Below are 56,218 nucleotides of genomic sequence, written 5' to 3'. Positions count from 1 at the left end.
CGCACCTTCTCGGGCTGGATCACGCAATTGCTCGTCAAAGAATTTCTCGATTCCCGCCGTGCCGATCACTTCGGCGGAATGCACCCCTTCGCGCCCGAAACTGGCGCCGCCTAGAACATGCGATGCCAAAGCCCCGTTGGGATAAAGCCGCATCTCGCGCGGGCCGAACAACAGGCCCGGTTCGCCGATGTCATGGACACTCTGCTTCTGCTCGGGGCTCAGTTTCTTGCGCACCCACATGAACTTGCGCTTGCCGGTGAAGTCTTTGCGCAAACGTTCTTCGCTAAGCTCTGGAAATATCTTGACCAATTCCTGCGCGGTGCGGATCGGATCCACCATCTGCTGCGGATGCGCATAAAGCGAAAACGTCTCCATGTTGGTGGCAAGGATGCGTCCCTGCCGGTCCACGATGTCGGCCCGGCTGGCGATGATCGACGCCCCTGTGGCTTGCGCGCGCGGCTCTTCGGGTTCGGACGCAGCCAGGGTTCCCATCCGTGCGCCAACCACACCAAAGGCGCAGAAGAACATGACCGCCATCATCAAAAGCCGCCCTTCAGCGCGCGATCTGGCCTTGTCGCGCATCTGTTCGTGACGGATTCGCAGGTTTTCACGTTCGATGGCGTCGGGGTTTTCCCCTTTGCGCCGCGCATCGAGGATTCGCGCCAAAGGACGCAGCGGTGTGCGGATCATGGCTCTTGCTCCTTCGCACCGGCACTGGAAATCTCGACCGAATCCGTGATCGGCAACTCAGGCGGTTGCGGATAGGCGATCTGGTCGACCCGCCCGAACTGGTCCGGCTCCAGCGGCATCAGGCCCAGACGTTCGAAATTGATTTCCGCCAGATCGCGCAACCGGTCGGGCCGGTTCAGATAGGCCCATTCCGCCTTCAGCACGCTCAGGCGGGCGCGGGCCTCACCGATATCGCCGCGCAGGGATTGCGCCTCGCCCAGCGCAGCCTGCGTTTCATAATTCTCATGATAGGCCCAGAACGCCGCCGCGATGACGGTCAGAAATGTCAGGACATAAAGCAGAGACCGCATCAACGGTTATCCTTCAATTGAGGTAAGGCAATCTGACCCGCGTCGATTTCGCCCGCCGGGGCATCGGTGCGTCGCGCCACCCGCAGCTTGGCCGACCGCGCACGCGGATTGACGTCACGTTCGTCATCATCCGGGCCAACCGCCTTGCGGGTCACGATGTCAAAGGCCGGGGTGATGGTTTCCAGTTCCGGCGCATAGCGGTTGGCGCGCCCGGTCTGGCCTGCGCGGGCCTGGATGAAGCGTTTGACCATTCGATCCTCGACCGAATGAAAGCTGACCACCGCCAGCAAACCGCCCGGCTTCAACGCGCGTTCGGCTGCCATCAACCCCTGCATCAGAGCGCCGTATTCGTCATTCACCGCGATCCGCAACGCCTGAAAGCTGCGCGTGGTCGGGTGCGACTGGTTCGGCTTGGGGCGCGGCAGGCAGGATTCCACAATCCTGGTCAGTTCCAGAGTCCGCGTGATCGGTGCCACCTTGCGCGCCGCCACAATCGCCTTGGCAATCCGCCGCGATGCGCGCTCTTCGCCGTAAGTATAAAGAATGTCGGCAATGTCGAACTCGTCCGCGCTGTTCACGATATCCGCCGCCGACGGCCCGTCTTGCCCCATGCGCATGTCCAAGGGGCCATCGCGCATGAACGAAAACCCGCGTTCCGCCAAATCAAGCTGCATCGACGACACGCCAAGGTCCAAGACAACCCCGTCCACATCTGACGCGATCTGGTCCATCTCGGCGAAATTTGCCTGATGCAGTACGATGCACCCGTCGAAATCACCCAGCCATGCCGCCGCCATCTCGTGCGCAAGCGGATCACGGTCGATCCCGATGACAGTGTCCGCACCCGCTTCGATCAACCCGCGCGCATAGCCACCCGCGCCGAAGGTGCCATCAATCCACACCCCCGAGACCGGCGCAACCGCCCGCAGGAGCGGAGCAAGAAGAACGGGAATGTGCGGATCGTTGGAAGGTGTGGCAGCGGCAGCAGACATGACTCAGCCCCCCGGCTGCTGGTCCAGGAAGATAAGCGGATCAACATCATCGGGCAGCTCATCCAGCCATTCATCGGTTGCGGATTGCTCTTCGGCCTCGAATGTTTCGGGGTCCCAGATCTGGAACGTGTCACCGGCGCCGATAAAGAACGCCTCTGCCGACAGCCCGATCTTCTGACGAAGCTTGGCCGGCAGCACAAGACGCCCGGTCTCGTCGACATTGGTCGCATGGGATTGCCCGTTGAACAGACGTTGCAGCATCTTGCGCTCAACCGACCCACGCGGGAGCGCCTCGATCTTTTCATCCACCTCTTCGATGGCTTCGACCGTATAACATTCAAGATATTTGCGGCGCTTGTCGCCGTAGACGATGATCAGTTCGGGATTGAGACCGTCTGTATAGTTCGGATCGCCCGCCTCAAGTACACGACGAAACGAGGCCGGGATAGACACCCTGCCCTTGCCATCAACCTTGTGATGACTTTCGCCTCTGAACCTCAGTTTACGGCCCACTGTCCGAACGGTCCTTTCACATCCTTTGGTCCCTGGAAACGGAAACGGCGGGTTGATCTGCTGCCACTGATCAACCCGCCGCCCGTGTCCCGTCTCCGGGAAAGTCCGACTGCGCGCGCCACCTGGGGGGATGTCTGCTCGCCCGCGCGCCGGATCTCTGTCGTTCGATGAAAGCGGGTGCCTGTATGAAACCTGCTTTTTTTATTGTTTGGATACCGCGTCGAGGTCTGTGTCGCCTCGTTTGCTGTTCCTGCTCTCATCTCGTGCATTAGGGATGCCATGGGAAAGCATGGGTCGCAACTGTTTTTTATGGGAAACTGGCACAACATGCTGATTCAGAGGGCTGATCCACACAGCCCCTTGTGGTCAAATGGGTCCAATTTTCGCAAATAAGCGCCAATCTCAGCAAACACACACAAGATATAGACACAAAGGGTGCGAAAAAGAATTGCCCACAATTTCCCACAGCCGCAACAAACAAACCAAGAACATCCATCAACCGCAACAAAACTCCACCTGCGATTTCTGCAAAAACCCTCGATTCACGCCCATTTCCGGGGCGAATCAACCGTTTGATTCGTGTTTGCCAGCTTCGGGCTCCGAACCCGTCCCATAGTTTCCCATGTGCATCCCATCATCGGCAATGCTTGCAATGCGATCAGCCGGGTTGTAGGCCGATTTTGTCATGGTCCGGGCAACCCCCGGTGAAAAGGGAACGTGGTGCAACACCACGACTGCCCCCGCAACTGTAAGCGGCGAGCGTGTTCGGCATATGCCACTGGGAAACCGGGAAGGCCCGAACCACGCGAAGACCCGCAAGTCAGGAGACCTGCCGTGACAGATCACCCTACACTCGCGCGGGGTGCGCGGGATGTGACGGTACTCCGGTGTGGTGGCATTCACCGTCTTGTGGGGACACCCCACACGGCATGACATGTTTGATGCGCGGGAGGCAGGGCGGTGAAGCTCTTTTATGCGCTGATGGTCGTTACAACGGGGATGTTCACGGCATCGCTGTTTGTGGGCTATGCCGCGATCCCGGTGTCCGCCGGTCTTGCCGCGCTTTTCGGGCAGGGTGATCCGCTATTCGTGACGGTGATGCAGGAAATCCGCCTGCCGCGCACCTTGCTTGCGGCGACGATCGGCGCGTCGCTGGGCCTCGCGGGGGCTGCGATGCAGGGGTTCCTGCGCAATCCGTTGGCGGAACCCGGCTTGATTGGCGTGTCCGGCTCTGCTGCGTTGGGGGCTGTGATCGCCCTGCAAACCGGATTTGCCGCGGCCTTTGTATTGGCCCTGCCCCTGACGGCCCTTGTCTTTGCCGCAGCATCGGTTGGCCTGATCCTTGTTCTGGCCGGTCCGCGCGGGTCGTCCCTGACGCTGATTCTTGCGGGCATCGCGGTATCGGCCTTTGCCGCCGCGCTCACGTCGCTGGCGCTCAACCTGTCGCCCAACCCCTACGCCGCCTCCGAGATCATGTTCTGGATGATGGGCTCGGTCGCCAACCGCGCGATGAGCCATGTCTGGCTGGCGTTGCCTATCATGGTCGTGGGCTGGATCGCGCTGGCCGGTCTGGGGCGGGGTCTTGATGCGCTGACCTTGGGCGAAGACGCGGCCGAGGCGATGGGCATTTCGCTGTCCCGCTTGCGCCTGCAACTGCTTCTGGGCACCGCCGCCGCCGTTGGTGCGGCCACGGCGGTCGCGGGCGCGGTCGGATTTGTCGGGCTGGTGGTGCCGCATATCCTGCGTCCCTTTGCCCATGGACGCCCCTCCACTCTGCTGTGGGCCTCGAGCCTTGGCGGGGCGGCGATGGTGCTGGCGGCAGACCTCGTGACCCGGCTTGTCCTGCCGGACCGCGATCTGAAGCTGGGCGTGGTGATGGCCCTGATCGGCGCGCCGCTGTTCCTGCACTTGATCTACAAGACCCGGAGGGAATTCGCATGACCCTCCTCCAGATCAAGACCCTCACCGTGCGACGGGGCGAATGCCCGGTGGTGGACCGCGCCAGCCTGAGCATTGCGGCTGGCGAATGTGTTGGCCTGATCGGCCCCAACGGCGCGGGCAAGACCTCGCTCCTTCGGGGGGCTTTGGGCCTGTTGCCCTATGAGGGCACAAGCACGCTGGCCGCGCTGCCCGCGAAAGAGCGCGCCGCGCAGGCCGCCTGGTTGCCGCAAAAACGCGAAATCGCATGGCCGATGAGTGTCGAGCGGGTCGTGGCCCTTGGCCGCCTGCCCTATCTCGCGCGGGGGATGGTGCTGTCCCCTGCCGACCAGACCGCCGTGGACGCCGCGTTGACGCGCATGGGCCTGCTGAATTTCCGCACAAGGCTGGCCACCGCCCTGTCAGGTGGCGAACAGGCGCGAGTTCTGATCGCGCGCACGCTGGCGCAGGACACACCGCTCTTGATGGCGGATGAACCCATCGCCGGACTGGATCCGGCGGCACAGATCGCCACACTTCAGGTCTTCGAGACATTGGCCAGGGAAGGCCGCGCGGTGCTGACATCCCTGCATGACCTGACACTGGCCGCCCGCTATTGCACCCGGCTGGTAATGATCGGCGCGGGACGCATCATCGCCGACGGCCCGCCACGCGAGGTGCTGACACCGGACCGTCTGGCACAGGTGTTTCGCCTGCACGCAGAGGTGCTCGACACGCCGCAAGGACCCGTCGTACAGCCCCTCGGGGTTCTGACATGACCAACGCCAGACATAGAAACGGACCCGGCTCATGACCGATACCATCACCTTTCTCAACACCGGTGGCCCTGCGCTTTGGGTCATTGCCGGGCTCAGCGTTGTGACCCTTGGCCTGATCCTGTGGAAGCTGTGGCGGCTGTCTTTGATGGGGGCGTGGCGGCGCGATGCGACGGAAACCGCCGTGGCGCAATGGCAGCACGGGGATCGCAAGTCGGCCCTGATGTCGCTTCAGTCGCGCAGAGGTCTGCGCGCGCGTGTCGTCAAGGCCGCGATGCAGGCCAGTCAGACCCTGTCGCCCGAAGATGCACGGGACGAAACCACCCGTGTGGCGCGCGGTGCGCTGATGGACGCCGGCAGCGGGCTGCGCGCGCTTGATCTGATCGCCACAATCGCGCCTCTGGTCGGCCTGCTGGGCACCGTGCTGGGCATGATCGAGGCGTTCCAGACGCTTCAGGACAGTGGCGCGCGTGCCGATCCATCGGCACTGGCGGGCGGTATCTGGGAGGCGCTTCTGACCACCGCCGCAGGCATGGCCGTGGCGATCCCCGCGTCGATGGCGCTAAGCTGGTTCGACAGCATCAGCGACCGCCTTGCACATGATTTCGACGATCTGGCGACCCGCGTTCTGACCCGCACCAAACGGGGCGACGATGCTTGAGCTGACCCAACAGACACGCAGACGACGCATCGGGTTGACCCCGATGATCGACGTCGTGTTTCTGCTTCTGGTCTTTTTCATGCTGGCCGCACGGTTTGGCGCAACCGACGCGATCCCGGTCACGCTCTCGGGCGGCGCATCACAGCCCTATGCCGGCCCGCCGCGCCTTGTGACGATCCTGCCGGACGTGGTGCAGGTCAACGGGCTGACCACGGCCGATCCGATTGCGGCGCTGACACCGCTGGTTGCGTCTCCGGACGACATCATCCTTCTGCGCACCCGCGACGGGGCGTCGGTGCAACGTCTGCTGGACACGATGGGACACCTGCGCGTCAACGGGTGGTCCAATCTCGTGGTGCTGGAATGAGACGCCGCATGATCCTTGCCCCGCGACCACGCCGCGCGTCGCGCGAACCGGTGGTGCCGATGATCAACGTGGTGTTTCTGCTGCTCATCTTCTTTCTGATGACCGCGCAGATCGTACCGCCCGCCCCGTTCGACCTCGACCTGCCCCGCGCGCAGGGTGACGCGGATGCAGGCGAAGCCGCGCTTTATATAAGTGTCACCGGGGAAATCGCCTTTGAAGCCGCACGCGGGGACGCTGCCCTGGCAGCGGCAGTTGCACAGACGCGCGATACGCCCTTGCGCCTTTATGCCGACGCCACGCTGGACGCCGCGATCCTTGCCCGCGTTCTTGCGCACTTGTCCGATTTGGGCGCAACGCGGGTCGAAATCGTGACGGAGGGTGGATGATGCGCATCCTCGAAATCACCGCGTTCCTGGCCTTGTCCGGTATCCTGCATGCCGCAACCCTGACCCTTGCGCCCTTGCAGACAGGAGGAAGCGGCGGCGGGGAAAACGGTGCGGCGGATGTCACACTTCAGGCCGCAACGCCAACATTGGCCGCACTGGTGCAGGACTGGGATCGTCCACCAGATGTCAGCGATGCACCACTCCTGACCCAACCCAGGACGCAGGCAGCACCGCCCCCCCCGGCCCCGGACACACCTGTTGCGCAAAGGCGGGATTTGGCGGCTTTGCCAACCCCGGCCCCCGCCGCGCCGCGTCCGTCGGTCGAGACCCGCCTGCCGGCACCTGTGGTGCCTTTTGCCCAGACGACACCTCAATCGCTTTCGGTGCCAACACCTCCGGACGCCCCCACGCCGACACTGCCCAGCGCGCAAGCGGAACCTGCCCCGGTGCGACCAACGCTTGATGCGGCAGTGGCTGGGCCGAATGCCCTACCGCAGGTCGACACCGCGCCCCCAAGCGGACACGTCGCGCCACACGCGTCGTTGCGCCCCGAGACCCGGCCCGACAGGCCCGCGCCCAAACAAAGCCCCGCCGCGCAACAGACCCAGTCCGCACCGCGTCCCGCGCAAAAGGCGCAAGGCAGCGGATCGCAGCCAGTCACAACCCCGGCCCCCACGCGCAAGATCCCGGCGGCACCCGGACCGGGCAAAGCGCAACTGGCCCAGGCGCAGGCCCAATGGGGTGCAAAGATCCGCAGCTCGGTCGCCCGCGCACAGCGCTATCCGAACGGCACCCGCGCACGAGGGACGGTGAAACTGCAAATCACGGTCAGCCCCTCGGGCCAAGTGTCCGGGATGTCGGTGATTGCCTCATCCGGGGATCGCAGGCTGGATCAGGCGGCGATGGCCGCCGTAACCCGCGCCCGACTGCCACGCGCGCCGCAAGAGCTGACGGCGGCCAGCTATCGCTTCAACCTGCCGCTGTCGTTTCAGCGCTAGACCATTCCGCCCTCAATCAACCGGTTGGCAAGTTGCGCATAGGCGTCGGCCATCGGACCATTCCCCGCCGCAACCGGCGCGCCACCGTCACCCGCCAACCGGGTCTCAAGATCAAGCGGCAGCTGCGCCAAAAGCGGTACACCCCGCGCCGTCGCTTCCGCAACCACACCACCTTCGCCAAACACATGGCTTTCCCCGCCGCAATGCGGGCAGGTGAAGACGGCCATGTTTTCGATCAGCCCAATTACCGGGGTTTTCAGCGTGTCGAACATGTCGAGCGCCTTGCGCGCATCCAGCAAGGCCACGTCCTGCGGCGTGGACACAACAATGGCCCCCGACACCTGCGCCTTCTGACACAGCGTCATGGCCACATCGCCGGTGCCCGGCGGCAGATCGACGATCAGCACATCCAGATCGCCCCAGGCCACCTGCCCCAGCATCTGTTGCAACGCACCCATCAGCATCGGACCGCGCCAGACCACCGCCTTGTCCTCGGGCAGCATCAGACCGATGGACATGATGGTGACCCCATGCGCCTTGAGCGGGATAATTGTCTGGCCATCCGGACTTTCGGGTTTTTGCGAAACGCCCATCATCCGCGGCAGGCTTGGACCGTGGATATCACCATCCAGAAGTCCGACCCGTCGACCGGCCCGCGCAAGGGCCACGGCCAGGTTCGAGGACACGGTGGATTTGCCGACACCCCCCTTGCCCGACCCAATCGCCAGAATGCGCGCCACACCCGGCGGTTTGAGCGATCCGGCCTGCGGTTTCGGATGACCCCCGATCTTGAGACCCTTGGGCGGTTCGGCTGCCGGACCATGCGCAGTCAGCGCCGCCGACACCTGCGTCACGCCGGGCAATTCGGCCACAACCGCCTCTGCGGCCTTGCGTACAGGCTCCATCAGCCGGGCGATCTCGGGCGACGGCGCCTCGATGACAAAACGAACAACCGAGCCATCCACCTGAATCGCCCGCACAAGGTCAGCCGAAATCAGGTCTTTTCCATCGGGAATCGCCACGCGGGACAAGGCCCCGCGAATCTGTTCGGTGGTGACGGACATGCCCAACCTTTCATCTTTGTGACACAGAGATGACAGCCTTGCCGCGATGCTTCAACCGCCTGCCCGAGAATTGGGCCTGTTAGCGCAAAACGCACAAAATTGAACCACCTGGCCTATGCAAATGCTGCATAGCAGCGTTGAGGCAAAAAGCTATTGTGCAAGTGCAGCATTTGCTTATCTTGGTCTCAAGCGAACGGAAACACAGAAATTCGAACAGAGCAGACACATGGCATACGAAACAAACAGTATCGGCGCAGTCGGCAACACAATCATGGATCGGGTGAACGCCCTTGTCGCAGAATATCGCGCCAAAGCGGCACGCCGCAAGATTTACCGCAACACCCTGCGCGAACTGAGCGCATTGAGCGACCGCGAATTGCAGGACCTTGGACTGAACCAATCCGAGCTTCGCCGCGTTGCATACCAAGCAGCCTACGAAGGCTGATCGAAATTCGGTGAGCATGGCCCTGCACAGGGCCCCTCGCCACAAGGATCGGACGCCCTCTCCTCCTCCCTGGGTGTTCCGAATATGACGGTGGCACGTCTCCTCCTCCCTCGTGTCACCGTCACAAATTTCGGGCTTCGGCCCACACGATCTCGGTGTCCTCTCCTCCTCCCTGGGCACCGTGAACTGGACGGTGGCACCTCTCCTCCTCCCTGGTGTCACCGTCGCAAATTTCGGGCCTCGACCCACACGATCTCGGTGTCCTCTCCTCCTCCCTGGACGCCGTGAACTGGAAACGGTGATGCCTCTCCTCCCTTGGCATCACCGTTTTTTCTTTTTTGGGGAGGACCGCCTGTCGAAAAGCGATGCGACGGGTGTCAAACTCCCGTAAAAAGGCCCTTCGAGGGGCCCTTGCCCCGGCTCACCCCATTTTCCCGCACCGCTTGGGTTTTCCTTTGCCCGCCCTTTCGCTAGATGAGGCGCAACGGAACAATTGCGGCCCTGTCAGGCAGCACAAAAGCGGGAATTGACCCCATGGCGATGGAAAAGAAATTCGACGCCCAGGCCGCCGAAGCGCGGTTGTATCAGGCGTGGGAAGACAGTGGTGCCTTCAAGGCCGGCGCAAATGCCAAACGCGACGACACCTTCTGCGTGATGATCCCGCCGCCCAACGTGACCGGGTCGCTGCATATGGGCCACGCCTTCAACAACACGCTTCAGGACATCCTTGTCCGCTGGCACCGGATGCGCGGCTTTGACACGCTGTGGCAGCCGGGCACGGATCACGCGGGCATCGCCACGCAGATGGTGACCGAACGCGAGATGGCGGCCAATGGCGAGCCGTCGCGCCGCGAGATGGGGCGCGAGGCGTTTCTGGACCGCGTCTGGGAACAGAAGGTCAAGTCGCGTGGCACCATCATCGGGCAGCTCAAGCGCCTTGGTGCCTCGGCCGACTGGTCGCGCGAAGCCTTCACAATGGGGGGTGCTGCGGGCGATCCCGACAAGGACAACGACGCGCCGAATTTCCACGATGCGGTGATCAAGGTCTTCGTCGACATGTACAACAAGGGGCTGATCTATCGCGGCAAGCGTCTGGTCAACTGGGATCCGCATTTCGAGACCGCGATTTCGGATCTCGAGGTCGAGAATATCGAGAACCCCGGCCATATGTGGCACTTCAAGTATCCTTTGGCGGGCGGCGCGACCTACACCTATATCGAGAAAGACGAAGACGGGAATGTCGTGCTGGAGGAAGAGCGCGACTATATCTCCATTGCCACGACACGCCCCGAAACCATGCTGGGCGACGGCGCGGTGGCGGTTCATCCGTCAGATGAGCGCTATGCGCCAATCGTCGGAAAGCTTTGCGAGATTCCGGTTGGCCCCAAGGAACACCGCCGCCTGATCCCGATCATCACCGACGACTACCCCGATCCCGATTTCGGCTCGGGTGCGGTCAAGATCACCGGCGCGCATGACTTCAACGATTACGGCGTCGCCAAGCGCGGCGGCATCCCGTGTTACCGTCTGATGGACACCAAGGCCTACATGCGCGACGACGGTGCGCCTTATGCCGAGGCGGCCGAAGTGGCGGGTGCCGTGGCACGCGGCGAACGCACGCTGAGCGAGGCCGAGACCGACATTCTGAACCTCGTGCCGGATCACCTGCGTGGGCTGGACCGGTTCGAGGCGCGAAAGCGCGTGGTCGAGGAAATCACCGCCGAAGGTCTGGCCGTGATGGTCCCTGTCACCGACCCCCGCCTTGGGTCACCCAAAGCGCCGGTTGCGCCCGAAGAGGGCGGCGAAGCGCGGGAGGACACGTTGGTGCCGCTGGTCGAGGCCAAGCCGATCATGCAGCCGTTTGGTGACCGCTCCAAGGTTGTCATTGAACCGATGCTGACCGATCAATGGTTTGTGGACGCGGAAAAAATCGTCGGCCCGGCGCTTGATGCCGTGCGCAACGGCGATGTGCGGATCGTGCCGGAGTCGGGTGAGCGGACCTATTACCACTGGCTGGAGAACATCGAACCCTGGTGCATCTCGCGCCAGCTTTGGTGGGGGCATCAGATCCCGGTTTGGTATGGGTTTGATCTGTCGCGCGAAGGATTCCGCGACGACGAAGGTGATGGGGCGTTGGACCTGGTTGAAATGGGTCGACTTCTGAACGCGCAAAGCCTGCTGAAAGGCAATGAACGTCACCATTCCGCAGCAAGCTTTGACAATGTCGCCGGGCAATTCGGGGATGCGCTCGCGACCCTGCCCACGCCGCTAAACCATGCGCGGGTGGTCGAGGTCGAGAGCCGCGACGCGGCAGCGCATCTTTTGGCCTCCAGCCTAGCCGAATACGAGTTGCATGACCAAAATCCGACCAAGTTGATCTATCCGGTCTGGCGTGACCCCGACGTGCTCGACACTTGGTTCTCGTCCGGTCTCTGGCCGATCGGCACACTCGGCTGGCCGGAACCAACGCCGGAACTGGCCAGGTACTTCCCCACCTCCGTGCTGATCACAGGGCAGGATATCCTGTTCTTCTGGGTCGCGCGGATGATGATGATGCAACTTGCCGTGACAGATCAGATCCCGTTCAAGGATGTCTACCTGCACGGGCTTGTGCGCGACGCCAAGGGCAAGAAGATGTCAAAGTCGCTGGGCAACGTCGTTGATCCGCTTGAGATCATTGACGAATACGGCGCGGATGCGCTGCGCTTCACAAATGCGGCGATGGCCTCGCTTGGCGGTGTGCTCAAGCTCGACATGCAACGGATCGCGGGGTATCGGAACTTTGGCACCAAGCTTTGGAATGCGACCCGCTTTGCCGAGATGAACGGGGTGTATGACAACCGCACACCGTCTTTCGACATTCCCAAGGCAACGGCCACCGTGAACACCTGGATCATCGGAGAAACCGCCCGCGTGCGCGCCGAGGTCGATGCCGCGCTGGACGCCTATCGTTTCGACGATGCGGCGGCGGCGCTGTACCGGTTTGTCTGGGGCAAGGTCTGTGACTGGTATGTCGAATTCGCCAAACCCCTTCTGGACGAGACCGCGCCGGAACGGGCTGAAACGCAGGATGTGATGGGATGGGTCATTGACCAGTGCCTGATCCTGCTGCACCCGATCATGCCGTTCATCACCGAAGAGCTTTGGGGCGCCACCGGGCAGCGCGACACCATGCTGATCCATGCGGATTGGCCGAGCTATGGCGATGACCTGATCCATCCCGAGGCGGATCGCGAGATGAACTGGGTGATCGGCCTGATCGAAGGCATCCGGTCGGCGCGTCAGCAGATGCACGTTCCTGCCGGTCTTTACCTGCCTCTGGTCGTCACCGACATGGGGGATGCGGCTCGGGCGGCGTGGCAGCGCAACGAGGTGCTGATCAAGCGTCTCGCGCGGATTGACGAGCTGACCGAGGCGGACGCCTTCCCGAAGGGCTGCGCCACGGTGCCGGCGGATGGGGCGACCTTTGGCCTGCCCCTGGCCGACATCATTGACGTCGGGGCCGAGAAGGACCGGCTTGAGAAATCGTTGCAGAAACTGGCCAAGGAGATTGGCGGCATGAAAGGACGGCTTGGCAACCCGAACTTCGTCGCGTCCGCCCCTGACGAGGTGGTCGAGGAAACCCGCGCCAATCTTGAGGCGCGCGAAGACGAGGCGGCAAAGCTGCAGGACGCCCTGACGCGGTTGGCCGAACTGGGGTGACGTAACGGGTTGGGCCGACTGGCCAACCTTACACATACCCACGCGAAACGCCCGGTCGGGGAAATCCCCGCCGGGTGTTTGTCGTTGCGGGATGTGCATCCCGGTGAGTGGTAAGAAGCGGCGCCGCCCTGATAGGCCATGACCGTTCTCTGCACTGCGGGGGTGGTGCCCCCGGACCTGTACCCCCGAAAGCGGGGTCTGTCTGACCGGTCTGTCATGGTCGTCCCCGAGTTGGGGCACGAAGAGAACTGTCCTGTCTGTCGCGGTGTGGGAGTGACCCTGTCCGCTCGATGCGCATCGTGCGACAGGTTTTGCCGGTCGGGAGTTAAAGCTTTGGAAATGATGCGCGCGGGGGAAAGGCTTTCCAAAGCCCTTGGCGCGCCGGTTTGACCGGGCCTGGTGCCCAAGGCATGACGGCCGGGACAAAACCCTTCAAAGGGTTTTGCCCATTCCTTCAAAGGAATGGGACGCGTCGATCACAGGGCAATCTTTGGCGTGATACGGATAAGCGTCGGGCCGCCCGCCGCAAGCGCTTCAATGACGACCTGTTGCAGCGCCTGTAACGACACCGGTTCCACCGCCCCGGCCCCATAGGCCCGCGCAAGCGCCAGGAAATCCGGGTTCCGCGCCACCACGGCATTGGGCGCAATCTGGCTGCGCACCATGCTGTCCTCGATCTCACCCAGCTTGCCGTTGTCCCAGACAAGGATCGGCAGCGGCAGACCCAGCTCTACCGCCGTGCCCAGTTCCTGAATCGTGTATTGCAGACCGTAATCGCCCGCGATGGCCACTGTCGGTAGTCCACGACGCGCCACCGCCCCGCCAATGGCGGCAGGCAGCGCATAACCCAGCGTGCCGAACCCATAGGGGTGGTGCCAATGACCCGGGCGCGGCATGTCCCAGACCTCTTTCGCGCCATAGGCGAATTGCGTCATGTCGGAATAGATCATCGTCTGATCCGGCAGCACAGCCCGCAGAGCGTCACAGACCGGCACGATGCCGGGGCGTTCAGCCTCCACCTCGGCCCGCCAGACCGCGCGTTTGCGGGCCACGGCTGCGGCGTCCCATTTGGGGGGCAGATCCTCGGTCCGGGCCGCAATCGCAATGGTCATCGCCTTGAGCAGGGCTGTTGCATCACCAAGGATCGGAGTGTCCTGCGGCCCCATTTCCCCAAAATTCTCGGGGTCGATGTCGACGCGGATCATCGGCGCGGTGTGGCCCAATGTGGAGCGCCAGAGATCAACCTCGGACAAGGCAGAGCCGACGGTGATCACCAGATCGGCCTCGGCAACACGTTCGGCGCTGTCCGCGCGGGCCAGCGTGCTGCCGAAATAAAGCGGTGTGTCGCCCGGCACCAGACCGCGCGCGGCATAGGTGACAAAGCTTGCAGCACCGGTCTGACGCAACAGGTCCGGGATCACGTCGGCCGCGGCAACTGCCCCACCTCCAAAGACAAAAAGCGGCTCTTGCGCCTTCAGAACCGCGTCTACCACCGTGTAGACATCGACATGTGACGCTGCCGGGTAATCCGGTCGCAGGACAGGTGCAGACGGGGCAGGATCGGCCAACGCGCCCAAGGTGGCAATCGGCACCTGCACATGGCAAGGCCGCGCGCGAGCGCTTGAGAACTGGTCGAACGCGCGGTCGATCAGGGCATAGGCGGACTTGGCGGTGCGCGCTTCTTCCGACCACGCGCAGACGGTTTCTGCCGCCGCGCGCTGATCGCGCATCTGGTGCAGCTGGCCGCGCTGTGCTGCTGTTTCGTCAAGACAGGACGAGATGACCAGCACGGGTACGGAATCCGAATAGGCCTGCCCCAGCGGCGTCAGGATATTGGTGAGCCCCGGCCCGGAGATCACATAGGCCACCCCCGGTTTGCCGGTTGCCCGCGCATAACCGTCGGCCATGAACCCGGCGCCCTGTTCGTGACGGGCCAGCACATGGGTGATCCCGGCTTGTTCGATGCCGCGATAGAGTTCCACATTGTGAACACCGGGAATGCCGAAGATCGTCTCGACCCCGCGATCGCGGAGCATTTGCGAGATTTGCGCACCAAGCGGCTGCCGGGTCATCAGGCTCTCCAGAAGTTGACGGTGAAAATGGCGTAGACCGCCAGCAGTTCGAGACGCCCAAGCAACATGCCCAGCACCAGCATCCATTTGGCAGTTTCATTCAGACCCGCGAAATTTCCGGCCGGCCCGATCTCGGGGCCCAATCCGGGGCCGATATTGGCCAGTGCCGTGGCGGCGCCCGACACCGAAGTGATCAGGTCCAGCCCGGTCATCCCCAAGGCCACCGACAACACGCCCAAGGAGATCACGAAGAACACGAAGAACGAGATCACCGAGTTCAGAACATCCTCCCCGACCGGACGCCCCGCATAGCGCGGCAGGAAGACCCCGTGAGGCGAGCGGATCTTGCGCAATTGCACCTTGATCGAGGCAAACAGCAGTTGATAGCGGAAGATCTTGATCGAACACGACGTCGATCCCGCGCAGCCGCCAATCAGGCCGATGAAGAAAAAGATCGAAATCAGGAACGGCCCCCAGCCCATGTAATCGACGCTGGCAAAGCCGGTGCCAGTCATGATCGACACGATGTTGAACAGCGCCTCGCGGATGGCCTGTTCCGGGTGATGCGGAAAGATGCGCAGGAGCGTAAACGCCGTGACCAGGACCAGCACTGCGATGGTCATCAGAAACGCGCGGATTTGGCTGTCGGTGAAAAACACCCGGTAATTGCCCTTGGTCATCTGCACGAACCGCACAAACGGCAGGGCCGCGCAGATCATGAAGACAGACGCGACATATTCCGCAGGTCCCTGAAACGTGCCGAACGAGGCGTCGTAGTTCGAGAACCCGCCCGTCGACACGGTGGTCAGCGCATGCACCGTGGCATCGAAAAAATTCATGCCCACGATGTAGTAGCTGGCGGCGCAGGCGATCGTGATGGCGATGTAGATGGTCGAGATCGAGGCCGCGATCTCGGTTGCGCGGGGCAGGATCTTGCCCATTGTGTCAAAGGCTTCGGCGCGGAAGATCTGCATCCCGCCGACCCGGAGTTCGGGCAGGAACACCATGGCGACAATAATGATACCGATGCCGCCCAGCCATTGCAGCAATCCGCGCCAGAGCAGAATGCCCTTGGGCAGATCATCGAGCCCGGACAACACGGTGGAGCCCGTGGTGGTGAGACCGGACATCGCTTCGAAAAACGCGTCCACAAAGCGCGCATCGGTATCGCCGAGGACAAAGGGAATGGCTCCGAAAATCGGCAGCGCCACCCAAACACCCGTGGTGAGCAGGAAAGTCTGCTGGATCGACAATCCTTCCTTCACGCCATTGGCCGAGGCAAGGGCAATGAGGCCACCGGAAAACATCGTCAGAACAGAGCTTTGCAGGAAGACATGCCATTCGCCACGCCCTTCGGCCAGATCAACCAGCATCGGCAACAGCATCGTCGCCCCGAGAACAGCGACCAGAAGGCCGATCACATATGCAACGGGTCGGATGTCGAACATGAGGCAAAGCGTTGGCCCCGGATCGCGGGGGTGTCAAGCGTTCGCCGGTCGGTCCCGGTGCTTTGTTTCGGCAAAACAGTCTTCGAACACAAATGGCAGGATCCCGTCCCGCGTCAGTCCAAACGCGGCAAGCTCTGCATCGCTCATCGCTTCAAGTCGCAGGATGCTGTCCAGACGTGGCCTGACATAGCTGGCCGCGTTGAAACCCTGGCCTTTTTCGGCAAAGAACAGATCAATCCTTGATCGCAGTCCGGGCTGGATGAATGTCATCCTGAGCGGTTCGTGTGACATTGGAAACCTCTTTCAAGAATACGCGGTTTCCTCCCGATTCTGATGCTACGTCGGAGTCAGTGACGGTGCGTGACGAACTATCCTGAACGCGCCAGCCGATGTCACGGTGTGGGATTATCACGACACAGGTCCGCGCATGGCATCGGGCGTTGCACCGCGAAATGGCAATGTGGTCAGGGAATGGGCTGCTTGTGGATGCGAGCGAAGTTGCGTCCCACCTGGCCAAATGAAAAACGGCGGCCAAAGCCGCCGTTGATCCGAAGTTGCATCTGATTGGTCTCAGCCGACGTGAAACAGCGTTGAAAACAGTTTGGGATCAAGGCTTTCTGCGGCAAACAGGTCGCCTTCAGTCAGGACCGACACAGCATCATGGCTGTGCAGGCTTTCCTGATGGCTTGCCAGAACCCGGTAATCGCCAATGCGCGGATCAGCCTGAAGCTGTTCTGCAAACAGGCGCGCCGCGTCTTCGACAAAGATCGGATTGGCGGCGTTCAGTTCGGCGAAGGCCTGTTCGTCCTCGCGCTTGACCATGACCTGCGTTTCGGTCGGCACAGCCTTGCGGCACATGTCGATCAGGTCTTCGAACCACAGGCACTTGCCAGTCGTCACCTCAACCGAAATCCGCGCAACAGAGCGCTGCGAATGCGGTGTGGCCAACTGCCCCCGCTCGCGCCGCGCGTGTTCCGACAGTTCCAGAGAGCAAGGGCAGGTCGAACTGTAGACATAGTCCAGATGCATGATGCTGCGTCGCACACCGTCGATGTCCACAAGCTCCAGCGCAATATCGTAATACTGGAAGCCCGACAGCCCGGAACGCAGGCTGTCGACACGCATTGGAAAGGACAGACGCATGTTGATCCGGGCATCGAAGGATTCAAGATCGCTCTTGTAGTCGTCCAGGGCCGCTTCGATCACACCAAAGCTGAACGTCTTGTCGGCATACACATAGAAAGAGCGCATGATGCGGCTCATGTTGATGCCCTTCTTGTCGGCATCAAGGCTGACAGTCCCGGTCACGCTGGTCTCAAGCGTCAGGTCGCCATTGTCGCGGGTGTGATAGCTGATCGGCAGACGAAAATTCGAGATCCCGACATGTTGGATGCCCCGGTTTGCCCCGCGAATCAGGGCGGACGGGCCGTTCTGCAGGTCCGGCAGGGAATCCTTGTAATCTCCGTCCACTGCGAACCCGTCGGGATACTTGCGGGCAAGCACCGGATAGCTGTCGGTTTCGCCATCGACCAGACGGCGCAGCACAGGATCAACCTGGTCAATCTCACCATCGTGCGATTTGCCGGCCCATTGCCGCAGCAGCGCCAAGGCGGCCTCGGCCTCTTCGCGGCTTGGTTTGCGGTCAATCTCAGGTGTATGGATATTCATACGCAGGCCCCCTCGCCTGATGGACATGGCCTAAAGATAGGCATCCGCCCGGTTATTTCCACTTCCCTTTTTTACGGTCTACCTCAGATCCCAGATCAGTCATAAGGGGAAAAACCCGCGATCAGACAGAGTTAAGCGCGTTCACAATATCGTCGATCAGATCATCCGTATCCTCGATTCCGACCGAAAGCCGCACCAATCCGTCAGTAATCCCCAACGCGTTGCGCTGTTCGGCGCTCAGGCGCTGATGGGTCGTGGTGGCGGGATGGGTGACGATACTTTTCGCATCCCCGAGATTGTTGGAGATGATGATCACCTCCAGCGCATTGAGAAACCCAAACGCCGCCTCTTTGCCGCCTGCCAGTTCGATGGCAAGCATTGTGCCGCCTGACCCCATCTGGCGAGCGGCCAGCGAAGCCTGACTGTGCGATGGCAGACCAGGATAGATCACCTGACGCAACGCGGCATGCCCGATCAGAGCTTCGGCAATCGCGTGCGCGGATTGCGCCTGTGCCCGAACCCGCAAATCCAGCGTTTCCAATCCCTTGACCTGCACCCAGGCCGTGAAAGGTGACATGGAACCACCCGTGTGCTTCATGTAGGGTTCGACCACCTTGCGGATATGATCGCGCGATCCAAGGATAACCCCGCCCAGCGTGCGCCCCTGCCCGTCGATATGCTTGGTCGAGGAGTAGATCACCACATCCGCGCCCTGCCCGATCGCATCGGAAAAGATCGGAGTCGAGAACACGTTGTCGACCACCACCAACGCGCCTTGCGCATGTGCGATTTCGGAAACCGCTTCGATATCAACAAGTTCCAGCGTGGGATTCGACATCGATTCAAAGAACACCGCCGTGGTGTCAGGGCGCACAGCCGCACGCCATTGATTCAGATCGGCGCCGTCCACCAGCGTAACCTCGACGCCGAACCGGGGAAGAATATCCTCCACGATATACAGGCACGAGCCGAACAGCGCCCGCGCAGACACAAGGTGATCACCGGCCTTGAGCATCGACATCAGCGCGCCATTGACCGCCGCCATGCCGCTGGCGGTGGCAAAGGCATCCTCGGCCCCCTCGAGCATCGCGATCCGTTCTTCGAACATCGCAACGGTCGGATTGCCGTAGCGGGCATAGATGTATTCGTCCGGACCCGATTTGATGAACCGCTGTTCAGCCTGTTCCGCGCTGTCGTAGACAAAGCCCTGAGTGAGGAAAATCGCCTCGCTCACTTCGCCCCATTGGCTGCGTTTCGTGCCACCATGGACCAGTCGTGTTCGTGGTTTCTTGTCTTTCATATCTTCACCTATATGGGCCTCAACCCATCAAAAAAGCCCCGTTCCGGCCAAGCGAAAGGGGCTTTCGGCTGACCTTTTAGCGGCATGTTTAACGTGGCCCGCAATCCGGTAACAAATCGCCACATCCCTGCTTTAGGCTTTCTGAAACAGCCGGTCAATATCCGCGTCTTTGGTTCAGGAGCCGTCATGGGGAGAATCGGGATGCTGCAGACCCGGTCAGAGCGCCACGATGTGGTTGTCCCAGGCGCAGTTGGCGCGGCTGAGTGGTGTTGTTGCGCCTGATGTGACGGCGATGAGGCCACCAAGCCCGTCGCTTGCGAGATAGCCTTCGTCGCGGGACGCAAGGCCGCAGACATCGGCGCGGGACACGGCACCCAGGAAGGTGCCATCGGTTGAAAAGCGGTGCAGCCGTCCGCCGCGCGGCGAGGTGATGGCGATTTCGGTGCCGTTGCCGCTGCAAGCGATGCTGCCCGCATAGCCCTGCATCGCCAGTTCATCACCAAGCGGTGCCTCGGCCAGCAGTGGCGCCTGCCCCCTTTCATGGAGCCCGAGAAGCGGCGTGGCAGCACCGGCTTCGCCTTCCCATTGCATTGCAAATCCGACAAGACCATCAGGATGGATCGCAAGGTGGCGGATCGAGTTCTGCCGCAGATCGGCGTCCAGTTCGACCTGGTCCCGGATTGTCCCCCCGAGATCCTGATAGGTCAGGTTGGGTCGCATCTTGCTGATGTTGAGCTTGGTGCGGTCCGTTGGGTCCGTCGCAATGCCGCCATTGACAATGACCAGCGTCGCGCCATCCGGCATCAGGCGCAGGTCATGCGGGCCAATGCCACCGCTTGGATGTTCTCCGATCCGCCGGTAGCCCGCCTCGACATCCCACAGGCCGATCACCCCGACGCTGTCGTCGGCACGTTGTTCGCTTGTCATGAGAAGCGCACCGTCTTCGGCAAAAACGCCATGGCCGTTGAACTGACGGCCCTCGGGTGGTGCGAGGTGATGAAGCACCTGGCCGGTCGCGCAGTCAAGCACAAGCGCAAATGTCCCCGGTCGGCGCGCGAAGGCCACAGCCTCGGCCCGGAACGGATGGCCCGCGCCGGCATGGCCGCGGGCAGGAAGCGGGACGCGGAAGGTGACGTCGCCATGTGCATCAAGACCAAAGAGCGCAAAACCCCCGGCGGCCTCTTTCGCGGCGGCGACAAAAGACGGGTTGCCGACGGCGGCCCAACCAAACCGGGGCGCTGCACCAGCGGCAAAAAGCGTGGCAAGGAAACTGCGGCGTGTTGCCATCGCTCAGTCTCCGTCCTGCGAATTGAATCCCGGCGCGATGCCAAGGGGCGCGCCGATCTCGGCTTCGATCGCGGCATGCATGTTGCGGACCGCCTGTTGCAGGAGTTCGACATGCAGACGGCTCTGCGGATCGGCCACGTCCTGAAATCCGGGATCAGAGACGCGGTTTGCCATCTCATGGACCTGCGCAGCGGCCGCGTCGGTTTCCGGCAGATCGCCTTCGACCAGCGTATGTGCAAGCGCGCGTGCCGCGTCGACCGACAGACGCACATTGCGCAGGGACCGCTCTGAGCGCCACGCTTCGGCGCGGGTTGGACGGGGCTGCGCAAACGTGCCCATCGGACGGCCAAGGCGCTGGTCGGCGGTGAATTCAAGCCCTCCGAGAAGCTGCGTATAAAGCGCGCGCAGCGCTTCGCCTTGATCGAGATAGGTGGCGTTCCCGGCGTCACCCGCGGTCCTCAGAATGTCATCGAAATCATCCCGCCACGCAGTCTCGAGCGCCTTGGCCTGCCGGGCAAGATCGGTGGCGATGGTCTGTACCAGCGTGCAGGTATAGCTGTCGGGGTCATAGTCGGTAAAGTCCGGATCAAAGAGCAGCCTTTCAAGCGCGAACAGCCCGCGCGCGGCGATGGACACGGCGTCATATCCCTGTGGATCGAACGCGATCTGGTCCTGCTCGGCGACGAACTGCAACAGCGTGCGTTGGGTAAAGCCGCGCGTATCGGGCCAAAACGCAATCGAAAGCGCGCCCGTTTCAGAGGGGCCAAGACGCAGGTCGGCGACTGGCATCCACGCATCAAAGGCGGCATTGTACGCAGGTGCCACGACCTCGGGTCGGCACTCAGCGGTTGCGGTCTGCGCGAGATCCTCTGTCGCCGCCACAAACCCGGTCAGACCCGGCAGGATGTGCCGGTCGAGTGCTTTGTCGACGCCGGCACAGGCCGGGCCGGCAAGACCGAGGATCAGGGCGAGGATGGCGATGCGAGTCATAAGCTCTCCAGATAGCGGATCAGGGCGGCGCGGTCTTCCGGGGGCATGTCGATCACCCTGTCGCGGGCGCGTTCGGCTTCACCCCCATGCCACAGCACCGCTTCCAGAAGCGAGCGGGCGCGGCCGTCGTGAAGGAAAAAGCTGTGCCCCGAGACGGTTTCGGTCATGCCGATCCCCCAAAGCGGCGCAGTGCGCCATTCGCGCCCGTCTGCGCGGCCCTCTGGCCGGTTGTCGGCAAGGCCGTCCCCCATGTCGTGGAGAAGCAGATCGGTAAAGGGCCAGATCAACTGGAAGCTGGCAGGGTTGTCCCCTTGCAGGCGATGGGTGACATATTTTGGTCGGTGGCAGGAGGCGCAACCGGTGTCATAAAACACCTGCCGCCCGCGCAGCACATTCGGATCATCGACGTCGCGTCGTGCTGGCACTGCCAAAGTGCGGCTGTAAAAGGTCACCAGATCAAGGCCCGTCTGGTCGATTTCCAATCCGCCCTGTTCCGGGTCACTGCCATCAAGCGCTGCGGTGCAATCGGTCTGCGCATCGGTGCATTCCCCCGAACCGGCACTATGGATCGGGTTCGAGATGCCGATATCACCCGCAAACGCGCTTGCGGTCTGTTCCAACACGGTCGGATTGCCTGCCTTGTGCCCGAACCGGCCCAGCATCGGTTGGTCATGGACATCCGACCAGACGATTTGCGGATTACCCGATATTCCGTCACCATCGACATCGTCAGGATCGGCCCAGGCAAGGATGTCCTCGACCGGGATCGCCTCGAGCAGTCCCATTCCGATCATCTGCGGCGCCACGCGTGGGGACAGCATCGCGTCGGGGTGCAGAGGGCCATAGCCAAGATCGGTGGCGGCGTAGGTCGGGCGACGCAGTGTCGCCACATCGCCGCCGGACAGCGGCACGTCAAACGTCTCGTAGGTCACGTCGAGACGGTATTCAGCGGCGTGTCCGGGCAGGCTGAAATTCTGAAGCTGCGTGCCGTAGGTCGGTTCGGGTGCGGTCGGATGGGTTCCGGCAATGTAGCGTTCGAGGTCGGCAACCTCGGTCGGGCCAAGTCTTGGGACGGGGATGGAGACCCGCAGGAACATCGACACGGCGTCGTCTTGGGGGCTTTCCGGCGGATGACCGCGGCCGTCCTTCAAGTGGCACCGCTGACACGAACGCGCATTATACAGCGGGCCAAGCCCGTCCGAGGCGATGGTCGAGGCGGGCGCAGAGACCCAGACCCGGCGGAACATCCCGTTGCCGACCTTGAAATCAAGTTCCTGTTCGAAGGTAAGGTTGGCGGCAGGTTGAGAGAACGCATCCGCTGTTCCCCGCGCCCGCACAGTCTGTGCGCCTCCGGGGTTTTCCTCGAACGGCCAGGGTGCCGAAACATCCGCAGGCTTGGCCGTGACGGCGGCGACACGATCACGCTCGGTCTGAGTGCGGGGCTGGATGTCTAAATGAAGATCTTCCAGCCCCGCCCACGGTGGTGTGGGGTTCGCCTGCACCACAAGGGTTGCAGCGGCGACCATCACCGTGACCGTCAGAAACGTGTTACTCGGCTTCATTCATTCGCGACGCATTGAGGTGGGCATAGTTTTGGGCGCCGACACGTTCGTGCAGGTCAAGCTGGGTTTCGAGAAAGTCGATATGGCCTTCCTCATCGGCAAGGAGTTCCTCGAACAGTTCTTTCGTCACCCAGTCACCAACCGATGCACAATACTCGCGCGCCTCCTTGTAGAGCGCCCGCGCTTCCTGTTCGGCCGCCAGATCACATTCCAGCGTCTCTTTCGGGTCCTGTCCCGTCCGGATCGGATCAAGCTTTTGCAGGTTCGGGTGCCCCTCCAGAAACAGGATGCGCGCGATCAGCTTGTCGGCGTGGTGCATCTCTTCGATGGATTCCTCACGGCTTTTCTTTGCCATGTGGCCGAGACCCCAGTCCTCTTGCAGCCTGTAGTGCAGCCAGTACTGGCTGACTGCGGTCAGTTCACTGCGCAGTGCGCGGTTCAGATAGTCGATGACCTTGTCTTCGCCCTTCATCTGTCTTTTCCTTTTCCTGTGTTGCCGCACGGCGCAAGCCGCGCAGGTGCATGGGTACTTCGAGATTGTCGTTCTTGCGCATCGTTCCAACGAAAAGAGCGACGCAGCCCCCGCAATCAGCCGCCTTGCCAAGCGCGCGGTAGATCTTTCCCGGTGTGATGATGGTAGCGGGGTCCGCCGCGCGCATCCAGTCGATGGCGGCGTGGATGTCGTGATCCGTGATGTTGGTGCAGTGGCAGACGATCATGGGTGATCCCCGTTTGGTCGTGCCGAAGCGCGGCTGCGCTCCGGCGGTTTGCTTTACTGAAAGACTGCGCCCGGATTATCGAGGCTGTCGGACCCTTCGATGGCGATGCCGTCGAGGCCAAGCGCGGTGACAACCCGTTCCATGGAGCGCGTCTGCGCGATCAAGGCATCAACCCCACCCATCACAAGAGCCTCACCTGCGGCATTGCCGCGCTCCAGCATCTCGTCATAGGCGAACCCCGCCTCGGCGGCGGTCTTGATCCGACCAAGCGCGGCCATCGTTTCGCCAAGGCGTACGCCCATTTCGGTATCAAGCGCCGGGTTTTCTTCGGCCACGAGGTCAGACAGGGATGGCCCGGAAACCAGCGATCCGTCGATCCGGACATATTCGCCAAGATAGACGTTCTGCACACCCAGCCCGTCGTAATAATGGCTGTTGTGGGTGTTGTCCGAGAAGCAGTCGTGCTCTTCCTCGGGGTCGTTGAGCATCAGGCCCAGCCGCATCCGTTCACCGGCCTGTTCGCCATAAGACAGCGAGCCCATGCCGGTCAGCATGGCCGATAGCCCGGCCTGTTCGTTTTCCATCAGGGTTGTGCGCGCGCTGCCGCCCTCGGTCCATTGTGCCGCCATCCATTCCAGATCGGACACCAGAAGTTCGGTCGCGGCGGCAAGGTAATCCGCGCGTCGGTCGCAGTTGTCGTGGGTGCAGGCATCACCTTGTGCGTAGTCGGTCCATGGACGGTTGCCCGCGCCATCGCCGTGCCCGTTCAGATCCTGCCCCCAAAGCAGAAATTCGATGGCGTGATAGCCGGTGGCGACATTTGCCTCGATCCCGTCTGCCTCGTGCAGTTTGTCCTGAAGCAGGGCCGGAGTGATTTCGGACGCGTCGATGTCGGTGCCCGAAAGCGTGAAGGTCGGGTTGGCGATCACATTAAGCGCCGCCAGTTGGTTTTCGTCGGTTGAACCGCCATAGGCACCTGCGACATAGTCGATAAGTCCTTCGTCAAGTGGCCAGGCATTCACCCGACCTTCCCAGTCGTCCACCACGGCATTGCCAAAGCGGTAGACCTCGGTTTGCTGGTAGGGAACCCGTGCGCGGATCCATGCGGTGCGCGCGGATTGCAATGCCTCGGGGGACGGCGCGGCGATCAAGGCGGCGACAGCATCGTTCAGCGCGCGCGCGGCGGTCAGGCTGTCCTCGTATTTTGCCTGGGCGATATCGGCATAGGTGTCGACGACGTCGGCGGCTGACTGGGCGTGTGCGGCTTGGCCAAGACCCGAGGCGAGGGAAAGCAGGCTTAGTCCGATTGCGACATGCTTCATGAGTTTACTGTCCTTCGTTAGTGGAGTTTTTGAGAGGCGGCAGTTGTCGCCCGGTGGGTGGGCTTCAGCGCCATGCGCTTGATTGCGAGTCCCAAGGTCTGCGCCGCCGCCGCAAGGTGCGGGGACACATCGGGACGGACAAGAAGGGTCGCCATCAAGAGCGCGTCTTCGCGCTCTCCTTCGGTGGCAAGCGCCACGAGATTGGCAAAGCAGGCTTCATCCGCGCCCAGACATTTGCAGGTCGGCTGATGCCGCATGAGCGCGCGGCGACCGTGACGCACACACAGACCACACAGGTCTTCGAGAGCATTCAGGGCCTGTCGCCCAGCCACCGGTCCAAGGCCGCTGGCGAGGTCGTTCCAGACCTTTTGTTGCGCGCACGGGCTGTCACACCAGAGCCGCAGATAAAGCACTGCTGTCGCTTCGAGCGGCTCCAGGTCGGTGATATGGCCCACCGGTGCGGCACCTCGGATGCTGACATGTTTACTCATCGTCCCTGCCCTATTTGGTGAGGATCAGCTTGCCGGCACGCGTGATGCGCAGCACATAAATCTGTCCTGAATGTTCGATCCATGCCTGATTCCCGCCACGGGTCAGATCCACCGCGTCGTGGGTCGGCGGTTCGGTCCGGGGAACGGTCTGTTGCTTTTGCGCGTCCGCATTGGTCATCTCGGGGTCTCGCTGCGCGTTTCGATCCAGTCCAGAAGCCATTCGACACTGTAGGGTCTGCATGACTCACTGCTTGCGAGCAGACCCCAGACATCATCGACTCCAAGGGACGGCTCAGCCCGTGTTCTGCCTGACGCGGACTGCCCTGCATGTCGCTCTTTCATCTGTCGCGCTCTCTTCGGTTCTCCCAGGCTTCGCCGACTCGGCTGGTCGGCGTGGCAGGGAGGCGTGTTTCATATCTGAGTGAATGAGTCGGATATGTCAATCCGACTTTTTTTGTCGGAATTATCCCGCTGGGCGCAAGACGAGGCAGGGTCCAGTTGCACACCGTTCCCTGTCTGGAGTGTTGTCTGATGATCTGAGAGGTATCGAAAACGCATCGGCCTGCCGGTTCATCAATGCCGGGTCAGCGGAAAATCTGCGCATCTGGTGCTGCGCTTTGCGACTTCCGTTATGTCGAATTTCCAGGTTGCAGCTTGGGCGTCAAGGTGATCCGCAATGGGGCATCACTGGATTGACTGCCATTCAAAAGCGAGAGAATGGCCAAGCCGGCCTCTTGACCAATTTGTTCCGCACCGACGTCAACGGTGGTGATCCGCGGGGTCGCGATCCTGGCGATCTCGAATGCCCCAAAGCCGGTCACACCGATATCGTCCGGCACGGTCAAGCCCATGCGCTGAAGGGCCATCATGGCACCAAAGGCGACAGGATCCGATACGCAGATCAGGGCATCGAGATTATGCAGGATGTCTCCTGCCTTTTCAACCGCGCGGGCGCCGTCCGACATGGAAACCGGCGCCGGACCTGCGTCAAGCTGAACGATCTCGGGCAGGCCAAACGTGCGCGCAGCCTCGACCGCACCGTGTCGACGCTCTGCGCCGCGTGTGTCGCTGTCGGCCGACGCGCCGATAAACCCGAATTTTCGCCGACCCGTTTCGACCAGATGGGCAACGACCAAAGCCATCGCGCCCGCGTTCGAAAAGCCGACGACATGACCGATGGGGTCTGGCGGCAAGTCCCAGATCTCGATCACCGGCACATTGATCGACACCAGCAATTTGCGGGTCGCCGCGTTGTGATGCCCACCCGTCAGAACTACGGCTTCGGGACGCCGGGCAAGGAGTTGACGCATCAGCCTTTCTTCCTCCTCGACCCGGTAGTTGGTGATCCCGAGAAGAAGTTGCAGATCCGTCCCCACCAGTGACTGCGTCAAGGCGCGGTGGGTCGAGGCGAAATTGGCGTTGTTGATGGAGGGCAGCGTAACGGCCAGAAAGCCACTGCGTTGCGCACGGAAGGCCTGGGCTGTCGTGTCATAGACATACCCCAGCTTGTCCGCCGCTTGCCGGACCAGAGTGCGGGTTGCGGTATTGACGGACCCGTCCTGTTTGAGCGCGCGCGACACTGTCATCGGCGACACACCCGCTTCTCGTGCGACGTCCCGCATCGTCACCCGTGCGCCCATAGCGTGGTCTCCTATGCCGTGTAGGTGTTCAACTCGGTTACATGATGGTGAATGCGGCCCTCAAAGAACTCGGCCACGATCTCACCTGTCACGTCTTTTGACGTGTATCGGGCCGGGCATTCAAGAGCGGCATCCATCGTTTGCCGGTCTGGATAGCTGATTGCGAGGATCAGCGGAAATTCTGGCGCCCCTTCGTCGCGGTCTTCGCTGAACATCACGCGGACCTCCGTGTTTCCGGTAAATTGTGTCCAGAGAGGCACGAGGCGGTCCCGGACAGCAGCACGGAACGCGGCGGTGCGACCGGGTTTGACAGAGCCTTCAAACAGCGCAAAACGAGTGATCATGGGGTTATGTCCTTTTGGGCACCATTGAAGAATTCCATGACGGCCGCCTGATCCTCGCCACCCAGTCCGGCAGCGGTCAACATGCGGTGGATTTCGGCACAGAGCGCGGTCATCGGCATGGAAGTCCCGGTTTGGCGCGACAGGTCGGCGGCCATGTTCAGATCCTTGACCATGTTGTCGATGCGTCCGGTGCGGCGATAGTCCCGACGTGCCATGCGCGGCATGTATTCCTGCAAGAGCGCGCTGTCGGCCCGACCGCCCTTCAGGGCAACGGGTATCTTTTCGGCGTCAACTCCGGCATCCAGAGCCAATTGTGTGGCTTCAGCCACGGCAAGAAAGCCAAGTCCGCAGAGCACCTGATTGATGATCTTTGTGGTCTGTCCTGCCCCTGCCCCACCCATATGGGTCATGTTGGAGGCCACGTCTTTCAAGACCTCCTGCGCACGCGTCACATCCGCCGCGTCACCGCCCATCATCACTGTCAGCTCACCGATCAGCGCTTTTGGCGCGCCGCCGGACAGTGGGCTGTCGACCCAGGCCAGCCCCTGCTCGACCGCCATCCTGGCGAATTTGCGCGTGGCCTCGGGGTCAATCGAGGACATGTCGATAATCAGCGTTCCGGGGGCAGCGCCTTCGCAGATGCCATCCTTCCCAAAGGCTGCAAGACCGACGATCTTGGAGGCGTTCAGACTTGTAATGACCGCCGTTGCGTCGCGCGCGGCGTCTGCGGCGCTTTCGCTTGCAACTGCGCCCTTTTTGACCAGTGCGGCGACTTTTTCGGGATCAAGGTCAAAGACCGCCAAGCGGCTTCCGGTTTCCAGCAGCCGGGTTCCGATGGCACCGCCCATGGCCCCTGCACCGATCAATGCAATGTTTTGGGTCATATCATGGTCTCCCTGACGTAGGTTTCGGATTGGCAGATCACACCGGGAAAGGGCTGGGCGATATTGATGCGTGCGCCCAGTTCGCCGGCAGCAAGACCTTCCAGCGCATCGAACTGGCTTTGCAACAAGGCGGGTGGCATGAAATGCCCTGTGCGACCGGTGACCCTGGCAGACAAGACGGTCTGCGCAGCGTCCAGATGAAGAAACCGGACCGGCTCGGGGACATGTGCGCGGATGATGTCGCGGTAGCGCCTCTTGAGGGCCGAACAGCCGACAACCACCGGCCCCGGCGTTTCAGCCAATGTATCCCCGACCGTTTCAAGCCACGGCAGCCGGTCTTCATCGGTCAACGGCTGACCGCTGGACATCTTGTCGATGTTTTCTTGCGGATGCAGAGAGTCGGCGTCGATGAACGTCATGTCACAGAGGATCGACAAGGCCCGACCCACCGAAGACTTGCCGCAGCCCGACACACCCATGAGGACATAGCAGCGCATCGTCACAGGCTCGCCGTGATGCCGCCGTCAACGAAAAGCGTGTGCCCGTTGACGAAGCTCGACGCATCCGATGCCAGAAACACCGCAGCGCCGACCAGTTCCTCGACCTGGCCCCAACGTCCTGCGGGAGTTCGTTTTTCCAGCCATGCCGAGAATTCGGGATCGGCCACCAGCGCGGCGTTCAACGGAGTATCGAAATAGCCCGGAGCAATCGCATTGCATTGCAGCCCATGGCGCGCCCAGTCGGTAGCCATGCCTTTGGTCAGGTTGGCAACCGCACCTTTGGTGGCCGTGTAGGGCGCGATGCCGGGACGGGCGAGCGCGGTCTGCACGCTGGCGATGTTGATGATCTTCCCCTGCTTGCGCGCGATCATGTGGCGCGCGCAGGCCTGACCGACGTGGAACACCGACGCGATGTTCGTCTGCAACAAGCGTTCGAAGGCGTCGGCAGGAAAATCCTCCAATGGCGTGCGGTGTTGCATCCCTGCGTTGTTGATCAGGATATCTATCGGACCACGATCAGCCTCGAACCCATCGACGGCTGCGCGCGCGGCCTCGTGGTCGGTGACGTCAAACGCCAGTATCTCGACCTGCGCATCCTTTGCCCGCAATGCGTCGGCGGATTGTTCCAGCTTGGCGGTGTCGCGCCCGTTCAACACAAGGCGCGCGCCGGCCTGCGCCAGCCCAAGCGCCAGTGCAAATCCGATGCCCTGCGACGACCCAGTCACCAAGGCGCGGCGACCCTCGAGCGTGAACAAATCCTGCACTGCCATAATCCGTCTTTCCCTTCGGTCTGAGGCGCGGGCGAAAAGCCCTTGCCGAGGACTTCTGTTACCGATACCATGTTACCGATACCAAAGTTTGTCAACAGGGAATCGCACGCATGTCCAAACCCGTCATCCTTCAGGTCGGCCCCTATCCCGCTTGGGATCAGGACCCGATCGACGCTGCCTTCGATGCCAAGCGCCTGTTCGAAGAAGGTGATCGAGACGCCTTTCTTGCGGAACACGGCCCAAATGTGCGCGCCATCGCAACCCGAGGAGAGCTGGGTGCGGATGCTGGCATGATCGCGGCCTGTCCGGATCTCGAACTGATCTCGGTCTACGGCGTCGGCTATGATGCGGTCGATCTTGGTGCCTGTGGCGCAAGAGGCATCCGGGTGACGAACACGCCGGATGTTCTGACCAAGGATGTGGCGGACCTTGGGGTGGCGATGATGCTGTGCCAGTCGCGCGGCATGATCGGCGCCGAAGCCTGGGTGCGCGACGGGTCCTGGGCCACACAGGGGCTTTATCCGCTCAAGCGTCGGGTCTTTGGTCGACGTGCGGGCATTCTGGGATTGGGGCGCATCGGTTTTGAGGTCGGCAAGCGGCTTGCCGGTTTTGATATGGAGATTGCCTATTCGGATGTCGCCGCGAAAGACTACGCACCGGACTGGAGCTTTATTGCCGATCCGGTCGCTCTTGCTCGGCATTCGGATTTCCTGTTCGTGACGCTGGCCGCATCGCCGGAGACCCGGCATATCGTTGGGCGAGACGTGATCGACGCTGTTGGTCCGGAGGGCATGATCATCAACATCTCGCGCGCCTCCAACATTGATGAAGAGGCACTGATCGCAGCGCTTTCGGAGGCGCGGCTTGGATCGGCGGCGCTGGATGTCTTCGAAGGGGAACCAGCGCTGGATCCAAGGTTCCTTGACTTGCCCAACGTGCTTTTGCAACCGCATCACGCCAGCGGCACACTTGAGACGCGGCAGGCGATGGGCCAACTTTTGCGCGACAACCTGACGGCCCATTTCGCGGGCCAGCCGCTGCTTACCCCGGTTCTGTGAGGCCTGACATGAAAGCCATCGTTGCCCATGCCGCAAAGGATCTGCGGATCGAAACCCACGACATGCCGACGCCCGGTCCGGGCGAGGTGCTGATCCGGCTGGAACGCGGCGGGATCTGTGGATCGGATCTGCATTACTACAACCACGGGGGCTTTGGCACCGTGCGTCTGCGCGAGCCGATGATCCTGGGGCACGAGGTTTCGGGTCGGATCGAGACCTGTGCAGACGATGTGTCCAGCCTGACACAGGGCGATCTGGTCGCGGTGTCGCCTTCGCGGCCTTGCTATGCCTGTTCCTATTGCCTTGAGGGACGGCACAATCACTGCGTCGACATGCAGTTTTATGGGTCGGCCATGCCGTTTCCGCATATTCAGGGCGCGTTTCAGGAATACATCGTTGCAGACGCCCGGCAATGCGCCCGAGCGGAAGGGCTGAGCGCGGGCGCTGCCGCGATGGCCGAACCCCTGTCCGTTGTCCTGCATGCGGCGAAACGCGCCGGAGACCTTATGGGCAAGCGTGTCCTGATCACCGGGTGTGGCCCGATCGGGCAGCTTTGCGTGATGGTGGCACGCGCGGCAGGGGCCGCGCAGGTGGCGGCCACCGATGTGGCCCCCTTTACGCTGCTCAAGGCGCAGGCGGTCGGGGCGGACGTCACGCATAATGTCGCCGAAGAGTCCGCCGCGCTGGAGCGCTACACGTCAGGCAAAGGCCATTTCGACGTTCTGTTCGAATGTTCAGGTGTGGCGACGGCGTTGTCGGCTGCCATTCCCGCGCTGCGCCCCGGTGCCGTGATCATGCAACTGGGCCTTGGCGGCGACATGACCCTGCCGGTGCAGATGATGACTGCCAAGGAAATAGAGCTGCGAGGCTCTTTCCGCTTTCACGCGGAATTCTTCACCGCTGTGCAGATGATGAAGGCCGGGCGGCTGGATGTGACACCGCTGATCACACAGACCCTGCCCTTGGCCGATGCGGTTGCCGCCTTTGATCTGGCATCGGACCGAGGGCAGGCAATCAAGGTGCAGATTCAGTTCTGAAGATCGGCGCCGATCGCCGCGAGCGCGGCGCGCGCCACCGCGACATCCTGATCCGGGCTACCGGAGCCCACACCGATGCCGCCGACCAGTACACCGTCCATGTGGATGGGCAACCCGCCCCCAAGGCCGGTCACCTGCCCTTGCGTTGCCGCTGCGATCTGCGGGCGGACAGGTTCGGGAATGGTATCCGAAGGTGCGCCGATCGACGCCGCCGTCCGCGCCTTGGCACGCGCACTGTGCCGCGACAGGTACTTGGCCCCGGTCATCCGCAATTCGCCCAGGATTTCACCGCTGGCATCAACGATGACGATACATTGCGGCTGCCTCAATCCTTCGGCGCAATCAACCGCCGCATGCAGCATTTCGAGGACCGCAACATGGGTAAGCCTTTGTGTTTGAACAAGATAGTCGGACATATTTTCTGCCTTACCGAGAGTATTTTATCGAAACGTCATCGTCTGGCTTCGACACGCTTACACAGGGGAAACCCCGTTCACGTTCAGAAACACCGCGTAAAGCGAGGTTGTCCCACAGATGAACAGCCGGTTCAGCTTGGGACCACCGAAACAGACATTCGCCACCATTTCCGGGATCAGCACCTTGCCGATCAACCGCCCGTCCGGCGCGTAGCAATGAACGCCATCTGTTGCCGAGGTCCAGATGCGTCCGTCGCGGTCGAGTCGGAACCCGTCAAACAGGCCATTGGTGCATTCCGCAAAGACGTCGCCGCCCGACAGGGATCCGTCTGCGTTTACACGATGACGGCGGATATGCTTTGGACCGCCGGCATGATGGGTCGCCCCGGTATCGGCGATGTACAGCAGGCTTTCGTCCGGGGAGAATGCAAGGCCATTGGGCTTGAGATACTCATCAGCCACAATCGTGATGTCGCCGGTCGGGTCGATCCGATAGACATGGCAGGCGTCGATCTCGCTCTTGGCCCGATCACCTTCGTAGTCCATCATGATCCCGTAGCTGGGATCCGTAAACCAGACGGATCCATCCGATTTCACCACCACATCGTTGGGCGAATTGAGCCGTTTGCCCCGCCAGTGGTCGGCAAGAACGGTCACACTGCCATCGTGTTCCGTTCGGGTCACCCGGCGGGTCAGGTGTTCACAGGACACCAGCCTTCCCTGGCGGTCGACTGTGTGCCCGTTTGCATTGTTGGACGGCTGGCGGAACACCGAAACAGCACCATCCGTGTCATCCCATCGCAGGATGCGGTTGTTGGGGATGTCGGACCAAAGCAAGTACCGGCCCGCCGCGAACCAGACCGGCCCCTCGGACCAGCGCGCGCCGCTCCAGAGGCGTTCTACACGCGCGTGCCCGATGAAGCAGGCTTCGAACTCCGGTTCGATCGCTTCGAAACCCGTGCCTTCAATCACTCCATACATGGTGTGGCTCCTCTTCACGACGGCGTCCTGTTGCCTGGCGCGACACGCCCGCAGCACGGGCAAAGTCGCGCAGATTGACGGCTTTGGACAATCTGTCCCTTTGCGGCACCCCAAGGTGTCTCTCGGGGTGCCGCAGGTTTCAAGTCAGCGCTCAAGCGCTCCGACGCCAGAGAACCTGAACGCCTCTTCCTGGAGCGCGTCCAGTTCTTCGGCCGACATCTGGTCATGTGCGACGGTGATCCGGCCAAGGAAGACAAGCGGAAGGTCATCCGCCCGGTTTTCGAGATGCGCCTTGATCGCTTCGGCAGTTGCCGCGCCCACGTCGTCGCCCATGCGCATTGGCGTCGCATCAAGCTCACCTCGCCGGATCGCGTCCAGCTCAAGCCCGGTGCCTCCCCATCCCGTTGAGAAGATTTCCTTTTCCTTGCCCATCGAGACCTGTGCCTCAACGCTGCCCATGGCCATCGCCGTGTTGGCGTTATGAATCACCGTTGCTTCGGGATACGCCTGCATGATGAGGGACGTGCCGTCGAAACCGCCTTCGCGTTGATATTCACCATAATGTTCGTAGACCGTGGTCCAGCCTGCCTTTTCCTCGATGCAGGCCTTGAAGTCACCCGAACGCTGGTCGTCGGTGATGCCCGGAATCCCCCGGTTCAATGCCATGGTCATCCCTTCCCCCAGACGGCTGATCATGTACTCGCACATTGTCAGCGCCCCTGCGGCAGAGGAAAAGTCGAACCAGGTATCTGGCTGGTTTTCGATATCCTTCAGTGGGGTATGAAAGGCCCACACATAGGTGGCAAAACCATCGTTTCCGGCCAGTTTGTCGATATTGTCGGCCTGGATGGCCAATTCCGAGGGTCCGAAAATGACAAAGTCATACAGATCCGCGTCCTGCGCCACCTGGTTCGCATAGGTCGATTGCAGCGAATGTTCGATCTGGCGGCTGGCGAACTCTGTGGTTTCGTAGGCGATGCCCAACTGGTCGAGTCTCTTGGTCATCGCCAGATAGTTGCGCGCCCAGAAATCCGAGGTGTCGGCGGACGGATAGATCAGCGCGATCTGGATCGGACCGTCAAGAGTGCCGGAAAACGGCACCGCATCGGCGCCAACGACGGCTTGCAGTGCGTCCAGTTTGCCTTCGGCATTTACCTCGTCAGGCACCCAGTAATCGCGCTCTGCGATACCGGGCAGTTCCCTGAGCGGCAAGTGTCCATCGGCCAGTGCGGCCGTTGCCACGCTTGCGATCACGGCTGTGGTTGTTAGAAGTCTCATTCTGGTTCCTCCCTTTGCATGAGTGCGGAGCCATCGGTCGGCGTCGGGGCTGCACCCCCGGGCCGACCACCCCGCATGTGACCGGTCAACCGCTGGGTGCGGAAGTACCGGCAAACAATGCGCCAATCGCCAGAAGAGCGATCAACACACCGATGAGCGCTGCGGAGAACCGCAGCATTTTCTGTCCGTCCGGCGTTCTCAGACCGGCAAGCCAGCCCGCAGCGCCGTCGCGGTCCTTTTTCTGCATCCACGCATACAGCGCGACCGAGCTGACGATCACCACGCCGGAGGCAACCGACTGCCAGAAGAACTCGATCCGCAGGGTGACCAGTGCGTTGATCATCATTGACAGAAGCAGGACACCCGCGAACGACCCCAGCATCGAGGCCCGTCCGCCGAACAGGGATGTCCCCCCGACAACCACCGCCGCAATGACGTGAAGGTTGAAGTACGGGGCGCTGGTCGCCTGGATGGCGTTCAGTTTGCCGGTCAGCATGACACCCGCAAGCGCGGCACAGGCACCGCAGAGCACATAGGCATAGACCTTGTGGCGTTTGACGCTGATCCCGGTCAGTTCAGCGGCTTCCGGGTTCGATCCGATGGCGATGGTATAGCGCCCGAAATACGTCCGGGTGAGCAGAAGATAGCCCGCGATCATGGTCGCGGTCCCGATCAGCACGGGAATGGGCACAAATCCAGGGATCTGGCCACGGCCGATATCGGTCAGCAGATCGGGGAACCGGGCCAGGACCAGCCCCTTGGCCAGCACCAGCGCGAACCCACGGTAGACAAGATCCATCGCCAGCGTGCCGATCAGGTCGGGCACGTTGAATCGCGTGATGATCAGTCCGTTGATCAGACCCATGATCGCACCAAGCGCGATCGCGATGGGCACGGCGATGTAGACCGAAAATCCGTATTGCTTGATCAGGAACGCCATCAGGATTCCCGACAGCGCCGCCATGGACCCGATCGAAAGGTCGATGCCGCGCTGCGTGATGACAAAGGTCATGGCCATGGCCATCGGCATGTACAGCGCGGCGTCAAGCAGGATGAGATTGAGGTTGGTCGTCCGGAAATAACGCGTCGGCTCGGCCACCCCCATGAACAGCAGAATTGCCAGGATCATCGCCATTGGCCCGATAATGGCGATATAGGGTTCAAGCCGTTCGGTCAGCGGGCGGTTCGTATCGGTCATGGACATCAGGCTGCCTCCTCTGCTGCGCCAACAATAAGGCCAAGCACCTCCTGGATGGTGGTATCTGCGGTGTTCACCACGCCGACACGACGTCCCCGGCGTTGCACATGGATACGGTCAGACACCTGCAACACATCATCCAGCGAATGGCTGATCAGGATCACCGCGATGCCCTGGGCCTTGACGGTTTCGATCAGTTTCAGGGTGCGCGCGGTCTCTTGCGGGCCCAGCGCTGCGGTCGGTTCGTCCATGACCAGCACACGCAGATCGTCGTGATACACGGCACGCGCAATGGCGACGGCCTGTCGCTGACCGCCGGACAGGCTCACTGTGGGTGCATCCAGCGATTTGAGCCGCACGCCCAGACGCTCCATCAGCACCCGCTCTGTTTCCGTGCGCATGCGCTTGTTGTCGAGCAATGTCATACCCGCTACCTTGTGGGTAAGTTCATTGCCAAGGAACATGTTGGCAGCCGGATCAAGATGATCGGCCAGGGCAAGCGTTTGGTAAACCGCGTCGATCCCATGCGCGGTGGCTTCTGCGTGGCTTGAGAACTGCACCGGATTTCCGCCCAGGAAAATCTCGCCCGAGGTTGGCTGGTAGACCCCTGTCAGGATCTTGATCAGCGTCGATTTCCCCGCACCATTGTCCCCCACAATGGCCAGGACCTCACCGGAATACGCCTCGAGATTCACGTCTGACAACGCGGTTACACCCCCGAAGCGTTTTGTGATGTTCTGCATTCTTACTAATGGTTCCGACACGACACACTCCTTCCGGCACGGTCAGCGATCACGCCGTCCGAGTCCTGCGTTACAGGCTGATTGTTTCTTGACCCCATCCCCGTGGCCCGCCCTGTGGGACGCGCCACCGCGAGGACGTTTACTTGCCCCAGATGTCCGAATAGGCATCCCGGTAGGGGATATCTGGATCGAAGGAATTGCCTTCGATCTTGGAAAGACCTTCCTGCGTCACCAAGGCCGGAGAGGTCACATATCCTGAACAAGGCTCGCCCTGAATGGCGCGGTTCAGTTCATCCACAAGTTGCCAGCCCTGAAGGTTCAGAGGCTCGGCCACGGTGATGGTCTGGTATGTGGCAGACCGGATCCGCTGGAACGAGGCTTCAGAGCCGTCTCCGGCAGACCCGGCCTGCGGACCGTCCTCGCTGCTGATTCCAGCCGCAGCCAGGGCCGGACCCATAAAATCGAAATACAGGTCGTTGATTGCCAGGGCGTGTGTCCAGCTGTCGCCGTATTTCTGAAGCAGCGACGTGGTCAGCGGACCCATCCGCGACGACGTATCCGCGATCGGCGTGTCCACATATTCCAACACGGTGCCACCACCGGCCTCGATCACCTCTTTCAGGCGGTCGGCCTTGTCGATGGCGATCTGATAGGTGCTGTCGGTGAAGATGACCGCGCCGACGGTGTCGCCCCCATCGTCCAGCGCCCATTGCGCCGCGACCTCGGAGACGGTCATCGCATCGGTCGACACATTTGCAAAAAGTCCGCCCGGCGCATCACAGCCGATCTTGGGGCCAGAATGCCACGCAACCATCGGTATGCCTGCGCCGGTCACACCTTCCAGCGCGGCCTGCTGTTCAATGGCGTCAAAGCCGTTGACGATGATGCCGTCGGGTTGCAGGGCCATCGCCTGTCCGATGGCGGCGGTCCGCCCTTGAATCGACCCGGCACCATCGAGCACGCGCACGTCCCAGCCAATGATCGCGGCAGCCTCTTCGACCCCGGACGTCACCCCAAGAATTCCGCCATTCTTCAAATCGCCCGCAAGGACGACAATGGATTTTCCCTCGGCCGCCGTCGGCCCGGTGGTGGGTCCGTCCCAGCCCATCTGTGCAAGACCCGGCGTTGCAAGCAATGTGCTGGCCATCAGCCCTGCGATAAAGCTTCGTTTCTGCATGGTTTTCTCCCTTTGCGTGGTGGTTGTCCGCGCCTTTCGTTGAAGGCTCGGGCCATGTGGTCTCAGCGCTTGGCTGCACCCTTGCGGCGCTGAGCGTACCCTGCGATGCCAATGGCGATCAGCAGCGTTACCCCGTTGAACAGCGGCTCTACCCAGAAAGAGCCCCCGAATTGTTGAATGCCGGAAATCCCCACGGCAAGGATCGCCACACCGATGATGGTGCCCCAGACATTGACCCGCCCCGGCTTGATCGTGGTGGAGCCAAGGAAGGCACCCACAAGCGCCGGAAGCAGGAACTCGAGGCCGACCGAGGCCTGACCGATCCGCAGCTTTGACGCGAGAATGACACCGGCCAGCGCCGTCATCGCACCCGAGGCCATGAAGGCACCGATCACATATTTTCGGGTGGGAATGCCGTTCAGCTGTGCCGCGCGCTGGTTGGCACCGATGGCATAGAGGTAGCGGCCCACCGGCGTGTATTCGAGCACCACCCACAGCACCAGGGTGATCGCCAGCAGGTAATACCCGGTGATCGGCAGGCCGAAGACGAAGGTGGTCGAGATATCATAAAACCCTTCGGGCAACGCCCCCACCATCTGCCGTCCCCCGGTGTGCCACAGGGCAAGCGCATAAAGGACAGTCCCGGTCCCGAGCGTCGCGATAAAGCTGTCGATCCGGGCGACTTCGACCAGCATCCCGTTCAGGAACCCGGTCAGCGCACCCAGCATCAGCACCACCGCCACCGCGACGGGCCAGGGAAATCCCAGCAATGTTTGCAGGCTGATTGCGAGAATGTGCCAAAGCACAATCCCGTATCCCACCGTCAGGTCAATCCTGCCCGCAGCCATCGGGATCATCGCGCCCAGCGACAGCAGCGCAATGATGGCCTTGTCCGAGACAATCGCCCGAAGGTTCAACATCGTTGGAAACGTGTTCGGCAGAAGGATCGAAAACAGGCCGATCAGGAACACCGTCAGGATAACCAGCCCGTACACGGGGATGAATCGCATCAGGCGTTTGCCGAATGTCAGCCCTTTCAGGTCTGCCTTTGTCGGTTCAAGCGCGCCGCTTTCAAGCGATTGCATGATCGTGTTCCCTTGCTGACCCGGCGTTGCTTGCCGATGCGGATTGAATGAGGTTTTCGGTACTGAGCCGGGTTCCGGTCAGTTCTTCGACGATGGCCCCCTGGCTGAAGACGATGGCGCGGTGGCAGATCATGGCAATTTCCTCGAAATCGGTTGAGACCACGAGGATGCCGACCCCTTTTGCCAGCGCCGTGTTGAGCAGGGCATAGATCTCGGCCTTGGCACCCACATCGACACCGGCCGTCGGGTCTTCACAGACGAGCAGCTGTCGTTTGGTCGCAAGCCAGCGCCCGATCACCACTTTTTGCTGGTTGCCACCCGAAAGAGCCTCGATCGCAAGCGTCGGATCGTTTGGTGAAAGGCCAAGCTCCTTGCCGATATCCGCGGCCTGCTCGGCCTCGCGTGTTGGCGACAGCAGGTTCAGAAGGGTCCGTCCGATCCCGTCCGGATTGAGAAAGGTATTTTCCCGTATCGAAAGACTCATCGCCACCGATTCTTCGGTACGATCCTTGGCAACCAACCCGATCCCGGATTTCATCGCCCGTTGCGGCGACCGAAGGTCCGGCGTTTTGCCGTTGAGCAGAACCTGCCCTTCGTGCGGCTGAACCCCGAACAAAGCTCTCGACAGGGCTTCGTGCCCGGCGCCTCTCAGGCCCACCAGCCCAACGATTTCGCCTTGTCGCAGGGTCATATCAAGTGGGCCGATACTGCCCGCAGAAAACCCGCTGAGTGAAAGAACCACATTGCCCGGCGGCTGATCCGATTTCACAGTCACCCGCGTCTTGCGTCCCACGATCTTGAGCACCAGTTCTTCGGGCGTGGTGTGTTCGATACTGCGGATGCCGACCATCTCGCCGTCGCGCAGCACCGCCACCCGATCCGCGATGCGAAAAATTTCGTCAAGCCGGTGGCTGACATAGATCATGCCCACGCCTTTTGCGCGCAGGGGACGTATCGCCGCAAAAAGCCGCTCTACCTCGTCGGCAGGCAGCGATGCCGTGGGCTCGTCAAGGACCAGGAATTCGCTATCGACAGCCAAGGCTCTGGCGATTGCGACCAGCGACTTTTCCGTCCGTGACAAATCCTCTACCCGCGTTGTCGGGTCAAAGTCGCAATCGACACGGGCCAAAGCCTCGGCCGCGAACCGCTCGACTTCGCGCCACTGGATCAATCCGTTGCTGCGCTTGAATCCCAAAGCCAGCGCAATGTTCTCGGCCACGGTCATCCATTCGACAAGGCCAAGATCCTGATGAATGAAAGCGACCTTCTGTCTTTCACCGAAACCTGCGGGGCGATGTTCATAGGGCGTGCCGTCGATCAGAACCTGCCCTGAATCCGGTTTGTGGATCCCGCCAAGAACCTTGATCAACGTGGACTTACCGGCACCGTTTTCGCCCAGCAACGCCACGATTTCTCCGCGCCCCACGGCCAAAGACACGTCCCGAAGCGCATAGGTGCCTCCGAAATGCTTGTTGATGCTGTCAAAAAACAGGCCACTTTGCCTTTGGTCGCCCATCACCCCCCCCAATTCCGGGAATTGCATATTGCTTGCGTTACCCGTAACGTTACCCAAGTCTTGAGCGGCAACGGCAAACAGTCAAGAAAAAAGTTACCGGTAACTTAAATACGCGATTATGTCACAAAAACCTAATAAAAACAATAAAGTAAGCTTGGCAAAGGTTGCCGAAGCAGCCGGAATATCCAAGATGACCGCCAGCCGAGTCCTGCGGGGTGAAGGCGGCTATTCCGAGAAAACGCGCGCAAAGGTGATGGCGCAGGTCGACGCGCTTGGCTATTTGCCGAATCGGCTGGCCACCCTGTTTGCCGGGGACACGACCTCTACTTTTGTCGGAGTCTCGATTCCCGATCTGGGCAACGAAGTCTTTGCCCAGGTGCTTGAGGGGATCGACCAGAAACTTGGCTCGCACGGGTATCAGACCGTGCTTGGCCTGACGCAGCATACGCTCGATCAGGAAGAAAGCTGGATCGAAACCGTCCTGTCCTGGCAGCCCGCAGGACTGATCCTGACCGGACGCTCACATTCGCCCCGCGCCTTGGATATGCTCAAGAACGCCGGTGTTCCGATCATCGAGATTTGGGATCTGAATTCGAGCCCGATGGACATTAGCGTTGGAATTGCACATTTCGACAGTGGCTACGAGATGGGCCGGTATCTTGTCGGACTGGGATACCGCGCGTTTGGCTATGTCGGCACGTCGCATGACGTCGCCAACGCGGCGTCGCGCCGTTTGGACGGGTTCACCAAGGCCGTGACCGATGGCGGAGGCACGCTCACGCGGCAGTTCTGTTTGCACGACACGGCGAACTTCTATCCCGGCTACTACGGAACAGAGCAGTTGCTGGCGACCGGGGCGCACGTTGAATGCGTGTTCTATCAGAACGATTCAATGGCGTTCGGCGGGTTCCAGTACTGCGAGCGTATCGGGTTGAGTGTCCCCGAAGATATTGGCATCGCCGGATGGGGCGATATGCCAATCTCGTCCGTGCTGAGCAAACGCCTGACCTCGATCCATGTGCCGCATCTCAAGCTGGGACAGGCCGCTGCGCAAGCCATGGTTGCCAGGCTCAAGGGCGAGCCAGTGGAGGACAGCCTCAATATCGGGTTTTTGCTGGTGCCCGGTCAGACCGTGAAGAAAGCCTGAACGCACGGGTGAACCCCAGCCCGGAACAGCGCTTTATGTCAGCAGGCTTTTCCAGGCTTTGGCATAGGCATTGAGCCGGGCCGCATCGGGTTGCGGTATCACGGTGTCGGACGTGATCCTGTACGGGTTCCCGGCACTGGCCAACAGGGCCGTGCCCTGGCTGGTTCCGGTTGCTGTCACTGCGGCAATGATCCCCGATCCCGTCACTGCGCCCAGCATGTCAAGATAGGCCGGGTTGCGCGCAAACGGGCCTTCGACGATCACCGGACCGCGATGGCCGACAAGATCCAGGCAGGTGCCGGTCATCAGGGCAAGATAGAACGCAACTGCGGCGCTTCGTTGTCCGCTGCCGACCGTAGGTTCACTCGGAACCAAACGGGCGACATGGCCCTGGAACGGACCTGACTCGGATACAAGAGCGGGCAACAACATGGTGCCGCTTTCCAGCACATGATCCACATCAGAGGTCGTCGGATCGGCCCGCCCACCTGCCATCGCCATCTCGAATTCGCGCCCACCCATGAAACGGGCCGAGGGAACAGGCTGGCCCAAGGCGTTGACGTTGATCAATGTATCCCGCGCCGGATCAAGCGTGCTGGCCGTGCCGCCCATCGCCATGACGATGACCCAGGTGCCGGTGGACACCACGCTGAACGGTGCATCGCGCCCCAACACATGCGGCAAGAGCGACGCGTTGGAATCGTGGATACCACAAAACACCGGTGTGTCGGTGGCCAGCCCGGTGCGCGCCGCGATCTCGGGCAGGATCGGCCCCAGAACATCTGCTGATTTGCGGGCCGGTGCCAGCATGTCGCGCAGGCCCAACGTAACGACCAGAGACGAGAACGAGGCGGTGGCCGGGTTCCAAAGGTCGGTGTGACAGCCCAGAGAGGTCACATCCGTCGCAGCAACACCCGTCAGGCGAAACCCCCAGTATTGCGGATAGGTCACGACCCGGTGGGTGCGGTCCCGAAGGCCGGGCATTGTCCTGAACTGCCAGAAAAGCTGAGCGCCGAGGTTAAGCCCCATCCCCAGCCGGGGTGATCCTGTTTCGGCAAAATCCGGCCGCAAGGCGTCGTATTCCGCAGCGACATCATCGGGGCCGGTGTGTTCGTAATCCAGCATCGGAACGGCAAGGCTGCCATCCTCGGCCAGCAACACGGCCGCGGCCCCATGTGTGGTGATGGAAATGCTGTCCACGCCGTGACTGCGATGGAACCTGGACAGCGCGTCCAGCAGGAACTGCCAATGCCCCTCCAGATCGAAATGCGGCCAGGGGGGGCCGGGCAGCACCGTGTTTGGACGTGTGACCACGGCGATCTCGGACAGGTCGGCCAGGTCGACTAGTGCCAGTTTGGCATTGGTCTTGCCGATGTCGATGACGGCGACATGTTGACGTGTCATGGCATGTGAAAGACGGGGGTGAGAGGCACCGCCACGGGTTCGTTGTCAGGACGGGTTTCCATGATGTCTGCCATATGGGCCCACCAGCGCTGCATGATTTCGTGGCTGGGCAGATCATCCATCGCATGATCGTCCGTCCGCCACAGAACGCCGAACAGACACTGGGTCTCTTCGTCAAGATGGATCGAATAATCCGACACACCGGCGGTCTTCAGCAGGGTGACCAGTTCCGGCCAGATCTCGTCATGGCGTCGTTTGTATTCTTCCGCACAGCCGGGGTTAAGCCGCATCCGGAACGCATGTTTCTGCATCACGCTCTCCACATCTTCCACAGGCGGGGCAAGGCGATCACCCCGATCAGCAGCGCACCGATGACAATCGACATGACGATGCCCGGAACGTTCAATAGCCCAAGACCAAAGGTGACAAGCCCCATGACAAACGCCGCGATCACGACGCCCGGAATGGTCCCCGATCCGCCAAGGATGTTGACGCCACCCAGAACCACCATGGTGACGACTTCCAGCTCCCACCCCGTCGCAATCGAGGGGCGTGTGGAGCCAAGGCGCGACGTCAGGCAAATGGCGGCGACACCGGACATCAGCCCGGTCAGCAGGAACAGGATGAATTTCACCCGCGCCACGCGGATGCCGGAAAACAGCGCGCCGGTCGGGTTGTTGCCGATGGCATAGACGGCCCGGCCGAAATTGGTCATGTGAAGCACCACGCCATAGACCAGCGCCAACAGGGCAAAAAGAACGAATTCGAACGAGATCATCCAGAACACATAGCCCTGGCCGAAGAAGGCGAAATCGGATGGATAACCGCCATAAGCCTGATCGCCCAGAACGATATAGCTGATGCCGCGAAACAGGCTCATCGTCCCGATGGTCACGACAATCGACGGCAGGCCAAGCCGCGTGACCAGAACACCGTTGAATGCCCCGCACAGCAGGCCGGTGCCAAGGCCCACCAGGATCAACACCGGCGTCCCTGCCCCCATCTGAACCGCCGCCCCCATGGCAGTCGAGGCAAGCGCGATGATTGCGGCAACCGACAGGTCAATCTCGCCGGATATGATCAACAGCGCCATGGCAAAGGCGATCATCGCCTTTTCGGTGAAGTTGAAGGTCGCATCGCTCAGGTTCCAGGCGTTCAGGAAATAGGGCGAGGCAAAGCTGTTGGCGACAAAGATCAGGATCGCCACAAGCAAGAGCAGCGTCTCCCAGCTTTTCAATCGGGCTTCCAGCGGCGACTTGAGCCGGTCGGGAATGACCCGGCCCGTCGGGATCTCGGATGTACTGCTCATGCCGCATGCTCCGCAGATTTGAGGATGATCCGTCCCTTGGCCCGATTGCTTTGCGCGTTCAGGGCAACCGCGATGATGATGGCACCGCCGGAAATCGCAAGCTGCCAGAACGGGGAAATATTGACCACCGGAAGCGCGTTCTTGATGACGCCAAGAAAAAGCGCCCCAAGCACTGCGCCCCCGACCGATCCGATCCCGCCGGCAATCGAAATGCCGCCGATGACACAGGCCGCCACCACATCAAGTTCGAAGCCGCCGGCAATATCGACATAGGCCACCGCATAGCGTGATACCCAAAGATACCCGGTCAGCCCGGCAATCGCGCCCGAGATGGTGAAGGCCCAGAACTGCGTGCGCCCGACATTGATGCCGGTATAGGTCGCCGCGTGGGGGTTGCCCCCGGCGGCATAGATGGCCCGGCCCAAGGTGGTGCGCGTCATCACGACGTAAAAGAGGATGACCGCGATGATCGCCATCCAGCTGAGCATCGCAAGCCCGAGAAATTCCGCGCGCGGAAAGGCCTTGAAGGCGGCGCTCATTTCGTGGCTGTTGACCCATTTGCCATCGGAAATCAGAAAGATGATGCCGCGAAAGATGGTCATGGTGCCAAGCGTCACCACGATGGGAGGAATATCAAGCTTCCAGACAAGGATGCCGTTGAACATGCCCATCAGGGTGCCCAGACCCACGGCAACCACCAACACGACGGGCACCGGAATACCGGGTACTGCGACATTCAGCATCGACACGACCATGCCGGTCAGGGCCAGATTTGCCGCCACCGACAGGTCGATACACCTGGTCAGGATCACGATCATCTGACCGATGGCCAGCAGGATCAGTGGCGACGTGTCGTTAAAGACATTCGCCAGATTGGCAGGTGTGATAAAGGCCGGAAAGCGTGTCGCGATCACGGCCAGAAGCACGACGATGGCCCCCAGAAGAAGCGCTTCGCGCGACGTGGCAAGGCGTTGGATCATGGATCTGTCCTCAAATTCCGGCCGCGTGGCGGACGAGTGTTTCGGGGGTGAGGTCGGCGCCGCTCAGTTCGGCGGCGATGCGGCCTTCGCGCATGACGATGATGCGGTCGGACATGCCCAGAACCTCGGGGATTTCCGAACTGACCATGATGACCGCAAGACCCTGTGCGGCCAGTTCCGCCATGAAGTCATGCACAGCGGCCTTGGAACCGATGTCGATGCCTTTGGTCGGCTCGTCCAGAATGATGACCTTGGGCTGCGTCGCCAGCCATTTGGCGATGACCACCTTTTGCTGGTTGCCCCCCGAAAGGTTGCCGACATGCGTGTCCAGCGACGCGGCGCGCAGATCAAGCCGCTGTGTATATTCCCGCGCCAGCTTGAATTCCTCGGCCATCTTGAGAAAGCCATTCCGCGAGGTCTTGGACAGGGAAGGAAGCGTGACGTTCTGAAAGATCGGCAGGCTGGTGATCGCCCCCTGCTTGCCGCGATCCTCGGGCACATAGACAATCCCATTGGCCACCGCATCTGCCGGAGACAGGACCGTCACCGGCGTGCCGCCCATGGAGACAGTCCCGCCGGACGGGCGGGTGATGCCGAACAGCGCCTGCATGAATTCGGAACGTCCCGCACCGACCAGCCCGTAAAACCCAAGGATCTCGCCCTTGCGCAGGGTGAAGGAAATATCGGCGAATTCGGTCGGGTGGCTCATGTTTTCGACTGTCAGGACGTCGTCACCGATGGTGCTGTCGCGATCCGGAAAGATCTGGCTGACATCGCGGCCGACCATCATCTTGACCAGCTCTGCCTCGGTGATGTCCTCGATCATGCCGTCGCCGACGAACTGGCCGTCGCGAAACACCGTGTAGCGGTCGGCGATGCGGAAGATCTCGTCGAACTTGTGGCTGATGAACAGGATCGCCTTGCCCTGCGCTTTCAAGGTATTGACCAACTCGTAGAGCTCTTCGATTTCCTTGTGGCTCAGCGCGGCGGTCGGCTCGTCCATGATGACCACGCGGGCGTCGATCGACAGCGCGCGCGCAATTGCAACAAGGTGCTTGTTGGCAATGCCCAGATCGCGCAGCCGGTGGTCGGGATCAATCTCGGCCCCGATAGAGCGCAGGATGCGGGTGGCGTCCTGCGTCATGGCAGTCCAGTCGATCAGACCGAAACGCCCGCGCGGCGCGTGACCCAGAAAGATGTTTTCGGCGACGGTCAGTTCATCAAACAGGACGGTTTCCTGATGGATCGCCGTGATCCCCGCATTTGCAGCCGCCTGGGCGGTCGGGAAATCGGTCTTTTCACCGTCAACGCGGATCGCGCCGCCATCTGGTTGGTAAATCCCCGTGAGGATCTTCACGACGGTGGACTTGCCCGCGCCGTTCTCTCCCACCAGAGCGGTGACTTGACCCGGAAAGAGGCCCAGCGTCACCTCGGAAAGTGCCGTCACGCCCGGAAAGGTCTTGGTGACGCCGTCAAGCGCGAGAACGGGAACCGTCTCGGGGGGAACGTGCGGTTGGGAGTGCAGTTGCATCATCAGGGCTTCCGGACAGGACTTGGATCCCGGCGCTGGTGCGCGCCGGGATCGCAGTGACAGGGATCAGAAGATCGACTTGAATTCGTCGATGTTCGAGCTGTCATAGACAAACGGATCGGCCATGGCGCCCGAGGTCGTGTCGTCAAGCGTGACATCCCCCATGCGGCCCATCGGGATCGTTGCACCGGGTTCGGCCGTCACGTCGCCCTTGGCAAGATTGTAGGCGATCATGGTGGCGGAATAGCCCAGATCAATCGGGTTCCAGATGGCAAAGGACTTGGATGCGCCGGATTCGATGGCACCCGCCATTTCAGACGGAAGACCCAGCCCGGTCACGTTGATCTCGCCTGCCTTGCCTGCATCGGCAACTGCCTGCGCTGCGGCCACGATGCCGACGCTGGTCGGCGCAATGATCGCCTTGAGGTCGGGATAGGACTGCATCAGGCCCTGCGCTTCGCGGTAGGACTTGTCGGCAAGGTCGTCACCGTAAACGGTGGCAACAACCTCGATGCCGGGATAATCGCCCATCACCTTGTTCATCTCTTCGATCCAGATGTTCTGGTTGGTTGCCGTGGCCGACGCCGACAGAACCGCAACCTGACCGCCATCGGGCAGGTTATCCGCGGCAAGCTTGATGATCATGTTGCCGATCAATGCGTTCGAGGACGGGTTGAGGTGCATCTGGCGGCCTTCTTCGGCCACACCGGAATCCCAGGAAATGACGGTGATCCCGCGCTGCATGGCTTTCTTGAGCGACGGCACCAAGGCGTCGGTGTCGTTGGCGGAAATGGCAATCGCATCGACACCTTGGGCGATCAGCGAATTGATGACCTCGATCTGGCCTTCGGCGGTTGTGTCGGTCGGACCGGTATAGATGACTTCGACATTGCCCAGCTCGGCAGCGGCTTCTTCAGCACCCTTTGCCGCGGCTTCGAAAAAGCCGATGCCAAGCGCCTTGACCACAAGCGCGATGCGCATGTTGTCCTGCGCCATGGCGGAGGTGCCCATAAGGCTTGTCGCAAGGCCAAGGCCAAGCGCGAGTTTGGTGAAATTGCGACGGATCATGGTTGGTTTCTCCCTTGAGTTTGGTTGTGGGCCGGTTGTCAGGCTGGCTTGCCCTCTTGCTGAGCGACGCCGGTTGTGGCGACGATCAGGTTAACACTGGCCGCTTCAAGCATGGCGGCGGCCTTGTCCGGGATCCCCTCATCGGTGATCACCGTGTCGATGCGGTCAAGCGGGCAAAGCACCAGGCTGGACCGGCTTGAAAACTTGGAGCTGTCGACAAGCACGACCATTTCGTCTGCCTGTCCGATCAGCTTCTGTTCGGCCTGAATGATCAGCGGATCGGCTTCCATCAGACCCAGCGGCCCCAGCCCCTGCGCCCCCATGAACACCCGCCGGGCATAGAAGTTGCGTGTCACGTCATTGTCGAAAGGTGACAGGATGATGTTTTGTTCGCGGTAGATCACCCCGCCAGACAACATGATCGTGTTCTTGGAATGCTTCAGCAGATGTTCCGCGATGGGAAAGGAATTGGTGAACACCTGGCACCGACGGGTCGCCAGCGGATGCACCATCTGGAACGTCGTGGTGCCGCCGTTGATGATGATCGCATCGCCATCCTCGCACAGGTCGACGGCGGCGCGGGCAATGGCCTGCTTCTCGCGGATGTGGCGCGCCTGATTGATTGCATAAGGGCGCCCCGCCAGTCCGACGAATTGCGGCGGGCTGATCGCTTCGGCGCCACCACGAACACGGCGCAGCTTTTTCTGCATGTGAAGCGCAGCGATGTCACGACGGATCGTCGCCTCTGAGGCGTCGGTCAGATTGCACAGATCCACCACGGTCACGACCGGCCGGTCCTGAACTGCGGACAGAATGATCCTATGGCGTTCTTTTTCGTGCATTCCGTCCTCCCTGTTCCAAACATTGTGAGGATTCGCGCGTTGTGTCAATCATTAACGATCATTTCGGATCATTTACTATCTTTCATGATTGATTTTGATTGTAAGTGATTGACAGGCTTTCCGTCACGACGCTATCTAAATCGCAAAACATCACGCGTTCTTCGCGGGCGCATTGCGCCACATGGGAGGGTCAAATGTCGAAAACCGCCACAAATCAGCTTCTTGAGAACCGCTGGGACGATGCCGAAGCGCATGGCAAGACCGAATCGGAATTGCTGCTTTACCGGTCCAACATCCTGGGTTCCGACAAGCGGGTGACGAATTTTGGCGGGGGCAACACCTCGGCCAAGGTCATGGAAAAGGATCCGCTCACCGGCAAGGATGTCGAGGTTCTCTGGGTCAAGGGATCGGGTGGCGACATCGGTTCGATCAAGATGGACGGCTTTGCGACCCTCTACATGGACAAGCTGGAAGCGCTGAAAGGTCTCTATCGCGGAGTCGAACACGAAGACGAAATGGTCGCCTACCTGCCGCATTGCACCTTTCGGCTAAACCCGCGTGCCGCTTCTATCGACACCCCTCTGCACGCCTATGTGCCCCGCAAACATGTCGATCACGTCCATGCCGACGCGATCATCGCGATTGCCGCCTCGAAGAATTCGCGCGCGTTGACGCAGGAAGTCTTCGGCAACCGGATCGGCTGGCTGCCGTGGAAAAAGCCCGGTTATGAGCTGGGTCTGTGGCTGGAAAAGTTCTGCCTGGAAAACCCGGACGCGGATGGTGTGGTGCTGGAAAGCCATGGGCTTTTTACCTGGGCCGACACCGCCAGGGACTGTTACGACAAGACCATCGACGTGATCAACGTCGCCACGAAATGGCTGGACGAACAGACCGCTGGCAAGCCCGCCTTTGGCGGCGCGGTTCACCAAAGCCTGGACCGGGATCAGCGCCGCACCGTCGCCGCGCGCCTGATGCCGGTGATCCGGGGTTTTGTTTCGGGCAACCAGCACATGGTCGGCCATTTCAACGACTCTCCAGCGGTTCTGGAATTTGTGAACTCGAAAGACATGGAGCCTCTGGCGGCGCTTGGCACGTCCTGCCCGGACCATTTCCTGCGCACCAAGATCCGTCCGCTGGTGGTCGCGTTCGATCCGGAACAGCAGAATATCGACGCGGTTCTGAACGGCCTGCCCGACCAGATCGCCGCCTATCGCGATGACTATGCGGCCTATTACAACCGCTGCAAACACGCCGACTCCCCACCCCTGCGCGACCCCAATGCGGTGGTCTACCTCGTGCCCGGCGTCGGGATGTTGACCTTTGCCAAGGACAAGGCGACCGCCCGCATTTCCGGCGAATTTTACGTCAACGCCATCAACGTGATGCGCGGCGCATCGGCGGTGTCCGACTATGTCGGCCTGCCCGAACAAGAGGCGTTCGACATCGAATACTGGCTTCTGGAAGAGGCCAAGCTTCAGCGGATGCCCAAACCCAAAAGCCTTGCCGGGCGCGTTGCGCTTGTCACCGGCGGGGCTGGTGGGATCGGCAGCGCAACGGCAGAAAAATACCTTTCGGAAGGTGCTTGCGTGATGCTGGCCGATATCAGCGAGGACAATCTCAAGGCGACATCCGACACGCTGGCCCAACGCTTTGGCACCGATGTGGTGCGCACCGTCACCATGAACGTGACCGACGAAGATGCGGTGGCGCGCGCCTATGACGAGATCGCGGTGGAATTCGGCGGCATCGACATCCTTGTGTCGAATGCCGGTATCGCCTCGTCTGCTCCGATCGAAGACACGTCGCTGGCGCTTTGGAACAAGAACATGGACATCCTGTCCACCGGATATTTCCTTGTTTCCCGCGAAGCGTTCAAGATGCTGCGAGTTCAGGGGCTTGGCGGATCGGTGGTATTCGTCGCCTCCAAGAACGGTCTTGCCGCAAGCCCGAACGCCGCCGCCTATTGCACGGCAAAAGCGTCGGAAATCCATCTTGCCCGCTGTCTGGCGCTGGAAGGGGCCGAGGCCGGTATTCGTGTAAACGTCGTCAATCCCGATGCCGTGTTGCGCGGATCGAAGATCTGGGAAGGCGAATGGCTGGAACAGCGCGCCGATACCTACAAGACCGACAAGGATGGTCTGGAAGAGATGTACCGCAACCGGTCCTTGCTCAAACGGTCGGTCCTGCCAGAGGACATCGCCGAAGCGGCCTATTTCTTTGCCGCGGATCTGTCGGCCAAATCGACCGGCAACATCGTGAACGTGGATGCGGGCAACAAGGAAGCCTTCACCCGCTGATCCGGGCCGTTCGGCCATCGCCAAAGGGGAGAGAGACCATGACCACCACATCCTACGATGCTGCGCGCGAGGTCTTCGCGGAATGGGGCAGCGACACCGAAGCGGCGATCAAACGCCTGTCCGGCATTCCGATTTCGGTGCATTGCTGGCAAGGTGACGACGTTGTCGGCTTCGAGAAGAAGTCCGGATCGTCAGGTGGCGGCATTCAGGCCACCGGCAATCACCCCGGTCGCGCCCGCACACCCGATGAACTGCGCGCGGATCTGGAATTCGCCTATTCCAGAATCCCGGGAAAACACCGCCTCAACCTGCATGCCTGTTACCTTGACACGGATGAAACACCGAACCGGGACGAAATTGAATTCCGGCACTTTGCCCCTTGGGTGGATTGGGCCAGGGATCAAGGGTTGGGGCTTGATTTCAACCCGACTTTCTTTGCCCATGCCAAGGCCGACGACAACCTGACCCTGAGCCATCCTGATCAGGGAATCCGCGAATTCTGGATCGAACATGGCCGCCGCTGTCGCGAGATCGCCGCCGAGATGGGCCGTGCGCTGGGGTCACCCGCAGTCAACAACATCTGGGTGCCGGATGGCTACAAGGACACACCCGTGGATCGCATGTCCGCGCGCCTCCGGCTTGAAACCTCACTTGACACGATGCTTGCCACGCCGCTTGATCCCGCTCACATGCTGGACGCGGTGGAATCCAAGCTGTTCGGCATTGGGGTCGAGGCCTGCACGGTCGGAAGTCACGAATTCTATATGGGCTATGCCATCCGCAAAGGCACTGTCCTCTGCCTCGACATGGGCCATTTCCACCCGACCGAAAACATCGCAGACAAGCTCTCGGCGGTCTCTTTGTCAGTCGATCAGATCCTGCTGCATGTCTCGCGTCCCATGCGGTGGGACAGCGACCATGTGATCCTGCTCAACGACGACATTCAACAGATGGCGCAGGAACTGGTTTTCTCGGATTTGCTGGACCGGACCCATATCGGGCTTGATTTCTTCGACGCCACGATCAGCCGGACCGCTGCTTGGGTGATCGGCGTGCGCAACATGCAAAAGGCGCTGTTGCGCGCCCTGTTGATGCCCCGCGACCGGTTGCTGACCGCCGAACAATCCCTCGATTTCACCACCCGCTTCGTGCTGACGGAAGAGATCAAGGATCTGCCCTTTGGCGCGGTCTGGGCCGAATTCTGCACCCGCATGGATGTGCCAGCCGGTGCGCCGCTGATCTCTGATCTGGACAGCTACCAGTCGTCGGTCGCCACACGCGGGTAGACTGCGAAAATAGCGAAAGTCACGCACACAAAGCCCGGTGTCGCCGGACGAGGCTCGCGTCTTTACAGCAGTGTCAAAAGCCGCCCGGGGTATCTAGACGTGAACTCGAAATGCGTCAGAACGGGATGTCATCGGCAGCACAGATAAACCGGGCCACCACCTTTTTGGTCCCGGCCTTGTCGAATTCAATCTCGAGCTTGTCGCCTTCGATGCCTATGACCGCGCCATAGCCGAATTTCTGGTGAAACACCCGTTCGCCAAGCGCGTAGGATGAAATCGCGGTGGCGTCGATGACCGTGTTGCGCGATTCGGACGGTTGGCTGACCGGGCGCTGTGCGGACCGGGCCTGCAGGCGTTTCCAGCCCGGAGAATTGTAGACATTGGCGCTGGCCGCTTTTTCGTAAAGATCCGACCCGGCCCTTGTCTGCGTCACCGGGGATGCCATCCCGGCCGCGCCATAGCCGCCGCCGTACAGGCCCGGCGGGGTCAGGACATCCACATGCTCTTCCGGCAGTTCGTCGATAAACCGCGACGGCAGCGCTGATTGCCACTGTCCGAACACCCGACGGTTGGCGGCAAAGGAAATCGTGCAGATCTCCTCGGCCCGCGTGATGCCGACATAGGCAAGGCGGCGTTCCTCTTCCAGACCCTTCAGGCCGGATTCGTCCATGCTGCGCTGCGACGGGAAAAGGCCGTCTTCCCAACCCGGCAAAAAGACGGCGGGAAATTCCAGCCCCTTCGCGGCGTGCAGCGTCATGATCGACACTTTCTCGCCATCGCCGCCCTTGTCATTGTCCATGATCAGGCTGACATGCTCAAGAAACCCTTGCAGATTGTCGAATTCTTCCAGTGCCTTGACCAGTTCCTTGAGGTTCTCGAGCCGCCCCGGCGCCTCGGGGGTCTTGTCGTTCTGCCACATGGTGGTGTAGCCGGATTCGTCCAGTACGATTTGCGCGAGATCGACATGGGATACCTCGGGTTCCGCGAAGCTGACGCGATTTACTTCAGAAGATCCATCGTCCAGCACGTCATCAGTGTCCTCAATGATTGCACGGCCACGCGTCATCCCGCCCCAACGGTCCAGATCGCGCACAAGCTGGCCCAGTTCGGACCCGCCCTTGCCCTTGATCATCCCCTGTTCGACCGCCAGCCGCGCCCCTTCGACCAAGGACACGCCATTGGCCCGCGCGACGGTCTGGATGGTCTGCTGCGCCTTGTCGCCCAGGCCCCGCTTGGGGGTGTTGACGATGCGCTCAAACGCCAGATCGTCGTCCGGGCTTGTGACGACCCGGAAATAGGCCATCGCGTCGCGGATCTCCATGCGTTCATAAAAGCGCGGCCCACCGATGACGCGGTAGGGCAGACCGATGGTCAGGAAACGGTCCTCGAAGGCGCGCATCTGGTGCGAGGCGCGGACAAGAATGGCCATGTCGTCCAGCGACACAGGACGCATCCCGCGTGTGCCGCGCTGCATCGCCTCGACCTCTTCGCCGATCCAGCGGGCCTCTTCTTCCCCATCCCAATGGCCAATCAGGCGGAGTTTCTCACCCTCCTCTGCATCGGTCCAGAGCGTCTTGCCCAGACGCCCCTGATTGCCCGCGATCACACCGGATGCGGCGGCAAGGATATGCGGCGTCGACCGGTAGTTCTGTTCAAGCCGCACCACATGCGCGCCCTCGAAATCCTTTTCGAACCGCAGGATGTTGCCCACCTCGGCACCGCGCCAGCCATAGATCGACTGGTCGTCATCACCCACGCAACAGATGTTCTTGTGACCCGACGCCAGCAGCCGCAGCCACAGGTACTGCGCCACGTTCGTGTCCTGATATTCGTCCACGAGGATGTATTTGAACCAGCGTTGGTACTGGTTCAGCACATCGGGATGCGCCTGAAAGATCGTGACGACATGCAACAGCAGATCGCCGAAATCGGTGGCGTTCAGTTCCTTCAGCCGCGCCTGGTAGAGCGCGTAGAGTTTTGGGCCTTTGTGGTTATACGCCCCGGCGTCGGCGACAGGCACCCTGTCCGGCGTGATCGCGCGGTTTTTCCAACCGTCGATGATGCCCGCCAGTTGCCGTGCAGGCCAGCGTTTGTCATCAATCCCCTCGGCCCGGACCAGCTGTTTCAAAAGTCGAAGCTGATCGTCGGTGTCCAGAATCGTGAAGTTCGACTTGAGCCCCACCAGTTCGGCGTGTCGGCGCAGCAGTTTCACACAGATCGAATGGAAGGTGCCAAGCCACGGCATGCCTTCGACGGTCTGGCCCAAAAGCCGCCCCACCCGTTCCTTCATCTCGCGCGCGGCCTTGTTGGTGAAGGTCACGGCGAGGATTTCATTCGGTCGCGCCCGTCCGGTGTTCAGCAAATGAACGATCCGGGTGGTCAGCGCCTTGGTCTTGCCGGTGCCGGCCCCGGCCAGCATCAGGACAGGGCCATCCAGCGTCTCGACCGCCTGGCGCTGCGCCGGGTTGAGATCGTCCAGATAGGGCTGCGGGCGCGCAGCCATGGCGCGGGCGGAGAGAGAGGCGTTTTCGAACGCCTCCATTTCATCGAAACTGCTCATGTCCGGCAGGATAGCGCCGCATCCACCAGAGATAAAGATGTTCTGATAATGTTCACATCGCCACGGGCGGATTTCCTTGCAAGGAAATCGTCGGATTTTTCGAAAAATCCGCTTCTGGACAATTCCCGGCTTCTGACCACAAATGCAGTCCATGGATCATCACGCAAAATACCCCGCCATTCAGGATCTTAAAGCGCGTGCACGGCGGCGCATTCCCAAATTCGTCTGGGAATACCTCGATTCCGCCACCGGAAAAGAGGCCACGCTTCACCGCAACCGCGCGGCACTGGATCGGGTTCTGTTTTCGCCCTCGATTTTGCATGGCGAATTGCCGGTGGACCTGAGCACAACGCTCTGCGGTCGCGACTATCCCCTGCCCTTCGGCATCAGCCCGGTCGGCATGTCCGGCCTGATCTGGCCTGATGCAGAGCGCAAACTGGCCCGGGCGGCCACAAAGGCGGGCGTTCCCTACAGCATCTCGACCGTGGCCACCCGGACCCCCGAAGACGTCGCGCCCCATCTGAACGGCAATGGCTGGTTTCAGATGTACCCGCCGCGCGACGAGGGCATCCGCACCGATATGCTCAAGCGGGCCAAGGATGCGGGGTTTTCGACCCTGATCCTGACCGTCGATGTGCCGGTGCCGTCGCGCCGCGAACGGCAGGTGCGGTCCGGCCTGACCACGCCGCCGAAATTGACGCCGCGGCTGCTGGCACAGATCGCGATGTGCCCGACATGGGCGATGGGCACCGCGACGCTGGGGATGCCCCGGATGCGGTTGATCGACGATTATGCGGGCAAGGTGACCGGTCTGAGTTCGACCCAGCACGCCGGCTACCTGCTGCGCACCTCTCCGGATTGGGACTATGTGACCTGGCTGCGCGATGCGTGGGACGGGACGTTCTTTGTCAAGGGTGTGCTGAACCCCGACGATGCGCCCCGTTTGGAACAGGCCGGTGTCGATGCGATCTGGCTGTCCAACCATGCCGGGCGGCAATTCGATGCGTCCCCCGCCCCGATCGAAGTTCTGCCCGAGATGCGCAAGGCAACGACGCTGCCGCTGATCCTCGACAGTGGTGTCGAAGGCGGACTGGATATCCTGCGCGCCATCGCGCTGGGGGCTGATTTCGTCATGCTTGGCCGCGCGTGGCACTATGCGCTGGGGGCGCTGGATACAGACGGTCCAACCCATCTGGTCGAGATTCTGCAAAAGGACATGGCCGCGAATATGGGGCAACTCGGGGTCACGAAACCGACCGAATTGCGCGACAAAGCATGGTTTGACGGAACCACCTCAGAGCCCCGCGCCATTTCGACAGGTTGAGAATGTAACGAATTCTTACTAAGCACCGCGCAATGTCAACACGTCAGGACCGCTGTCATGCCCGATTTCCAGAAAATCCTCATCGCCAATCGTGGTGAAATTGCCATTCGCATCATGCGGGCC

General features: G+C 61.4%; 54 protein-coding genes and 2 riboswitches (1 of these 56 cut by a window edge). Of the genes, 15 read left to right on the top strand and 39 right to left on the bottom strand.

Features of this window, described 5'->3' with window-relative positions:
- The 4 genes in view from ACTIEN_RS14010 to mraZ are tightly spaced (at most 3 nt apart) and all read right to left on the bottom strand, a layout consistent with a single transcriptional unit that may run on beyond the window.
- Window positions 1–690: the beginning of a peptidoglycan D,D-transpeptidase FtsI family protein gene (locus ACTIEN_RS14010; protein WP_439523764.1), read on the bottom strand. It extends 1,098 nt beyond the left edge of the window; only the first 690 of its 1,788 coding nucleotides appear in the window; the start codon lies at window positions 688–690; the stop codon falls past the left edge of the window.
- Window positions 687–1,040 (bottom strand): cell division protein FtsL, encoded by a 354-nt coding sequence (ftsL, locus tag ACTIEN_RS14005; protein WP_439523763.1) that lies wholly within the window; start codon window positions 1,038–1,040, stop codon window positions 687–689. Before ftsL ends, ACTIEN_RS14010 begins: the two co-directional genes overlap by 4 nt.
- Window positions 1,040–2,032 carry a 16S rRNA (cytosine(1402)-N(4))-methyltransferase RsmH gene (rsmH, locus tag ACTIEN_RS14000; RefSeq protein WP_439523762.1) on the bottom strand — a complete coding sequence of 331 codons (993 nt, stop codon included), beginning with the start codon at window positions 2,030–2,032 and terminating at the stop codon, window positions 1,040–1,042. Before rsmH ends, ftsL begins: the two co-directional genes overlap by 1 nt.
- A gap of 3 nt (window positions 2,033–2,035) precedes the next feature.
- On the bottom strand, window positions 2,036–2,545 hold the full coding sequence (mraZ, locus tag ACTIEN_RS13995) for a division/cell wall cluster transcriptional repressor MraZ (RefSeq protein ID WP_439523761.1): 510 nt from the start codon (window positions 2,543–2,545) through the stop codon (window positions 2,036–2,038).
- Window positions 2,546–3,214: 669 nt separating this feature from the next.
- Window positions 3,215–3,396, top strand: a riboswitch (cobalamin riboswitch).
- 148 nt (window positions 3,397–3,544) lie between these two features.
- Between mraZ and ACTIEN_RS13990 the strand changes: the two genes are divergently transcribed.
- Genes ACTIEN_RS13990 through ACTIEN_RS13965 form a run of 6 tightly spaced genes read left to right on the top strand, consistent with a single transcriptional unit; the run spans window position 3,545 to window position 7,650 of the window.
- A complete protein-coding gene (locus ACTIEN_RS13990) occupies window positions 3,545–4,486 on the top strand; it encodes a FecCD family ABC transporter permease (protein WP_439523781.1) in 942 nt (313 codons plus the stop codon).
- A complete protein-coding gene (locus ACTIEN_RS13985) occupies window positions 4,483–5,241 on the top strand; it encodes an ABC transporter ATP-binding protein (RefSeq protein ID WP_439523760.1) in 759 nt (252 codons plus the stop codon). Before ACTIEN_RS13990 ends, ACTIEN_RS13985 begins: the two co-directional genes overlap by 4 nt.
- Window positions 5,242–5,272: 31 nt before the next feature.
- Complete coding sequence (locus tag ACTIEN_RS13980) at window positions 5,273–5,899, top strand: MotA/TolQ/ExbB proton channel family protein (protein ID WP_439523759.1); 627 nt, start codon at window positions 5,273–5,275, stop codon at window positions 5,897–5,899.
- Entirely contained in the window at window positions 5,892–6,266 is a 375-nt protein-coding gene (locus ACTIEN_RS13975) for an ExbD/TolR family protein (protein WP_439523758.1), read from the top strand. The genes ACTIEN_RS13980 and ACTIEN_RS13975 overlap by 8 nt, the downstream gene beginning before the upstream one ends.
- A gap of 8 nt (window positions 6,267–6,274) precedes the next feature.
- Window positions 6,275–6,652, top strand: a complete 378-nt coding sequence (locus tag ACTIEN_RS13970) for an ExbD/TolR family protein (protein ID WP_439523757.1) — start codon at window positions 6,275–6,277, stop codon at window positions 6,650–6,652.
- Entirely contained in the window at window positions 6,649–7,650 is a 1,002-nt protein-coding gene (locus ACTIEN_RS13965) for a TonB family protein (protein WP_439523756.1), read from the top strand. Before ACTIEN_RS13970 ends, ACTIEN_RS13965 begins: the two co-directional genes overlap by 4 nt.
- Here the strand turns inward: ACTIEN_RS13965 and ACTIEN_RS13960 are convergent.
- Window positions 7,647–8,714, bottom strand: a complete 1,068-nt coding sequence (locus tag ACTIEN_RS13960) for an Mrp/NBP35 family ATP-binding protein (protein WP_439523755.1) — start codon at window positions 8,712–8,714, stop codon at window positions 7,647–7,649. The two genes, ACTIEN_RS13965 and ACTIEN_RS13960, sit on opposite strands and share 4 nt — an antisense overlap.
- A gap of 271 nt (window positions 8,715–8,985) precedes the next feature.
- Here ACTIEN_RS13960 and ACTIEN_RS13955 point away from each other — a divergent pair, with 271 nt between their 5' ends.
- Window positions 8,986–9,159, top strand: coding sequence for a DUF1127 domain-containing protein (locus tag ACTIEN_RS13955; protein WP_439523780.1), 174 nt, complete (start codon window positions 8,986–8,988; stop codon window positions 9,157–9,159).
- A gap of 534 nt (window positions 9,160–9,693) precedes the next feature.
- On the top strand, window positions 9,694–12,861 hold the full coding sequence (locus ACTIEN_RS13950) for a valine--tRNA ligase (RefSeq protein WP_439523754.1): 3,168 nt from the start codon (window positions 9,694–9,696) through the stop codon (window positions 12,859–12,861).
- Between the two features lie 476 nt (window positions 12,862–13,337).
- On the opposite strand, the gene ACTIEN_RS13945 is transcribed toward ACTIEN_RS13950, so the two are convergent.
- The 18 genes from ACTIEN_RS13945 to ACTIEN_RS13860 form a co-directional block, all read right to left on the bottom strand.
- On the bottom strand, window positions 13,338–14,933 hold the full coding sequence (locus ACTIEN_RS13945; RefSeq protein WP_439523753.1) for a 5-guanidino-2-oxopentanoate decarboxylase: 1,596 nt from the start codon (window positions 14,931–14,933) through the stop codon (window positions 13,338–13,340).
- Entirely contained in the window at window positions 14,933–16,381 is a 1,449-nt protein-coding gene (locus ACTIEN_RS13940; protein ID WP_439523752.1) for a TrkH family potassium uptake protein, read from the bottom strand. Before ACTIEN_RS13940 ends, ACTIEN_RS13945 begins: the two co-directional genes overlap by 1 nt.
- A 33-nt stretch (window positions 16,382–16,414) precedes the next feature.
- Window positions 16,415–16,672, bottom strand: a complete 258-nt coding sequence (locus ACTIEN_RS13935; protein ID WP_439523751.1) for a hypothetical protein — start codon at window positions 16,670–16,672, stop codon at window positions 16,415–16,417.
- 279 nt (window positions 16,673–16,951) lie between these two features.
- On the bottom strand, window positions 16,952–18,049 hold the full coding sequence (gene folE2, locus ACTIEN_RS13930; RefSeq protein WP_439523750.1) for a GTP cyclohydrolase FolE2: 1,098 nt from the start codon (window positions 18,047–18,049) through the stop codon (window positions 16,952–16,954).
- Window positions 18,050–18,170: 121 nt separating this feature from the next.
- A complete protein-coding gene (gene metZ / locus ACTIEN_RS13925) occupies window positions 18,171–19,349 on the bottom strand; it encodes an O-succinylhomoserine sulfhydrylase (RefSeq protein WP_439523749.1) in 1,179 nt (392 codons plus the stop codon).
- Between the two features lie 56 nt (window positions 19,350–19,405).
- Window positions 19,406–19,482: riboswitch (SAM riboswitch) on the bottom strand.
- An 83-nt stretch (window positions 19,483–19,565) separates the two neighbouring features.
- The gene (locus ACTIEN_RS13920; protein ID WP_439523748.1) at window positions 19,566–20,636 is read right to left on the bottom strand and encodes a DUF1513 domain-containing protein; all 1,071 of its coding nucleotides are present in this window, start codon (window positions 20,634–20,636) and stop codon (window positions 19,566–19,568) included.
- Between the two features lie 3 nt (window positions 20,637–20,639).
- Window positions 20,640–21,626 (bottom strand): imelysin family protein, encoded by a 987-nt coding sequence (locus ACTIEN_RS13915; protein ID WP_439523747.1) that lies wholly within the window; start codon window positions 21,624–21,626, stop codon window positions 20,640–20,642.
- A complete protein-coding gene (locus tag ACTIEN_RS13910; RefSeq protein WP_439523779.1) occupies window positions 21,623–23,152 on the bottom strand; it encodes a di-heme oxidoreductase family protein in 1,530 nt (509 codons plus the stop codon). The genes ACTIEN_RS13915 and ACTIEN_RS13910 overlap by 4 nt, the downstream gene beginning before the upstream one ends.
- 22 nt (window positions 23,153–23,174) lie before the next feature.
- Entirely contained in the window at window positions 23,175–23,660 is a 486-nt protein-coding gene (gene bfr, locus ACTIEN_RS13905; RefSeq protein ID WP_439523746.1) for a bacterioferritin, read from the bottom strand.
- Window positions 23,608–23,907 carry a (2Fe-2S)-binding protein gene (locus ACTIEN_RS13900; RefSeq protein ID WP_439523745.1) on the bottom strand — a complete coding sequence of 100 codons (300 nt, stop codon included), beginning with the start codon at window positions 23,905–23,907 and terminating at the stop codon, window positions 23,608–23,610. The genes bfr and ACTIEN_RS13900 overlap by 53 nt, the downstream gene beginning before the upstream one ends.
- A gap of 53 nt (window positions 23,908–23,960) precedes the next feature.
- Window positions 23,961–25,229: an imelysin family protein gene (locus tag ACTIEN_RS13895; RefSeq protein WP_439523744.1), complete on the bottom strand. Its 1,269-nt coding sequence runs from the start codon at window positions 25,227–25,229 to the stop codon at window positions 23,961–23,963.
- 17 nt (window positions 25,230–25,246) lie between these two features.
- Window positions 25,247–25,720: a hypothetical protein gene (locus ACTIEN_RS13890; RefSeq protein WP_439523743.1), complete on the bottom strand. Its 474-nt coding sequence runs from the start codon at window positions 25,718–25,720 to the stop codon at window positions 25,247–25,249.
- A gap of 10 nt (window positions 25,721–25,730) precedes the next feature.
- Window positions 25,731–25,898, bottom strand: coding sequence for a hemin uptake protein HemP (gene hemP / locus ACTIEN_RS13885; protein ID WP_439523778.1), 168 nt, complete (start codon window positions 25,896–25,898; stop codon window positions 25,731–25,733).
- A 451-nt stretch (window positions 25,899–26,349) separates the two neighbouring features.
- The gene (locus tag ACTIEN_RS13880; protein WP_439523742.1) at window positions 26,350–27,360 is read right to left on the bottom strand and encodes a LacI family DNA-binding transcriptional regulator; all 1,011 of its coding nucleotides are present in this window, start codon (window positions 27,358–27,360) and stop codon (window positions 26,350–26,352) included.
- 11 nt (window positions 27,361–27,371) lie between these two features.
- Window positions 27,372–27,704 (bottom strand): hypothetical protein, encoded by a 333-nt coding sequence (locus ACTIEN_RS13875; RefSeq protein WP_439523741.1) that lies wholly within the window; start codon window positions 27,702–27,704, stop codon window positions 27,372–27,374.
- Window positions 27,701–28,588, bottom strand: a complete 888-nt coding sequence (locus tag ACTIEN_RS13870) for an NAD(P)-dependent oxidoreductase (protein ID WP_439523740.1) — start codon at window positions 28,586–28,588, stop codon at window positions 27,701–27,703. The genes ACTIEN_RS13875 and ACTIEN_RS13870 overlap by 4 nt, the downstream gene beginning before the upstream one ends.
- A complete protein-coding gene (locus ACTIEN_RS13865; RefSeq protein ID WP_439523739.1) occupies window positions 28,585–29,085 on the bottom strand; it encodes a gluconokinase in 501 nt (166 codons plus the stop codon). Before ACTIEN_RS13865 ends, ACTIEN_RS13870 begins: the two co-directional genes overlap by 4 nt.
- A gap of 2 nt (window positions 29,086–29,087) precedes the next feature.
- Window positions 29,088–29,858, bottom strand: coding sequence for an SDR family oxidoreductase (locus ACTIEN_RS13860; RefSeq protein WP_439523738.1), 771 nt, complete (start codon window positions 29,856–29,858; stop codon window positions 29,088–29,090).
- Window positions 29,859–29,968: 110 nt separating this feature from the next.
- Between ACTIEN_RS13860 and ACTIEN_RS13855 the strand changes: the two genes are divergently transcribed.
- The gene (locus ACTIEN_RS13855; RefSeq protein ID WP_439523737.1) at window positions 29,969–30,916 is read left to right on the top strand and encodes a 2-hydroxyacid dehydrogenase; all 948 of its coding nucleotides are present in this window, start codon (window positions 29,969–29,971) and stop codon (window positions 30,914–30,916) included.
- A gap of 8 nt (window positions 30,917–30,924) precedes the next feature.
- Window positions 30,925–31,953 (top strand): L-idonate 5-dehydrogenase, encoded by a 1,029-nt coding sequence (locus ACTIEN_RS13850; protein ID WP_439523736.1) that lies wholly within the window; start codon window positions 30,925–30,927, stop codon window positions 31,951–31,953.
- Here ACTIEN_RS13850 and ACTIEN_RS13845 read toward each other — a convergent pair.
- The 8 genes from ACTIEN_RS13845 to ACTIEN_RS13810 form a co-directional block, all read right to left on the bottom strand.
- On the bottom strand, window positions 31,944–32,369 hold the full coding sequence (locus ACTIEN_RS13845) for a GlcG/HbpS family heme-binding protein (protein WP_439523735.1): 426 nt from the start codon (window positions 32,367–32,369) through the stop codon (window positions 31,944–31,946). The two genes, ACTIEN_RS13850 and ACTIEN_RS13845, sit on opposite strands and share 10 nt — an antisense overlap.
- Window positions 32,370–32,426: 57 nt before the next feature.
- The gene (locus tag ACTIEN_RS13840) at window positions 32,427–33,350 is read right to left on the bottom strand and encodes an SMP-30/gluconolactonase/LRE family protein (protein ID WP_439523734.1); all 924 of its coding nucleotides are present in this window, start codon (window positions 33,348–33,350) and stop codon (window positions 32,427–32,429) included.
- Between the two features lie 144 nt (window positions 33,351–33,494).
- A complete protein-coding gene (locus ACTIEN_RS13835) occupies window positions 33,495–34,628 on the bottom strand; it encodes a substrate-binding domain-containing protein (protein ID WP_439523733.1) in 1,134 nt (377 codons plus the stop codon).
- 85 nt (window positions 34,629–34,713) lie between these two features.
- Window positions 34,714–35,832 carry an ABC transporter permease gene (locus ACTIEN_RS13830; RefSeq protein WP_439523732.1) on the bottom strand — a complete coding sequence of 373 codons (1,119 nt, stop codon included), beginning with the start codon at window positions 35,830–35,832 and terminating at the stop codon, window positions 34,714–34,716.
- Entirely contained in the window at window positions 35,832–36,569 is a 738-nt protein-coding gene (locus ACTIEN_RS13825) for an ATP-binding cassette domain-containing protein (RefSeq protein WP_439523731.1), read from the bottom strand. The genes ACTIEN_RS13830 and ACTIEN_RS13825 overlap by 1 nt, the downstream gene beginning before the upstream one ends.
- 139 nt (window positions 36,570–36,708) lie before the next feature.
- Window positions 36,709–37,746 carry a substrate-binding domain-containing protein gene (locus ACTIEN_RS13820; RefSeq protein WP_439523730.1) on the bottom strand — a complete coding sequence of 346 codons (1,038 nt, stop codon included), beginning with the start codon at window positions 37,744–37,746 and terminating at the stop codon, window positions 36,709–36,711.
- 62 nt (window positions 37,747–37,808) lie between these two features.
- Window positions 37,809–38,831, bottom strand: a complete 1,023-nt coding sequence (locus ACTIEN_RS13815; protein ID WP_439523729.1) for an ABC transporter permease — start codon at window positions 38,829–38,831, stop codon at window positions 37,809–37,811.
- Window positions 38,818–40,347 carry a sugar ABC transporter ATP-binding protein gene (locus ACTIEN_RS13810; protein ID WP_439523728.1) on the bottom strand — a complete coding sequence of 510 codons (1,530 nt, stop codon included), beginning with the start codon at window positions 40,345–40,347 and terminating at the stop codon, window positions 38,818–38,820. The genes ACTIEN_RS13815 and ACTIEN_RS13810 overlap by 14 nt, the downstream gene beginning before the upstream one ends.
- Window positions 40,348–40,465: 118 nt before the next feature.
- Between ACTIEN_RS13810 and ACTIEN_RS13805 the strand changes: the two genes are divergently transcribed.
- Window positions 40,466–41,494 carry a LacI family DNA-binding transcriptional regulator gene (locus ACTIEN_RS13805; protein ID WP_439523727.1) on the top strand — a complete coding sequence of 343 codons (1,029 nt, stop codon included), beginning with the start codon at window positions 40,466–40,468 and terminating at the stop codon, window positions 41,492–41,494.
- Window positions 41,495–41,527: 33 nt separating this feature from the next.
- Here the strand turns inward: ACTIEN_RS13805 and ACTIEN_RS13800 are convergent, their stop codons facing one another.
- From ACTIEN_RS13800 to ACTIEN_RS13770, 7 genes are all read right to left on the bottom strand, one after another.
- Window positions 41,528–42,898: an FGGY-family carbohydrate kinase gene (locus tag ACTIEN_RS13800; protein ID WP_439523726.1), complete on the bottom strand. Its 1,371-nt coding sequence runs from the start codon at window positions 42,896–42,898 to the stop codon at window positions 41,528–41,530.
- Window positions 42,895–43,209 (bottom strand): L-rhamnose mutarotase, encoded by a 315-nt coding sequence (rhaM, locus tag ACTIEN_RS13795; RefSeq protein WP_439523725.1) that lies wholly within the window; start codon window positions 43,207–43,209, stop codon window positions 42,895–42,897. Before rhaM ends, ACTIEN_RS13800 begins: the two co-directional genes overlap by 4 nt.
- Window positions 43,209–44,207 (bottom strand): ABC transporter permease, encoded by a 999-nt coding sequence (locus tag ACTIEN_RS13790; protein ID WP_439523724.1) that lies wholly within the window; start codon window positions 44,205–44,207, stop codon window positions 43,209–43,211. The genes rhaM and ACTIEN_RS13790 overlap by 1 nt, the downstream gene beginning before the upstream one ends.
- Window positions 44,204–45,187, bottom strand: coding sequence for an ABC transporter permease (locus tag ACTIEN_RS13785; protein ID WP_439523723.1), 984 nt, complete (start codon window positions 45,185–45,187; stop codon window positions 44,204–44,206). The genes ACTIEN_RS13790 and ACTIEN_RS13785 overlap by 4 nt, the downstream gene beginning before the upstream one ends.
- A 10-nt stretch (window positions 45,188–45,197) precedes the next feature.
- On the bottom strand, window positions 45,198–46,718 hold the full coding sequence (locus tag ACTIEN_RS13780) for a sugar ABC transporter ATP-binding protein (RefSeq protein WP_439523777.1): 1,521 nt from the start codon (window positions 46,716–46,718) through the stop codon (window positions 45,198–45,200).
- 66 nt (window positions 46,719–46,784) lie between these two features.
- Entirely contained in the window at window positions 46,785–47,729 is a 945-nt protein-coding gene (gene rhaS, locus ACTIEN_RS13775; RefSeq protein ID WP_439523776.1) for a rhamnose ABC transporter substrate-binding protein, read from the bottom strand.
- Between the two features lie 95 nt (window positions 47,730–47,824).
- Window positions 47,825–48,628: a DeoR/GlpR family DNA-binding transcription regulator gene (locus ACTIEN_RS13770; protein WP_439523722.1), complete on the bottom strand. Its 804-nt coding sequence runs from the start codon at window positions 48,626–48,628 to the stop codon at window positions 47,825–47,827.
- A gap of 194 nt (window positions 48,629–48,822) precedes the next feature.
- Between ACTIEN_RS13770 and ACTIEN_RS13765 the strand changes: the two genes are divergently transcribed.
- Together ACTIEN_RS13765 and ACTIEN_RS13760 are read left to right on the top strand one after the other, a co-directional pair.
- Window positions 48,823–50,925 carry a bifunctional rhamnulose-1-phosphate aldolase/short-chain dehydrogenase gene (locus tag ACTIEN_RS13765; protein ID WP_439523721.1) on the top strand — a complete coding sequence of 701 codons (2,103 nt, stop codon included), beginning with the start codon at window positions 48,823–48,825 and terminating at the stop codon, window positions 50,923–50,925.
- A gap of 38 nt (window positions 50,926–50,963) precedes the next feature.
- Entirely contained in the window at window positions 50,964–52,211 is a 1,248-nt protein-coding gene (locus ACTIEN_RS13760; RefSeq protein ID WP_439523720.1) for an L-rhamnose isomerase, read from the top strand.
- A gap of 115 nt (window positions 52,212–52,326) precedes the next feature.
- Here ACTIEN_RS13760 and ACTIEN_RS13755 read toward each other — a convergent pair whose 3' ends face one another.
- Window positions 52,327–54,771: an ATP-dependent helicase gene (locus ACTIEN_RS13755; protein WP_439523719.1), complete on the bottom strand. Its 2,445-nt coding sequence runs from the start codon at window positions 54,769–54,771 to the stop codon at window positions 52,327–52,329.
- Window positions 54,772–54,922: 151 nt separating this feature from the next.
- Here ACTIEN_RS13755 and ACTIEN_RS13750 point away from each other — a divergent pair, with 151 nt between their 5' ends.
- Both ACTIEN_RS13750 and ACTIEN_RS13745 read left to right on the top strand, forming a co-directional pair.
- Complete coding sequence (locus ACTIEN_RS13750; protein WP_439523718.1) at window positions 54,923–56,095, top strand: alpha-hydroxy acid oxidase; 1,173 nt, start codon at window positions 54,923–54,925, stop codon at window positions 56,093–56,095.
- A 57-nt stretch (window positions 56,096–56,152) separates the two neighbouring features.
- On the top strand, window positions 56,153–56,218 hold a 66-nt coding region (locus ACTIEN_RS13745), incomplete at its 3' end, for a biotin carboxylase N-terminal domain-containing protein (RefSeq protein ID WP_439523775.1).

Origin of the sequence: Marivita sp., from assembly GCF_051859345.1 — a bacterium.
Taxonomy (GTDB): domain Bacteria; phylum Pseudomonadota; class Alphaproteobacteria; order Rhodobacterales; family Rhodobacteraceae; genus Marivita.
Note: the sequence above shows the minus strand (reverse complement) of the source record. Positions and strands in the feature narration are given on the sequence as shown.

Excerpts from the sequence above, each read along its gene's own strand:
- ftsL (WP_439523763.1), bottom strand. The coding sequence starts at position 1,040 with ATGCGGTCTCTGCTTTATGTCCTGACATTTCTGACCGTCATCGCGGCG.
- rsmH (WP_439523762.1), bottom strand. The coding sequence starts at position 2,032 with ATGTCTGCTGCCGCTGCCACACCTTCCAACGATCCGCACATTCCCGTT.
- ACTIEN_RS13990 (WP_439523781.1), top strand. The coding sequence starts at position 3,545 with ATGTTCACGGCATCGCTGTTTGTGGGCTATGCCGCGATCCCGGTGTCC.
- ACTIEN_RS13985 (WP_439523760.1), top strand. The coding sequence starts at position 4,483 with ATGACCCTCCTCCAGATCAAGACCCTCACCGTGCGACGGGGCGAATGC.
- ACTIEN_RS13980 (WP_439523759.1), top strand. The coding sequence starts at position 5,273 with ATGACCGATACCATCACCTTTCTCAACACCGGTGGCCCTGCGCTTTGG.
- ACTIEN_RS13975 (WP_439523758.1), top strand. The coding sequence starts at position 5,892 with ATGCTTGAGCTGACCCAACAGACACGCAGACGACGCATCGGGTTGACC.
- ACTIEN_RS13970 (WP_439523757.1), top strand. The coding sequence starts at position 6,275 with ATGATCCTTGCCCCGCGACCACGCCGCGCGTCGCGCGAACCGGTGGTG.
- ACTIEN_RS13965 (WP_439523756.1), top strand. The coding sequence starts at position 6,649 with ATGATGCGCATCCTCGAAATCACCGCGTTCCTGGCCTTGTCCGGTATC.
- ACTIEN_RS13960 (WP_439523755.1), bottom strand. The coding sequence starts at position 8,714 with ATGTCCGTCACCACCGAACAGATTCGCGGGGCCTTGTCCCGCGTGGCG.
- ACTIEN_RS13955 (WP_439523780.1), top strand. The coding sequence starts at position 8,986 with ATGGATCGGGTGAACGCCCTTGTCGCAGAATATCGCGCCAAAGCGGCA.
- ACTIEN_RS13950 (WP_439523754.1), top strand. The coding sequence starts at position 9,694 with ATGGCGATGGAAAAGAAATTCGACGCCCAGGCCGCCGAAGCGCGGTTG.
- ACTIEN_RS13945 (WP_439523753.1), bottom strand. The coding sequence starts at position 14,933 with ATGACCCGGCAGCCGCTTGGTGCGCAAATCTCGCAAATGCTCCGCGAT.
- ACTIEN_RS13940 (WP_439523752.1), bottom strand. The coding sequence starts at position 16,381 with ATGTTCGACATCCGACCCGTTGCATATGTGATCGGCCTTCTGGTCGCT.
- ACTIEN_RS13935 (WP_439523751.1), bottom strand. The coding sequence starts at position 16,672 with ATGTCACACGAACCGCTCAGGATGACATTCATCCAGCCCGGACTGCGA.
- folE2 (WP_439523750.1), bottom strand. The coding sequence starts at position 18,049 with ATGAATATCCATACACCTGAGATTGACCGCAAACCAAGCCGCGAAGAG.
- metZ (WP_439523749.1), bottom strand. The coding sequence starts at position 19,349 with ATGAAAGACAAGAAACCACGAACACGACTGGTCCATGGTGGCACGAAA.
- ACTIEN_RS13920 (WP_439523748.1), bottom strand. The coding sequence starts at position 20,636 with ATGGCAACACGCCGCAGTTTCCTTGCCACGCTTTTTGCCGCTGGTGCA.
- ACTIEN_RS13915 (WP_439523747.1), bottom strand. The coding sequence starts at position 21,626 with ATGACTCGCATCGCCATCCTCGCCCTGATCCTCGGTCTTGCCGGCCCG.
- ACTIEN_RS13910 (WP_439523779.1), bottom strand. The coding sequence starts at position 23,152 with ATGGTCGCCGCTGCAACCCTTGTGGTGCAGGCGAACCCCACACCACCG.
- bfr (WP_439523746.1), bottom strand. The coding sequence starts at position 23,660 with ATGAAGGGCGAAGACAAGGTCATCGACTATCTGAACCGCGCACTGCGC.
- ACTIEN_RS13900 (WP_439523745.1), bottom strand. The coding sequence starts at position 23,907 with ATGATCGTCTGCCACTGCACCAACATCACGGATCACGACATCCACGCC.
- ACTIEN_RS13895 (WP_439523744.1), bottom strand. The coding sequence starts at position 25,229 with ATGAAGCATGTCGCAATCGGACTAAGCCTGCTTTCCCTCGCCTCGGGT.
- ACTIEN_RS13890 (WP_439523743.1), bottom strand. The coding sequence starts at position 25,720 with ATGAGTAAACATGTCAGCATCCGAGGTGCCGCACCGGTGGGCCATATC.
- hemP (WP_439523778.1), bottom strand. The coding sequence starts at position 25,898 with ATGACCAATGCGGACGCGCAAAAGCAACAGACCGTTCCCCGGACCGAA.
- ACTIEN_RS13880 (WP_439523742.1), bottom strand. The coding sequence starts at position 27,360 with ATGGGCGCACGGGTGACGATGCGGGACGTCGCACGAGAAGCGGGTGTG.
- ACTIEN_RS13875 (WP_439523741.1), bottom strand. The coding sequence starts at position 27,704 with ATGATCACTCGTTTTGCGCTGTTTGAAGGCTCTGTCAAACCCGGTCGC.
- ACTIEN_RS13870 (WP_439523740.1), bottom strand. The coding sequence starts at position 28,588 with ATGACCCAAAACATTGCATTGATCGGTGCAGGGGCCATGGGCGGTGCC.
- ACTIEN_RS13865 (WP_439523739.1), bottom strand. The coding sequence starts at position 29,085 with ATGCGCTGCTATGTCCTCATGGGTGTGTCGGGCTGCGGCAAGTCTTCG.
- ACTIEN_RS13860 (WP_439523738.1), bottom strand. The coding sequence starts at position 29,858 with ATGGCAGTGCAGGATTTGTTCACGCTCGAGGGTCGCCGCGCCTTGGTG.
- ACTIEN_RS13855 (WP_439523737.1), top strand. The coding sequence starts at position 29,969 with ATGTCCAAACCCGTCATCCTTCAGGTCGGCCCCTATCCCGCTTGGGAT.
- ACTIEN_RS13850 (WP_439523736.1), top strand. The coding sequence starts at position 30,925 with ATGAAAGCCATCGTTGCCCATGCCGCAAAGGATCTGCGGATCGAAACC.
- ACTIEN_RS13845 (WP_439523735.1), bottom strand. The coding sequence starts at position 32,369 with ATGTCCGACTATCTTGTTCAAACACAAAGGCTTACCCATGTTGCGGTC.
- ACTIEN_RS13840 (WP_439523734.1), bottom strand. The coding sequence starts at position 33,350 with ATGTATGGAGTGATTGAAGGCACGGGTTTCGAAGCGATCGAACCGGAG.
- ACTIEN_RS13835 (WP_439523733.1), bottom strand. The coding sequence starts at position 34,628 with ATGAGACTTCTAACAACCACAGCCGTGATCGCAAGCGTGGCAACGGCC.
- ACTIEN_RS13830 (WP_439523732.1), bottom strand. The coding sequence starts at position 35,832 with ATGTCCATGACCGATACGAACCGCCCGCTGACCGAACGGCTTGAACCC.
- ACTIEN_RS13825 (WP_439523731.1), bottom strand. The coding sequence starts at position 36,569 with ATGCAGAACATCACAAAACGCTTCGGGGGTGTAACCGCGTTGTCAGAC.
- ACTIEN_RS13820 (WP_439523730.1), bottom strand. The coding sequence starts at position 37,746 with ATGCAGAAACGAAGCTTTATCGCAGGGCTGATGGCCAGCACATTGCTT.
- ACTIEN_RS13815 (WP_439523729.1), bottom strand. The coding sequence starts at position 38,831 with ATGCAATCGCTTGAAAGCGGCGCGCTTGAACCGACAAAGGCAGACCTG.
- ACTIEN_RS13810 (WP_439523728.1), bottom strand. The coding sequence starts at position 40,347 with ATGGGCGACCAAAGGCAAAGTGGCCTGTTTTTTGACAGCATCAACAAG.
- ACTIEN_RS13805 (WP_439523727.1), top strand. The coding sequence starts at position 40,466 with ATGTCACAAAAACCTAATAAAAACAATAAAGTAAGCTTGGCAAAGGTT.
- ACTIEN_RS13800 (WP_439523726.1), bottom strand. The coding sequence starts at position 42,898 with ATGACACGTCAACATGTCGCCGTCATCGACATCGGCAAGACCAATGCC.
- rhaM (WP_439523725.1), bottom strand. The coding sequence starts at position 43,209 with ATGCAGAAACATGCGTTCCGGATGCGGCTTAACCCCGGCTGTGCGGAA.
- ACTIEN_RS13790 (WP_439523724.1), bottom strand. The coding sequence starts at position 44,207 with ATGAGCAGTACATCCGAGATCCCGACGGGCCGGGTCATTCCCGACCGG.
- ACTIEN_RS13785 (WP_439523723.1), bottom strand. The coding sequence starts at position 45,187 with ATGATCCAACGCCTTGCCACGTCGCGCGAAGCGCTTCTTCTGGGGGCC.
- ACTIEN_RS13780 (WP_439523777.1), bottom strand. The coding sequence starts at position 46,718 with ATGCAACTGCACTCCCAACCGCACGTTCCCCCCGAGACGGTTCCCGTT.
- rhaS (WP_439523776.1), bottom strand. The coding sequence starts at position 47,729 with ATGGGCACCTCCGCCATGGCGCAGGACAACATGCGCATCGCGCTTGTG.
- ACTIEN_RS13770 (WP_439523722.1), bottom strand. The coding sequence starts at position 48,628 with ATGCACGAAAAAGAACGCCATAGGATCATTCTGTCCGCAGTTCAGGAC.
- ACTIEN_RS13765 (WP_439523721.1), top strand. The coding sequence starts at position 48,823 with ATGTCGAAAACCGCCACAAATCAGCTTCTTGAGAACCGCTGGGACGAT.
- ACTIEN_RS13760 (WP_439523720.1), top strand. The coding sequence starts at position 50,964 with ATGACCACCACATCCTACGATGCTGCGCGCGAGGTCTTCGCGGAATGG.
- ACTIEN_RS13755 (WP_439523719.1), bottom strand. The coding sequence starts at position 54,771 with ATGAGCAGTTTCGATGAAATGGAGGCGTTCGAAAACGCCTCTCTCTCC.
- ACTIEN_RS13750 (WP_439523718.1), top strand. The coding sequence starts at position 54,923 with ATGGATCATCACGCAAAATACCCCGCCATTCAGGATCTTAAAGCGCGT.